Consider the following 57,671-nt stretch of genomic DNA (forward strand, 5'->3'; position numbering starts at 1 on the left):
TTTTTATCTTGGACTCACCTGTTTGGCCTGGTTCATGCATAATTGTGCCTACGATGAAAGAAGTCAAAACAACAACGGTTTAAATATGACATTACAACATAGCACAGCACCTGTTCTGGTCACCGGCGCATCTGGCTATATCGCCAGCTGGGTCATCCAGAAACTTTTGAAACAAGGTTATACCGTACATGCCACTGTACGTGACCTGAATAAAACCCAGAGTTATACGCACCTTGAACAAATTGCAGACAGCAGCCCGGGGACCTTAAAGCTGTTTGAAGCCAACCTGCTCAAGCCCGGTTCTTTTGATGCGGCCATGCAAGGCTGTGAAATTGTCTTTCATATGGCCTCGCCTTTTGTAGTCACCAATTATAAAGATGCGCTCAAAGACATTATTGAACCTGCAATTCTGGGTACGCAAAATGTGCTGAATAGTGTCAATAAAACAGAATCTGTCAAACGTGTGATTGTCACCTCAAGTATTGCCTCAACATATGGCGATGCGATTGATATTTTGCAAACCGAGCACACCAGTTTTGATGAATCTCACTGGAATACCACCAGTTCAGAAACCCATCAGCCTTATCCGTATTCCAAAGTCATGGCAGAACGCAAAGCTTGGGAAATGGCGGAAGCACAGGATCGCTGGGACCTGATCTGTATCAATCCGGCACTGGTCTTTGGGGAATCCTTAACACCGAATACTCAATCAGGCAGTGTGGAAGTTCTGCAACAGTTTGCCAATGGCATGACCTTGCTGGGTGTTCCACCGATGTGGAATGGTGTGGTCGATGTTCAGGATGTTGCTGAAGCACATATCCTTGCTGCATTTAACCCGGAAGCGCATGGTCGCTATATTATCTGCAGTGAGACTTTGAGTTTACTGGAAATGGGAAAAATCCTGCGCGAAGCGTTTGGTCCAAAATTCCCGTTTCCACGCAACCAGTTACCTAAAACGGCTTTCAAGATTTTTGGTCCTCTGGCAGGCTTTAGCCGTAAATTTGTTGAACTCAATATGGGTTATCCAATTTTCTTTAATGCACAAAAAAGTAAGGATGAACTCGGTCTGGAATATCGTCCGGTGAAAGAAAGTCTGGTCGAACATTTCCAGCAATTACTGGATGATGGTCTGGTAAAAAAATATATTCCTTAATCGTACTCGCTCAAACCTGATCTGACAGTGACCGATTTTTTATTGTATCTGTCAGATTAAGTTTGAGCTTATGCATCAAGTCATTTATCGGCAAGCTTATGACGACTGCTTAAAAATCTACTTAAGCAGAAGTCCAACGCGCATTTTTCCACGCTTGCTGTTGCTTTGTATTTAGAAAAGTCCAAGCCACAAAACGACTCTCTTTTTGCCCCTGCGTCATTTTAATGGTTTTTACATCCACTGCACCGCACTTACGCAAGGTATTTAACAGCATAGGCAATGTGGTTTTCTTAGAAACCAGTGTACTAAACCAAAGACATTGCTCAGCAAACTGTGTGCTCTCTTGTACCATCTGGCAAACAAAGCGTTCTTCTCCACCGTCACACCACAGCTCGTTCTTTTGTCCGCCAAAGTTTAACACCACCTTAGAGCGATCAACCGGTTTGCCAAGTTTGCGTAATTTTTGCGTTGCTGTGGCATTTGCTTCATCTTGCGAAGCATGAAATGGTGGGTTACACAGGGTCAAATCAAAACGATCTGAAGGTTTAATCACACCTTTGAAAATATTGCTCGGTGTCTTTTGCAATCGAATCTGAATCCCCTTCCTGAGATTTGGATTTGCCTCCACGATAAATTGAGCACTTTTAACCGATGCCGAATGAATGTCTGAGCCGACAAATTTCCAACCATAACTACGATGACCAATAATCGGATAAATACAGTTCGCACCAACCCCAATATCTAACACCTGAACTGCACGCCCTGTTGGAATTTGACCGTTATTATTGACACTCAACAGGTCAGCCAAATAGTGAATATAGTCCGCTCTACCCGGAATCGGTGGGCAAAGATAATCTTGAGGAATATCCCAATATTGAATACCATAAAAATGCTTGAGCAATGCTTTATTGAGCATTTTCACAGCTTGAGGATCAGAAAAGTTGACTGAAAGATCGTTGTATTGATTCGGGCTGACAAAAGGTGCTAGTTCCGGACAACTCTTGATTAGCTGAGGAAAATCGTAACGACTGCGATGCAGATTTCGTGCATGTAATTGCGATTTTTGTTGCGGAAAAGATTTCTTTGCTTGCGCCATGTGTATGCCAATCATCAACAGGAGAACAGAATCAATAAGGCAGGATCTATGCCTGCAAATGAATCAATATTGTACGTGAATTCAACTTACATTGCCGAACCCGTCCTTGTATTTGTCTATCCTCCCCCTCTCATTCACCTATAGTTTTGAACTAGCAATAAAAAAGACACCTCAAGATTCATCATCCTGGGTGTCTTTTTTATTTAAATCATTGTTTAGAACTGATTATTCTTCGATTTGCCCATGCTCTTTCATCAAAGCAATAAACTGTTCTTCATTGATCACAGGCACACCGAGTTTTTCTGCTTTATCGAGCTTAGAACCCGCTTTTTCACCCGCCACCACACATTTGGTTTTACTCGATACACTGCCACTGACCCGTGCACCTAAGGCTTGCAACAGTTGTGTTGCTTCATCACGTCCCATAGAGCTTAAAGTTCCAGTCACTACCCAGCTTTCACCATTCAGTGGTTGGCGCGTTGGTGCAATTGGCGCATCCCAATGAATACCGGCAGCCAACAAGCGATCCAATACTTCCAGGTTATGCGGTGCCTGGAAGAAATCCAGAATCCATTCCGCCGTAATATCGCCAACATCCGGGGTTTTCTTTAGCGATTCCAGATCAGCACTGCGTAAAGCATCGAGAGTTTGGAAAGTATTGGCCAGCATACGTGCTGTCGTTTCACCTACACCGCGAATCCCGAGCGCATAAATAAATGCGGCCAATGTAGTTTTCTTGCTGTTCTCAATCGAATCAATGAGATTCTGAACGGACTTTTCACCCATTTTTTCGATTTGCAGTAATTGCTCACGATGCTCATGCAAGTGATAAATATCCGAGACATCTTTTAAAAGATTGAGATGTAACAGTGACTCCACCCAGCGATCGCCCAGACCTTCAATGTCCATGGCCTTACGTGATACAAAGTGGCGGATGGTTTCGATGCGCTGCGCCGCACAATACAGCTCACCTGAACAGCGTGCCAATGCCTCACCCTCCGGCATCACCACGGGTGAATCACAGACTGGACAGTTCTCAGGTAAATGCACTTCTACCGCATTGGCAGGACGAAATTCTGGCCAGACTTTTTCAACCTTAGGAATTACGTCACCACTACGATAGACACTGACGGTATCCCCGATTCTTACATCCAGTCGGTGAATTTCACCAATATTATGCAGCGTTACATTGGAAACGGTTACACCACCCACGGCAACCGGATTCAACCGTGCTACAGGCGTTAGAGTCCCGGTACGACCTACTTGCCAGTCAATATTTTCAACGGTGGTCAATGCAGCCACTGCAGGGAATTTATAAGCCGTTGCCCAGCGTGGTTCACGGCTCAAGAAACCCAGTTTTTGTTGCTGTTTCAGGTCATTGACCTTAATGACCATACCATCGATTTCGACACTAAGCTTTGAACGTTCTTCAATGATCTGCTCGTAAACTTTTTGCACTTCCTGGATGCTACTGCAGATAAAATGCCGCTCACCAACAGCAAAGCCAAACTGCTGTAGCCATTCCAGGCTGGCTGACATCGTGGTTTGACCATGATGCGGTACACACTGGGCAATCCCATAGGCATAGAAAGCCAAAGGTCGAGAAGCTGCAATATTTGGATCAAGCTGGCGTAAACTGCCGGCCGCGGCATTACGCGGATTAGCAAAGGTTTTTTCGCCTTTTGCTGCATTGGCCGCATTCAGGCGTTCAAAGCCGGATTTCGGCATCAGCACTTCGCCACGCACTTCCAGTAATTCTGGAATCACGCCATTCACTGGAGACAGGAATTTCGGCAGGTTACGGATGGTTTTGACATTCTGGGTAATATCTTCTCCAGTTTCCCCATCACCACGGGTGACACCGCGAACCAGTACACCATGTTCATACCAGAGGGAAATTGCCAGACCATCAAATTTCAGCTCAACATCGTATTCAATCTTTTGATTGGGTAAGCGCTCTTCAATACGGCGTGCGAAAGCAAACAGATCGTCCTGATTAAACACGTTGCCCAAAGACAGCATTGGCACCGCATGCGTTACGGTCAGAAATTTGGAAAGTGCCTGACCGCCTACTTTAACTGTCGGTGTGTCTGGCTGTTGTAAATGTGGATATTGTTCTTCTAAAGCTTTGAGCTGATGAAAGAGCTGATCATATTCACTGTCTTCAATCGTAGGTTGATCCATCACATAATAAGCATGATTATGCTTGGCAAGCAGTTGAATCAATTGACGCATTTGCGCAATGACAGTGGCATCTTGGGTCATAATTTCACCATAAAAAAGGGCGGAAAATCCGCCCTATACAATATTCAGCTTTTCGCTATTATAAAAATCGGATTCTGCAGATTCAATATTGGAATATTAAACTTCTGCAGTCTGTCCAGCACGATAATCAATCGCCTGATGACGCCAGAATTCACGTAATTGTGGGGTCATTTCCTGCTGGTTCTGATCATAGACCAGACCATCCACTTCACGCGCAATCAGACGTGAAATGCTGTCCATAGTATCGAAGGCATTCTGTACATCGCTATGCGGTAAAGCCAGGAAGAACGCCAGACCTTTCACTTCTTCAGTCGACAGAGTTTCTAGGTCAAAACCTTCCATACCAGTATCTGCCATACGCAATACCGAAAATAGCAATTTCGAGCCATCTTCACTATAACGATGGAAACATGCCAGCTCACCATAACGCAGGCCATATTTCAGTAAAACTTTTAAGGTTTTTTCGCCTGAAAGAGCACGGCCCTGTGGATAAACATGCAATGAAATAATCGTTTCAGCATTAGCCAGCGAACATTCTTCATCCACAATTTTTTGCTCATGGAGATGTGCATCCAGAATACTGCTTTCATCATCGAAGTCAGAAATTTCAGCTTTCTCAATATTGCTATTCAGGCTAAATTCAGCGGCTTTAGGCTCTTTTGCTGTTTCTGCTACTTCTACGGTTTCAGGCTTGTTCTCTTGTTCAGGTGACGTAGTGTTTTCTTCAGTTTTGGCTACTTCTGGTTCTGCTTCCTCTGCAACCACCGGTGTATCAAGTGGACTTGCTGCTTTAGTTTCTGGCTGGGCGGTTTCAGTCAAAGTTGGCTCTACTTTGGCTGCTTCTTTTTGTTCTGTCTCAGGTGCAATGTTGTCTACCGCTTCTTCATTCAGGCTCGGTTCAACACGTGCAGCTGCCGGACTTTCGGTCTTAGACAGTTGAGATCGTACATGCCTTGGAATAACCGGAGTCTGGCTGTCAGGATCAATATGCAGGTCTGCATCCAGTGACGGTACAGCCTCCGCAGGTTTTTTCAAGATCAGTCTTATGCCGAATAGCATAATCACAATTGCAATAACAATCCCGATAATTGTGGTGATTTCCATGTTATACCTCCGCAGCTAAGCCGTATTCTTTTGCCTGTTCCAAATTTACTGTCACTAATTTTGAGGTTCCCGGTTCAGGCATGGTTACACCTAAAAGATCAGTCGCCATCATCATTGCAAGTTTGTTATGGGTAATATAAATAAATTGCACTTGTTCAGAAAGCTCTTTGACTAAATTACAAAAACGTCCCACATTGGCATCGTCCAGCGGTGCATCCACTTCATCCAGTACACAGAACGGCGCCGGATTTAGGCGGAAAATTGCAAAGACCAGTGCTAATGCGGTTAAAGCCTTTTCACCACCAGAAAGCAGTGCCAGTGAGCTGTTGCGCTTGCCCGGTGGGCGAGCCATCAGTTTTACACCCGATTGCCATCCATCTTCAAGACTTAAACTCGCTTCACCGCCCTCAAATACTTTCGGGAACAGGTTTTGCAGCTCGGCATTGACCTGATCAAAGGTATTCATAAACAGCTTACGGGTTTCCTGATCAATACTTTTCATTGCTGCCTGCAGCTGTTCAACGGTATTTTCCAGGTCCTGAATCTGATGGTTGAGTTCGTCATAGCGTTTCGAAACTTCTTCATACTCTTCAGAAGCTGCCAGATTCACTGCACCCAGTTTATCGAATTGAGCTTGTGCTTTTTCCAGTTTGGTCTGATGTGCTTTTACATCAATATTCAGCCCTGAAATTACTTCACTATTCAATTCTTTCAGCTGTTCTGAATAATGCTGTAAATCAGATTTGGCTGCCTGCCAAGCCAGACGTTTGGCTTCAAGTTCAGTACGCAGTTGTTCATCCTGCTGCTGGAAAGTATGGCGCTGCTCAGTCAGGTGCTGCTGCTTGCTCTGGATCTGATTCAGCTCAACCTGCCAGTCTGCCCAGGTCTTTTGCAGTTTTTCCGTGATCAGTGCCTGTTCATTAAACTGGCTCTGTAAAGCAGGCAATTCCAGCTGTACCGGATCGACAAACTTTTTGGCCTGTTCTATTTGCGCAATAATCTGCTGATATTGTTCTTTTAAAAACAGCTGATCTTTTTCCAGCAGTTCAGCCTGTTGCTGACTTTGTACCGTTTGCCTGCGTAGTAATTCTAATTCCTGCTGTGCCTGTTGAGTGACTTGCTGTGAGTCTTCCAGCTGGGCATTAAGTTCTTCCAGCTGGAATTGCAAGGTCTTGTAATTCGGCAGTGCCTGTTCCAGTTTCAAATTCAGTGCATGCAGATCAATTTCCAGATCGTCTTTCTGCATCGCATCTTCTTCCAGCTGCTCATCCAGTTGCTGTAACTGGTTTTGCAATTGCTGTTTCTGTACCGCAAAGGCCTGCGTCGCGCTCTGAACTTTGGCAATGTTCAGATCAAGCTGTTGCAACTGCTTTTGTGCCTGCTTCTGCTGCTCATTGATGCTTTGAATCTGGCTTTGCAAAGCTTTTACTTGAGCAGTGAGTTCAGGAAGCTGTTGCTCTAGATCAGCAAATTTCGGTTCAAGCTGAGTCAGTTGCTGCTCAATTTCATCCAGACGAATACGATGACTCAGTGCCCCTTGTCCCGCCTGACTGGCTTCATCATAGTCCAGTGCAATCATCCAGTCGGGTCCGACATGATAGCCATCCAGACTTAAGATCGACTGGCCTGCTCTCAGCTGAGTTTGTAAACCAAGTGCTTGTTTAAAGTTCTCAGCTACGGCCACCTGTTGCCAGAGTGAGTATTGAGGCGCTTCAATCCAGTCTGCTAAACAAGGGAGTTCAGCGATCTGAATATTATCTTGTGACATCTGAGCTTTGAGTTGGCGTGCACTATTCTCTAAAAAATGCTCAGTTTCTTCTAATACTTGTGCAGAAAGCCATTTCGCCAGGAACTTTTCAATCAAGCTGGCATGAGCTTTGGCCTGTGGATTCAGCTTCAACACCTGCATTAACTGCACCGCATCCGCTTTAGCATTTGGATTGGCTTTGGTCAATAACTGGCTCAGGTTTTTGCGTTCTGATTGCAGCACCTGAATTTCCGATTTCAGCTGCATCAGCAATTGCTGCTGACTTGCCTGTTCTGCTTGTAGCTGCTCAAGCTCAGTTTTCAGTGTTTTGAGTTGAGTCTCAAAGCCACTGATTTGCTGTTCAGTTTCAGCTTTATCAGCCTGATACTGTTCCAGCTCTTCTTGCTGCGCCTGCTGCTGAATTTGTGCTGCCTGTTGTTGCAAGGTTTCTTTTTGCTGTTCAATCCGGACAATATTTTTAACCAGCTGTTCACTTTGCGCCAGCATTTGCTGTTTACGTTGTTGCTGTTGCTCAACCTGGGTTTTAATTTGAGCAAACTGGGCAGCAATTGTGCCTTGCTGGGATTTCAGATCAGTCAGATCCTGGTTTTGTTCCTGACTTTGACCTTCCTGCTGCTGCAATTGTGCAGTCTGATCTTCGAGTTGCTGATGCAGGGTGTCCAACTGTAATTCAATCAGCTGTAAACGTTCTTTGGTCTGCGCTTTCTGTTCTTCGAGCTTCACCAGACTGGTCGAGTTCTGCTGCAATAAGGACTGCTTTTGCTGCAAAGTCATTTCCAGTTCGCTGAGCTTTTTCTCAGCCTGTTGCCATTCAGTTTGTAATGGCGTGGACTGTTGAATCAGGCGCTGGAACAGTTCACTGGTGGCTCCCAGATCATGTTCAACGGTGGTCAATTCAGAACGTACCAGCTTAAAATTCTCGCCCAGCGTATTCATCTGTACGGTATATTCTTCTTGCAGACGCTGGCTCTGTTCACACTGGAACGACAGGATTTCAATCTTGATGGTACGGATCTGGCCTTCCAGCTCCTTATATTGAATGGCAGTTTCTGACTGGCGTTTTAAGGTTTTAAGCTGAGACTTGAGTTCAGAGGCAATATCTTCCAGTCGCGACAGGTTCTGCGTAGTGTGATCCAGATGCAGCATGGTCTCGCGGCGACGTGCCTGATAACGGGAAACACCGGCAGCTTCTTCAATAAAAACCCGCATTTCTTCCGGCTTGGCATCCACCAGACGGTTGATCATGCCCTGTTCAATGATCGCATAAGAACGCGGCCCCAGCCCCGTTCCCAAGAAAATATCGGTAATATCACGACGTCGGCATTTGGTGCCATTCAGGAAATATTCAGACTTGCCATCACGGTTAACCTGACGACGCACTGCCAGCTCATTATAGGCATTATACACACCGCCCAGCTTGCCATAAGTATTATCAAAACGCAGTTCTACACTGGCGATGCCCACCGGTTTGCGCTTGGCTGTTCCGGTAAAAATCACATCCTGCATGCTGCCACCACGTAGTTGGCGCGCACTGGACTCACCCATCACCCAGCGTATGGCATCAATCACATTTGATTTACCACAACCATTGGGTCCCACCACTGCAGTCCGGTTATCCTTGAAGTGTAAGGTGGTACTGTCAGCAAAAGATTTGAAGCCTGAAAGTTTTAAACTGCTTAAACGCATAGTGTCCTGATTTAACGTCGTGAGCGTCTGGCCCACGCGAGTTCAATTTGTTTCATCCGTGTCAGAGATTCCAACACAAGGTTGCGCAAGTGTCGACAAAAATCTTCCATAAATAACGTCGCCTGATGGGATTTACGAATTAAAATCGCTTCCGTCACCAGTTTAAATAATTCAAAAGATTCCTGTAGCTCACGTCTTGAAATATTCAGGGTCAGAAAATAGCTACGACGTAAAGATGGCAATAGTTCCTGATAATAACGCATCAGGTAAAGATTACCGACCATCTCCTGTTGCTGGGCCATTCCCTGAAAGATCAAATCATAAAACTTTTCGGTATGGCCTTGGCGGGTTTCGGCTTCCAATTGTTCTAATAATAGCTGAATGCGTTCTGCCTCATGACTGCGCCAGGTCTCTGCCATACGATGTACCATCTGCCCCAGCAATAAAGAGGTCAGGTCAAACAGGGCGCGAACCTGCATGGCCGACATTTCCGAGACAATAGCACCGCGACGCGGGAAGATTTCAATCAGCTGGGTACGTTCAAGCAAGAGCAAGGCTTCACGGACTGATCCCCGACTGACGTCAAGCTCCGATGCAATTCTGAGTTCCTGGATGCGTTCGCCTTCAACCAACTCACCCCGGATAATCTGTTCACTGATATGCTTGGCAATCTGTTCAGACAAACTGTGTGCTTCTTGTTGTTGCATACTGTTCCTGTCTTATTTTTATTGATGCAAGTGCAGTCATTCTGGATGACTTTTCAGTTATTAAACGGCTTTTTTGCAGAAAATACTTTGACATTGTCAGACAATCTTGTGTCTATACAGCCAACCCAGTCAAAGAAAAAGGAGAATAGTGACCTATTCTCCTCAAAAATTTAGCTGATAAAAAATGAGTAGTTCAGGCAGTAAAGCCTTGATAGATAAAATACAGACCAACTGTAGTCAATAAGGCCGCAAAACATTTTTTTAATAGAACTGGTGATAATAAATGCGCCACTTTTGCACCAAATTTTGCAGTGATAAAACTCATCACACTAATACCAATAAACGCATAAATATGAATATAACCAATCGTATTTGGTACTTCGACTTCAGCTTTCTGACCAAACCAGATGAAACCTAAGGCACCGGCCACTGCGATCGGCAAACCGCAGGCAGCAGAAGTGGCTACTGCTTTCTGGATGACGACACCACAACGATTCAGGAAAGGCACAGTCAAACTGCCACCACCAATTCCGAATATGGCCGATGCCACGCCAATGCCACCACCCGCTGCCAGCTGTAATGCGGCTGAAGGCAATTTCTGGTTCGGATCAACCTGATAATGTGCACCTCTAAACATTCTGAATGCAATCCAGACTGCAAAGAAGCCAATCAGCAATTGCAGGCCCTGACCCGATAAATAATCTGCAATTCCAGCTCCTAAGAATGAGCCAATAACCAGGCCGGGCGCCAGATTACGCACTACATCCCATAACACTGCCCCTCTCTGATGATGTGCCATTATCGAACTGATTGAGGTCACAATAATCGTGGCCAGAGAGGTTCCGACTGCCATATGCATAATCACGCTTGGATCGTACTGGAGCTGGGTAAAAACAATGTACAGGATTGGCACGATAATCAGGCCACCACCCACGCCAAACAGGCCTGCGGCAAATCCTGCAATTGCACCAATCAATAAATATATGATTAACTCCATAACGACATTTACCACGTTTAGATTCAAATGGATGTAGAAACTCGCGAACTGCAGCAACGTTTAAGTCAAGCAGGCCAGCTTCCTGAAGTGTTGCTGATCAAGCCCATTACCACATCGACCAATGACGATGTCCGGGAACTGGCAACCAAAGGGGTACAACAGGTACTGGTGTGTAGCCGCGTGCAAACCCAGGGACGTGGACAGCGTCAACGTCAGTGGATTTCTCCTGAGGGGAACATCTATTTAAGCACATTGCTGCATACACAAAAAGCAATCGATGGTCGTCTGGCGCTGGAAATTGCATTAAATATCCTGCAAATGCCAAGTCTAAAAGGCCTAGACTTGCAGGTAAAATGGCCCAATGACCTGTACAGCCTGCAAGGGAAATGGGGCGGCATTCTGATTGAACCGATTTCGACTCAACAGGTCGTAGTCGGTGTCGGGATCAATGTCAGCCCACTCACGGAAAGCATTCCAGACCAGCAGGTAACTTCTCTGACTGAATTGGGACTACAGCATGCTTCACGTGTAGATCTGATTGCCGAGTTGTATCTGGCTATTCAACAAGCGGGTGAATGGTTTAATTATGGCAGTCAGAATCTGCCGGCACGGTTTAACCAATATGCTGCATTTTTCCAGCAAACAGTTGAATTTACCGATATTCAAGGCCAATATTCCGGAACTTTCCTCGGCATTCAAGACGATGGTGCGGTCATTATCGAAACGGATACAGGTACGCAGACATTTTATCAGGGGCAACTCCGTCTTAAAAACGGCGGCTGAACAGGCATCATTCAATGAAAAAACTATGGTTGGATATCGGCAACACACGGCTCAAGTACTGGATTACGGAACAGAACCAGATCATTGAACATGCTGCGGAAATGCATTTGCAATCCCCTGCCGACTTACTTCTTGGCTTGATTCAGCACTTTAAGAGTTTGGGCCTGCATCAGGTCGGAATTTCTTCAGTGCTGGACAAAGCAAATAATGTCCGTATTCAATCGATTCTGACCTGCCTGAACATTCCTGTAGTTTTTGCCACGGTACAGGCACGCTATGCCGGTCTGATCTGTGGCTATGATGATCCTTCCCAGCTTGGGATTGACCGCTGGTTGCAAGTGCTGGCCGTTGCCAAGTCAGCCGACCAAAATTACTGTGTCATCAGCTGTGGGACTGCCCTGACCATTGATCTAGCCCAAGGTCAAAAACATCTCGGCGGTTATATCCTGCCGAATCTGTATTTACAGCGCGATTCCCTGATCCAGAACACCAAAGGCATTAAAATCCCGGATGCGGCTTTTGAGGAACTCAGTCCTGGACGCAATACCATTGATGCCGTGCATCATGGCATTTTATTCGGTCTGCTCAGTACCATTGAAAAAGTACTGCAAGATTTTCCGGCACAGCTGATCCTAACTGGTGGAGATGCTGCACTCTTTGCCCAGCATCTCAAACGGTTTCAGCCTATTATTGAACCAGACTTATTGCTTAAAGGCCTGCAGCATTTTGCAGATCATTTGCCAGACACAGTTTGAGCAGCTCGAGCAACTTTGAAAAATCTGCATAGCCATCCAGTTTGTTAAAATGCCCTGCATTTTTGATTTCAAAAATCTGTGCATTCAGGCTATGGCCCAAACGCAGTGAAATCGGTGCAGGCACATAAGGATCATTGCTGGAAAGCAGCATTACAAAGCGTTTGGCACCATGTGATAGATTGTTCATATCTAACTTTACTGCCTGCACCATTTTGTTCAGTTCCGACCAGGCCACCAGTGGTGTATCAAAAGCTGCGACTAACATGAGTCCGCCAATTTTCAATTGCGTACGGCTATAATGTTCTTCAAGAAACTTTAGAGCACTTAAGCCACCCAAGCCGTGCGCAACAATGAAACTATGCTCATCCAGATGCGGAATCTGCAGTTTCAGGTTGTGCTGCCATTCTTCCAGATCAGGTTGAAAAGGATTGGTCAGCATGATCCGTTTGGCCTCGAACCCGGCGTCTTTGATCTTCCGGCTCAACCATGGATACCAGTGGTCATTTGAGGTCGCCTGATAATCAGGCACGATATAGACTTTCTTCGTTATATTTTTCATAGCATTGTACTTATTATATTTAGAGCAAAATGCTCCGACAAAAGTTAAGTTTTTAATTATTAGCGGATGAAATTCAATATTCCCTATTTAATTTCATCCTGTCATCATTGAACCAATCTGTTCATCATCCTCCCTATTCAGTGGAAGATTGGATTAGATAAGGCTGAATTACTCGCCAGACTTCTGGCAGTTCAGTACAGCCTTGCGAATTAATAAAATGTCCTTGATGCTCGGCACAGACCACAATTGCTTCCAGACTTTCCGCTTGCTCCAGACTGAAGTCAGGCTGAACCCGATCATCACCTTCCGAATAAATCACTACACGTTCATCAATCTGACGTTTTAGTAAATCAAAATCTACTTCAGCAGCGTCAATGAAAGGATTAACTTCTTCCAGACGTCCCAGTCTGCCATTAAAACCGGCCACCAAAACCAGTTGTTTGATTCTCTGATTTTTTAATTCGCGACTTAAATAATGTAATGCAGCTAAGCAACCCAGACTATGCGCAATAAAAATACTGTTTTCGTCAATCCCGTCAATCTGTTCACGCATTTGCTGTTCCCAGACCTCTAATTTTGGCGTAGTCGATGGGTCAAGTCTGAGTACTTTCAAGCTGACATGTTCCTGCTGGGCTTTTTCCTGAATCCATGGAAACCAGTTTTCTTCAGGACTTGCGGTATAGCCATGCACCACAATCACTTGAGTCATTAGAAACATCCTTCTGTATTATTTTATTTCGAATGTTTTCGAGTCTGCCTGATTTTTCTGGAAATTTGGGTAAGCAAATGTTGTTTTGTTTAAACCAGATATAAAAGAAAATACAGACAATAAAAAAGGCGCTATATGCGCCTTTTTTATTTAAAACATTTATTTTTTGTCGTTACCGCCGAACAGTGGACCCATACCACCGCCACCACCAAACTGTTTTTGCAGACCGCTCAGTGATTTCATCATTTTTGCCATACCCGACGGATTGGCAAATTTCTTCATCATCTTCGCCATTTGCGCATGCTGCTTGATCAGCTTGTTGACTTCTGACACTTCCATACCACAACCTGCTGCAATACGCTTTTTACGGCTTGGATTCATCAGGTCAGGATTACGACGTTCCTTAATGGTCATCGACTGGATAATCGCTTCCATTTTCTTCACTTGCTTTTCAGGATTCGCCTGCGCAATCGCATCTTGAATACCAGAATTGCTCATGCCTGGAAGTTTGTCCAGGAAGCCCATCATGCCGCCCATCTTGTTCATCTGCTCGAATTGCATCAGCATATCTTCAAAGTTGAAGCTACCGCCTTTCTGCAATTTCTTCGCCATTTTCTCGGCTTTTTCTTTGTCGATTTTGCGTTCAACTTCTTCGACCAAAGAAAGCACGTCACCCATGCCCAGAATACGCTGTGCCACACGTTCCGGATGGAATGGCTCAAGGGCATCCAGTTTTTCGCCCATACCGAGGAACTTGATTGGCTTGCCAGTAATCGCACGAACAGACAGTGCTGCACCACCACGCGCATCACCATCAGTTTTAGTCAGGATCACACCCGTCAAAGGAAGCGCATCGTTAAATGCTTTGGCTGTATTTGCCGCATCCTGACCGGTCATGGCATCGACTACAAACAGGGTTTCAGTCGGATTAATCGCTGCATGCAGCTCTTTAATCTCTTCCATCATATTGTCATCGATATGCAGACGACCTGCAGTATCGACAATCAACACATCGGCAAACTGGATTTTTGCCTGTTCAATTGCACGATTGACGATGCTGATTGGCTTTTCAGTAGCACTCGATTCAAGGAAAATCGCGCCAACTTCGCCAGCCACCGTCTGTAGCTGCTTGATTGCAGCCGGACGATAAACGTCGGCAGACACCATAGCCACTTTTTTCTTTTGACGCTCTTGCAGGAAGCGCGCAAGTTTGGCTGCAGTCGTGGTTTTACCCGCACCCTGCAAACCGGCAAGCAGTACCACCACCGGTGGTTTTGCTGCAAGGTCGAGGCTCTCATTGGCCTCGCCCATCATTTTGGTCAATTCGTCATAGACGATTTTGACGAAAGCTTGCCCTGGTGATAACTGAGTCATCACTTCCTGGCCTAATGCTTCTTCCTTAACTTTCGCGATAAATTCACGAGTTACAGGTAACGCAACGTCGGCTTCAAGAAGTGCCATACGTACTTCACGTAACGTATCTTTAATATTGTCTTCGGTTAGCTGCCCTGAGCCAGTAACATTTCTTAAACTCTGCGTGAGTCGTTCTGTTAAGGTATCAAACATTGCAAAATCCGCTTAAAATAGCCAGTAGCAAAAAATTGTTTCTTAAAATAGAAAATTTATGCATAGAATGCTATAGGATACTGTAGTTCGCACTGAATTTATATAAATGAATATTCATCACCCTTAAAAAGGTTTGACATGCTTAGCCTCCCCTTGGTTTACACGATCTTAGCATTAATCGCTTATACCTCCTCTTTTTGGTATCTGTTCATTCATTTAATGACTAAACGTACTCCAAATCAATGGTTTGTCGGCTTAACAGCTTTAGTTGGACTGGTACTGCATGCTTTGGTTTTATCAGGTGACATGTATACCCCGATGGGGATGAATTATGATGTATTTGCCTTACTTTCCTTTACGTCAGGGCTAATGCTGCTGCTAAGTATCATTTACAGTACCTATCGGCCGATTATTGCTTTAAACCTGATTGGTATTCCCGTCGCTGCAACCGGCCTAATTCTCGGTTTCAGTTTCACCCAGCCAGCGAAAGTCATTGCACAGAATTCTCTAGGCCTGGATATTCATATTATCTTGTCCCTATCCGCTTATGCTGTGTTATTGATGGCGACGATTCAGGCCGTCATTTTGCGGTTTCAGGACCGTGAACTGAAGAAAAAACAGAAACGTCGGGTTTGGGTCAATCTGTTGCCCTCCTATCAGGATATGGAATCTTTATTGTTCGATATGCTGATGACTGGTTTCATTCTATTGACACTCGCACTAGGTTTTGGCTTCTTTACTATTGATAATTTCTTCGCCCAACATCTGGCCCATAAGACCGCCTTTAGTATTGTGTCCTGGCTGGTTTATGGTGCATTACTGATCGGACACTGGAAATTTGGCTGGCGTGGCCAGAAAGCAGTTCGTTTTACCCTGCTTGGGTTTGGTCTGCTGGCGCTCGGTTTTATCGGTTCCAAGTTTGTGCTGGAAATGCTGTTAAACAAATAAAGTAATTGATCTTCAATATTATAAAAGCTCAGCTAAGACTGAGCTTTTTCTTTAATTATTCATTCCTTTATCTGGATTTATCCTTCCCACTCGTAGCGATAGCGGCCAACTCACCACCCGGGGCAATTCTGGGTCTTCCCATTCTGGCAATAAGGCATCTGCCAGTACATTCAGCGGATTATGTCCGAGTGCCGTGGTGGCTGCTTTTACGGCTGACCAGGTACTCATATAGCCTATCAGTTGGTAAAAGTTCCACTCGACTTGTAATACCGGCGGCTGTACAGAAATTTCCTGAAATGGAAATGGCAGATTTTTGTATCCTTCATCGACATGGCGACGTTCAGGTGCCCAATAGGGTGCGATCGTCACTTCATAAAAATGTCTGAAATAATGATTCAGATGTTCTTCATCAATGCTGAATACCCCATAACTAATAAGAGCCAGAATGGCATTGGGTTTTGCAATACGGTGAACTTCCGCATAGAATTTGTCCAGATCCAGCCAGTGGGCAGCTTGTGCGACTGAAATCAGGTCAGTGCTTTGATCAGCTAAGGGTATATTTTCAGCTAGGGCATGAAGGTATTGAATTTTCGGATGAGGTTTGGCCTGTGCGATTTGTTCTTTACTCGCATCAATAGCAATCACCTGATCAAAATAATGCGCCAAAACCTCTGAAAACTGTCCTGAGCCACAGCCGACGTCTAAAGCCAATTTGGTACTCGTTGATAGCTCTGCCAGCATCTTCCCCAAAGTGTCCGGATAATGCGGGCGAAACAAGGCATAATCTTGGGACTGCTGGGAGAAATGGTCTTTAAATTCCCGCCTTTCCATCTGCACTTTCCTGACCTGTTTTCTAACAGCTTAACTCGATCCGGAAAGGCGACAATAGGAATTTGGTTTCATTTCCAATAATTTTTAAAACTAAAAAATTAGCGTATTTTAATTATCTAAATTTTTTAAACATCAGCTAGTTTAACTATTTTGCTTGATTTGATAATCCGCTTTAAAGTTCTGATAACTACGTCGCTCTGCGGAATTTTCGGTTAAAGCTTTTACTTCCTGCATGGTATTCAGGCAACGTGCAGTGAGCTGGATATATTGCTCGGTGCCATGGCTTTTCCAGGCAATTTCTTTTTCTTCTAAAGGACGGATGACTTTTGCCGGACTGCCAAGTACCAGATTATTTGCTGGCACTTTGAATTTAGCCTTGACTGTACTGTTGGCCCCAACAATCACATTCTCCCCGATTTCGGCTTCATCCAGAATCACACTGTTCATACCGATCAGGGCATTTTTTCGTACCACGCAGCCATGCAGAATGGCACCATGACCAACATGGCCATATTCTTCCACTAAGGTCACACTGTCCGGAAATCCATGGATGGTACAAGAGTCTTGGACATTGGCATTTTTCTGGATATGAATCCGGCCAAAATCGGCACGCAACGAAGCGAACGGACCAATATAAACTCCGGCTTCAATAATCACATCACCAATCAGCACAGCCGTAGGATGGACATAAGCTTCAGGGCTGACGACAGGAATCACCCCATCAATCGCATAACATGGCATAGACTCCTCCTTGAGCTATTACATTCATGATTTTTTAAAATATTAAAAGGTCAATTCCGGCTGCTTTAAGCCACCAAAACGTTTATAAAATTGTGGATGTGCTGGTGGCATAAGGCCTTCCGCTGTCCGGGCAGTCTCCAGGAAAAACTCATCTCCTGCTGCAAATACTGCCTGATATAGATTGGTACTTAAGTTACGCGCAATCAGTGACAACCAGTCTGTTGGCAACAGTTCAAATGGCAGATTCGGGTCTTTCAGTAAAATACGGCGGTATTGATGGATCAGCAGAATACGAATCTGAAAGGCTTGTACCGGATCCAGTTCCTCTTCATTTTCCACCAGATAGAAAAATTCACGGAAATCACTAATAAATTTTTCATAACGCTGATGCAGTTCAGGGATTGGCCAATTGGTTTCGACCATGCGTTTAATGGTTGGATAAGATTCCTGCCAAAGCTGTAAAGTTTCAGCACGAAACACTACGACTTGATCGGTCATCTTGTTATTCAGTAACAGGTTTTGCAGTTTCTGCTGATCACACCCCGGATAGGCCATGACATTGGTCGCGATATTGGCAAAGCCTAGCCATTCCAGTTCTTTTTTTAGCGTCTGTTTATTTTCCAGTTCAACTGAACTGAGCAGAACCAGGTCCCATTTCTGATCCCATTCATTATGCTGGAAGCTATAAATTTTCTGGTCTGCGGTAATAAAACGCTGACGGCTGCTTTCGGTAATCCGGTAATAACTGGTGCGGCCAATCTTTTCTGAACTCAGCCAGCCATTTTGTACCAGACGGAATACGGCAGTACGCACAGAACGCTCATTGAAGCTGAATACATCCATCAGCTGAATCAGGCTGGCAAGACTAATGACTCCCCCACGGTGATAAATACTGTCACCAAAAATCGTCATTACCAATGAGGTTCCACTGAGGGTCTCATTCTGAATGAAATCATCAATTACTTGTTTTAATTTCGGATTCATTATGTTCAATTTACCTTGTCAAAGCCGGATGACAGACCTGAGCCTGTCATCCAGACGTATTTAAGCGGACTTTCGGATATCAAACACCCGCTGAGCCTTACCTTCAGAACGTGGCAAGCTACCTTCCGGTAAAACTTCCACACTGACACTAATCCCGACCATGGTCTTGATTTGTACTTTCAGCTGATTTGCCAATTGGTGTGTCATATTTATAGCATTATCTTTACGCATTTCGGTACGAATATGCAATGTATCCAGATGACCCTGCTTACAAATCTGAATCTGATAATTTGGAATAAGCTGCGGAATATGCAGGATTTGCTCTTCAATTTGTGATGGGAACACATTCACGCCACGAATAATCATCATGTCATCACTGCGACCGACAATCTTGTCCATACGACGCATGGTACGTGCAGTACCTGGCAATAAGCGTGTCAGATCACGGGTACGATAACGAATCACCGGCATACCTTCTTTGGTGATGGTGGTAAATACCAGTTCACCCAGCTCACCATCAGGTAATACTTCGCCGGTTTCCGGATGGATAATTTCAGGATAGAAGTGGTCTTCCCAGATGGTAGGTCCATCTTTGGATTCCAAACATTCCATCGCCACACCCGGCCCCATCACTTCAGAAAGGCCGTAAATATCTAGCGCATCAATACCTAGACGCTCTTCAATTTCACTGCGCATTTCATTGGTCCATGGCTCTGCGCCAAAGATCCCGGTCTTGATCGAACAGTCCTTGGCAGTCCCGAATTTTTTCTCCAGACATTCAATAATATTCAGACAATAAGATGGAGTGACCATTAAAGCCGTTGGCTTGAAATCATGAATCAGCTGGGCTTGCTTATCAGTTTGACCACCTGACATTGGGATTACGGTGGCACCCAGACGTTCTACCCCATAATGTGCACCCAGCCCGCCAGTAAACAGGCCGTAACCATAAGATACCTGAATCGTATCTTTACTGCTGAGTCCGGCTGCACGTAACGAGCGTGCCACCACATCTGACCAGGTATTAATGTCATTCTGGGTATAACCAACTACAGTCGGCTGACCTGTAGTACCTGAAGAAGCATGTACACGGACAATCTGCTCCTGAGGCACAGCAAACATGCCAAATGGATAGTTTTCGCGCAGATCCTGCTTGGTGGTAAACGGGAATTTTGCCAGATCGTCCAGTGATTTCAGATCATCCGGATGCACACCGGCTTCATCAAACTTTTTCTTGTAAACCGTACTGTTCTGATAAGCATGCTGTAGTGTTTTTTTCATACGTTCCAATTGCAGGCCACGTAATTCATCTACTGAAGCGGTTTCAATTTGTTCCATTGCATTGTTATTCATATTCTTGCTCCTGCTGCAGTCATCCTGACTGCTGATGATTTCTCTTTTGATTCAGTCCTTAAGCCACATTTTCCAGAATCAGTGCGACACCCTGTCCAACACCGACACACATGGTACAAAGGGCATATTTTCCTTGCTTACGTTGTAATTCTTTCATGGCGGTAATCACTAGTCGCGTACCGCTCATTCCGAGTGGATGGCCAAGGGCAATAGCACCACCGTTTGGATTGACTCGTGGATCGTCATCCTGAAGGCCTAGCTCACGTAGCACTGCAAGCGCCTGTGCGGCAAAGGCTTCATTTAGTTCGATCACATCCATCTGTTCTAGACTTAAGTTTGTCTGTTTTAATACTTTCTGCACTGCGGGCACTGGACCGATACCCATATAACGTGGTTCTACTCCTGCACTGGCGATTCCTACCACCCGTGCTAGCGGTTTCAGCCCATATTGTTCTGCGAAATATTTATTACCCAGTAGCACACAGGCTGCACCGTCATTGACACCAGACGCATTACCCGCAGTTACCGAACCACCTTCCTTGCGAAATGGTGCTTTTAAAGAAGATAACTTTTCTAAAGTAGTATCGGCACGTGGATGCTCATCTTCAGCAATCACCTGAGTAGAACCTTTAGCACCTTTGATTTCTACTGGCAGGATTTCTGCCTGAAAAATACCATTCTGCTGTGCCTGTTCAGTTTTTTGCTGACTGCGATAAGCAAACAGATCCTGATCTTCACGATTAATCTGATATTTTTCAGCTACGTTTTCTGCCGTTTCCGGCATACTATCTACGCCAAAACCTACCTTGAATTTTGGATTGATAAAACGCCAGCCAATGGTAGTATCATAAATTTCAGGAGTACGGCTAAATGCTATGGTGGGCTTGGATTGCACAAAGGGCGCACGGCTCATAGACTCTACCCCACCGGCCACTACAAATTGCGCTTCACCCGATTTAATTGCACGTGCTGCCAGACCTACAGCATCCAGACCGGAAGCACAGAGACGATTTACAGTAATGGCAGGCACACTTTCCGGCAAACCCGCTAAAAGTGCTGCCATACGCGCGACATTACGATTATCTTCACCGGCCTGATTAGCACAGCCTAAAATTACCTCATCTACGTCTGCCCACGGCAGATTAGGATGCTGCTGTTTTAAATACTGGATCGGTAAAGCGGCTAGATCATCGGCACGAATACTGCTCAAACCACCTGCGTAACGACCAATTGGGGTACGAATACCGTCAAAAATATAAACATGTTCCATCGTTCTTGTTCCTTAGCCCGCCACACGTTTGTCTGTTGGCGATACTTGTTGCGCCTGTCCTAGCGCTGTCTGCTTAGTTCAATATATACTAGGTTGTATCACTCTTCACCAAGAATACGATACATATTTTTTAAGATTTGTAAATTTCTGTCATATTAAATTCCATTTACTCATCCAAATCATTTTTCTGAATAAATAAAATAAAATACAAGTTAAAAATCAATAACTTGATTATAAAAATAGTGCATAAATCTATTTTTTAATATTTCATTTACTATCAGGGTAATACTACATATAACATAGGACCTAGCTAACCATCAGACCAAATAGGTATCATATTCATACCTGTCAGGAATAATTCAACTCGACCAAGTTGCTAAGCGATAACTGTAAGGAAAGATCGTCACAACTTTGAGCCGAGTCAAATCCATCTCCGGCAGATTTAGCAGCCCTTATATTGTGGTGTTCGTTTTTGCATAAAGGCCTGAACGCCCTCACGATAATCACTGGAACGGCCTGCCAGACGTTGCAGATCCCGCTCCAGAATCAGTTGCTCATCCAGATTATTGTCTGCGGCGGCATGAATCGCTTTTTTGATCAGGGATAGACCATAAGTCGGCTGAGTCGCCAGATGTTCAGCCATTTTTTCAGCTTCTGCTTTTAACTGGTCATCTTCAACTACCTGCCAAATCATACCGAGTTGTAGCGCACGTTCAGCCGAGATTTTGTCACCCAGCATCGCCAGACCCATCGCTTGGGCACGGCCAACCAGGCGTGGTAGGAACCAGGTACCCCCTGAATCTGGCACCAGACCGAGACGGCAGAAGGCCTGAATAAATGAAGCAGATTTCGCTGCTACCACGATGTCACAAGCCAGAGCAATATTGGCACCTGCACCCGCTGCTACACCATTTACGGCACAGATCACCGGTTTTGGCATTTCAGTAATCAGTTTAATCAGCGGGTTGTAGTATTTTTCAATGGATAGACCTAAATCTGGCGCATCAGCATTTGGATCAACCACACGATCATTCAAGTCCTGACCGGCACAGAAACCACGACCTTCTGCAGAAATCACTACAGCGCGAATTGCTGAATCTTGCGCCCAGCGTTTTACGACAGAAGATACTTCCTGATGCATGGTTTCATTAAAACTGTTGAGCTGTTTGGGACGGTTAAAAGTCAGGTAGCCCACTGCATTTTTTTCTTCGACAATAATTGTTTGGTAATCCATTACACACCTTTTAAGTTCTATTGAGTTCATGCATTTATTTGCATGGTGCTTAATTTAAAATCTTTACTCATCGAAACTGAGACGAACATTTTGAGTGGTTGGACGCGCCTGACAGCTCAGCACATAACCTTTCTGGATTTCTTCTTCTTCCAGGCTATAGTTGATTGCCATTTCCACTTCACCCTGTAACACCTTGCATTTACAGGTTGCACATACCCCGCCCTTGCAGGCATATGGCAGATCCGCACCAGCGCGTAAAGCCGCATCCAGAATGCTGTCATCCTGTTTGGACACCTCAATGATCAGCTCACGACCATCCAGAACGATGTTAACCTTTTCCTCGGTACGGCTTTCGATCTGCTGCGCAGAGGCTTTTGGTGCAGTACCGGTATTGAAGCGTTCGGTGTGAATCTTGTTACGTTCAATCCCGACGGTTGGCAATACGGTTTCTACCGCATTCATCATTTCTTCAGGACCGCAGGCGAAGCAGTGATCAGTTTCTGCTGGAATCAGGCCCGCCTGGAACAGCTGCTGCAATTTTTCTGCATCAATACGACCATTAAAAATCTCGCTGTCATTCAGTTCACGCGAGAAAATGTTGATCAGTTGTAGGCGTTCCTTAAAACGGTCTTTCAGGTCCATGATTTGTTCAGAGAACATGGTCTGTTTCCAGGAACGGTTACCATAAACCAGGGTAAAAGTAGCATCTTTCTGACGGTTCAAAACTGATTTGACAATAGACAGAATTGGCGTAATACCACTACCTGCAGCAAAACCGAGATAGTGTTTGCCACCAGTCTTGGCCGCTTTCTGGAAAAACACACCTTGTGGTGGCATTACTTCCAGTACATCACCCACTTTCAGGTTTTGATTAGCCCAGGTCGAGAACTGACCCTGATCAATTTTCTTGATCGCAATACTCATGTCTTCATCACTATCGCTACAGATCGAATAGCAACGGCGCAATTCTTCCTGTTCTGTTAGATGACGGATTGTTAGGTGTTGGCCCGGCTGATACTGAAAATTTTCGGCATGTTCCGGACTCAGTTCAAAAGCAATGCAAATTGCCTGTTCAGTCTGAGGCTGAATAGATTTAATGGTTAACGGAATAAACTGGCTCATTTCAAAATCCTTCTTAAGCTGTGGCGATCTCACGCTTTATTGTTATGGCTTGTGCGCTTAAGCCCTTAAATACATTTAAAATAGTCAAACGGCTCCAGGCATTCCTGACATTTGTACAGCGCCTTGCAAGCGGTTGAACTGAATTCACTGAGTAGTCGGGTGTGATGGCTATGGCAATGTGGACACTGGATACCATCACTGAGTGCAACATGAGTGCCGCAGCTATTCGATTCACCTTTAGGTGGAGCAATACCATATTGCTGCAGCTTCTGTTTGCCTTGCTCACTCATCCAGTCAGTGGTCCAGGCTTCTGACAGATCGACCACCACTTTGACTGGCGTCAGCTCGTGCGCTTCAAATGCCTGGGTGATCTCGGCCTTGAGCAGATCAGTTGCCGGACAGCCACTATAGGTAGGGGTCAATCGGACGATGATTTCATCCTGCGGGTTGATCTCGACCCCGCGAATCATGCCCAGGTCGAGGACTGACAAGACCGGGATTTCCGGATCGGAAACCTGGGCCAGGACCTCCCAGCATTGATCTTCTACATGTCTAATCAAGTTCATGCCACTCACTCCCTGTGATGTGCTGGATTTACCAGTTCATGCCTGGATAGCTGCGCTGCATATATTGCAGTTCCGCCAGTACATAACCCAGATGTTCGGTATGTAGTCCCTGCTTGGCGCCACTACGGTAAGCACCACTTTCTGGCAAGCTCAGTTCAAAACGTTGCAACTCAGCAGATATGGTTTCCAACCATTTCGGTTTCAGCAGTTCCAGATCCGGAATCAGGTGAGCATCAACCAGCTGACGTTCATCTGCACTCAGGCTGAACAACTCTTCGGTAAAACGCCATAGCTGATTCAGACCATTCTGGATTTTTTCATGAGCTTCTGCTGTACCTAAGCTCAGGCGTTCCATCCATGAGGTTGAAAAACGCAAATGGTATTTCACTTCTTTCAGTGATTTGATGGCGAATGAGGAAATCTCTTCATTCCTGCTATTGCTCAGTGCTGCAAACAGCAAAGCATGGTAATGATCCATCAACCACTGACGTACGATAGTTTGACCGAAGTCATTATTTGGCTGTTCGCATAGCAGTAAGTTACGGTATTCACGCTCGGTACGGAAATAGGCCAGTTTATCTTCATCACGACCTTGCCCTTCAATTTCACCGGCTAGGCTCAATGCGGTACGTGCCTGACCTAACAGGTCCAAACCGATATTTGCCAATGCAATATCCAGCTCTAGCTCCGGTGCATGACCGCACCACTCTGCCAGACGGTGTGAAAGGATGAGCTGGCTGTCGCCAACATGCAGTAAAAATTGTGCCAATACCTGATTTGTCATTATTCTTTCCTCTACCTTACATGTGCTCGATGCCATCTGGAATGTGATAGAAAGTCGGATGACGGTAGACCTTGTTCAATGAGGGATCAAAAAACTCTGATTTTTCATCTGGTTGAGATGAGGTAATCAGTTCAGATTTCACAACCCAGATACTTACACCTTCATTGCGGCGGGTATAGACATCACGGGCATTTTGCAGGGCAATTTCATCATCAGGGGCGCGCAGGCTGCCGACATGGCGGTGGCTCAGACCCTGTTTGCTGCGAATAAATACTTCGTATAAAGACCAGTTATTCTTGTTCATTTGCATATCCTTGTGCTATTCCGTTGCCTTAAGCGATTTTTCTATTGTCTGACTGCTGCTGTTGCTTGCTGGCATAAACTGCTGCTGATTCACGTACCCATTTGCCGTCTTCCCAAGCCTTACGACGTGCTTCAATACGCTCGTGGTTGCATGGGCCTTTACCTGCCAGCACGTCAAAGAACTCATCCCAGTTCACTTCGCCAAATTCATAGTGGCCTGTTTCTTCATTAAACTTCAGATCTGGGTCCGGCACAGTCAAGCCAAGCTGCAATACTTGCGGTACGGTGTTGTCGACGAATTTCTGACGCAATGCATCATTACTGAATAATTTGATTTTCCACTGCATGCTTTGTGCACTGTTTGGAGAATTGTCATCACTTGGACCAAACATCATCAGTGCCGGCCACCAGAAACGGTTCACTGCATCTTGTGCCATCTGTTTCTGTTCTGGTGTACCTTGTGCCAGTTGCATCATGGCTTCAAAACCTTGACGCTGATGGAAACTTTCTTCTTTACAGATACGCACCATGGCACGTGCATAAGGACCATAGGATGTACGACACAACGCCACCTGGTTGACGATTGCCGCCCCATCTACCAGCCAGCCAATCGCAGCCACATCTGCCCAAGTCAAGGTTGGATAGTTAAAAATGGATGAGTATTTCATGCGGCCAGCAATCAGCTTTTCCATCATGTCATCACGGTCTGCACCAAGCGTTTCTGCTGCACTGTACAGGTATAGACCATGCCCTGCTTCATCTTGCACTTTAGCCAGCAATACCGCTTTGCGTTTCAAGGTCGGTGCGCGGGTAATCCAGTTACCTTCTGGCAGCATGCCAATCACTTCTGAATGTCCATGCTGGCCAATCTGGCGGATCAAGGTCTTTCTATAGGCATCCGGCATCCAGTCCTTCGCTTCAATAGAAATGTCCTGCTCTATCTTCTGATCGAATGTTTGTTGTTGCTTATTCATGTTTGTCTCACTTATCCCAAGTGCTGATACACTCAAATTAAAACGATACAAATATAAAATCAATACTATTTTTTAAGTATCATATATTTTTTAAAAGTATTTTTTATTAAGTTATTGTTTTTATTATTTTTAATTTTTTAATTAGATGAAAGTTACTTTTTTGTTAGCGGATTATGATTGACATTTAAGCTTTTTGATTGCAATTTATGAAACATCAAAAGTAAAAATAAACTCAACAACGTATCATAAATGGAGTTATACAATGTTGGAACTGGACAGCACGACCCAGAGCACGGATCTTCAGGACAACACACAGGCGCATTACTCAGCTAAAGTTAAAGTATTGAGTTCACTAGTTTTAGGTGGTGAACATAGCGCACAAAATGACTTGCGTACGGTCTATCATGCCATTAGCGGTGAAGCAATTTATCAGGTCAGCAGCCACGGCATCGACATGCATAACGTAGTGCAATATGCCAAACAGAAAGGTGCTGTCATTGCCCACTGGACTTTCCACCAGCGTGCTAATGCTCTGAAACAGGTGGCGCAATATTTACTGGAACGTAAGGAAGATTATTACCGCCTAGCAGCCGCAACTGGCTGTACCCGCAAAGATGCCTGGATTGATATTGAAGGTGGGATCGGCACCCTGTTTGCCTATTCAAGTCTGGTTCGCCGTGAACTTAGCGATGAAACGGCGCTGGTAGAAGATGCCTGGATTCCACTGTCCAAACAGGGCAGCTTTGGTGCCAAACATATTCTGAGCCCGAAAGCCGGTGTAGCAGTGCATATCAATGCATTTAACTTCCCAATCTGGGGCATGCTGGAAAAAATTGCACCGACTTTACTAGCCGGTGTGCCGTGTATTGTGAAGCCGGCAACAGAAGGCGCAGAACTGACACATGCAGTCGTTAAAGATATTTTAGCCAGTAATTTACTGCCAGAAGGTACTTTGCAGCTGATCTGCGGACAGACTTATGACCTGTTTGATCACCTGAATGCACAGGATACGGTAACCTTCACAGGTTCGGCTGCTACCGGCCAGAAACTGCGTGCGCACCCACACCTGAATGCCCACTCTATTCCATTCAGCATGGAAGCCGACTCGGTGAACAGCGCCATCCTGACCCTGCAAGCCAATGATGAAACCATTGACCTGTTTGTGCGTGAAGTCTTCCGTGAAATGACGACCAAGGCCGGACAAAAATGTACTGCAATTCGTCGTGCCTTTGTGCCAGCAGAATTACTCGATACCGTACAGCAACGCCTGACTGAAAAACTGCAGAAAGTGGTCATCGGTGATCCCGCACAGGATGGTGTGACCATGGGAGCTCTGGCCAGCGTTAAACAGAAGCATGATGTTGCTGCTAAGGTAGAACAACTGGCACAGGAAGCTGAAATCATCATGGGTAGCCACCTACGCCAGGATTTTAGCATCCAGGTCGCACACCCAGAAAAATCTGCTTTCTATCCGCCAACAGTGCTGTTATGTAAAGATCCAGTTCAGGCCCAGCAGATTCACAATATCGAAGCCTTTGGCCCAGTGGTTACACTGATGCCGTATAGTGACCTGCCACAACTGGCAACATTAGTAGCTCGTGGTGAAGGAAGTCTGGTTGCTTCAATTGTGCGTAACCATGATGAAAATATTGAACAGCTACTCAGCAAGATCGCGCCTTGGCATGGTCGTGTGCATATTCTGGACCGTGAAAGCGCCAAGGAAAGTACCGGTCATGGTTCACCACTGCCATTGTTAGTGCATGGTGGTCCGGGGCGTGCTGGCGGTGGTGAGGAACTCGGTGGCCTGCGTGCAGTGAAACACTATATGCAGCGCACTGCTATTCAAGGCTCACCAAATGCGCTGACTCAGGTCGGTCATAGCTGGACCGCAGGTGCTGAGGTATTTGAAGACCGCGTACACCCATTCAAGAAATCTTTTGATGAATTGCGTATCGGTGAGCGCCTGCTGACTGCACGCCGTACCATTACTGAAGCTGATATTGTCAACTTTGGTGGTTTAAGTGGTGATTACTTCTATGCCCATATGGACAAGATTGCGGCTGCAGAATCCCTGTTCGGTGAACGCGTCGCACATGGCTACTTCATTGTTTCTGCCGCTGCTGGCCTGTTTGTTGATGCTGCTCCAGGTCCGGTTATTGCCAACTACGGTATGGATAACCTGCGCTTCGTAGAACCGGTGAAAATTGGTGATACTATTCAGGTAGAACTGACCTGCAAGCAGAAAACACCAAAACCACTGCGTGATGAGCAAAAACCGCATGGTGTCGTGGTTTGGGACATCAAGGTGAAAAACCAGCGCAATGAACTGGTCGCGACCTATGACATCCTGACGCTAGTAGAAAAAGCTGCTTAACAAATATTTTCAGACACTTAAAGTAAGAAGGGAATATATTTGATTCCCTTTTTTATTCTTTTAAAAATAATTGTATCTTTTTAATCCAGACATATTGACGGCTGTGCAAATTACTCCTAGATTAGATTAATTAATACATTTAAAAAATAAAAATAATTAAAATTGTATCAAATAAGCCAATCACTATAACTTGCACAGGATGTTGCATGATGAATGAAAAAACATTGGTCATAGACAAGGTTGACAATGACGTCCAACCACTCGATTCTCATCTAAAAATTACTACGCCTATCCCTGAACAGGGGGCTACAGAAATTCCACCAGCGGCTCCAGAACGTAGCAGCTATCAATGGTATGTGGTGATCATCTGTATGGTGGCCTATATTCTGTCTTTCGTAGACCGCCAGATTTTATCCCTGATGATTGAGCCGATTAAGGCCGACCTGATGCTGAGTGATACTCAGTTCAGCCTGTTACAGGGTCTGGCCTTTTCCCTGTTTTATGCCTTTATGGGCGTACCAATTGCCGCACTGGCCGACAAGAAATCCCGTGTGAAAATTATTTCAGTCGGGATTGCCTTCTGGAGTCTGGCAACTGCAGCCTGTGGTCTCAGCAAAAACTTTATCCAGATGTTCCTGGCTCGCCTCAGTGTCGGTGCAGGTGAAGCAGCACTTTCCCCTGCCTTTTATTCCATTGTGGCGGATCTATTCCCGAAACATAAACTGGGCCGTGCGCTGGGTGTTTATGCCATTGGTGCCTTTATCGGTTCGGGACTGGCTTTCCTGATCGGTGGTTATGTCATTGGTCTGCTCAAGGATGTCAGCTTCATTACTTTACCGGTAATTGGTGAGATCAAGACCTGGCAGCTGACCTTTATGATTGTAGGTTTACCGGGTGTATTGCTGGCATTGCTGATGATTCTGACCGTACGTGAACCAGAACGTAAAGGTCTCAAAATGGATGCGAATGGTGTCGCAGTGAAAGCATCTTTTAAGAATTCGATTGGTTTTATCAAAACCCATAAAAAAACTTTCTTCTGTCATTTTATTGGCTTCTCTTTCTACACCATGATGCTGTATTCCCTGCTCGGCTGGGCACCGGCCTACTACATGCGTCACTTTGGTCTAGATGCAAGCCAGACTGGATATATCCTTGGAAGTATTATTCTTGTTGCAAATACTTCAGGTGCCTTATTCTGTGGCTGGCTGATCGACTTCTTTTCTAAACGTGGCTATAGCGATGCAGCGATCCGTGCCGGTGCAATTGGCTGTGCTGCCCTGATCATTCCAAGTGTGCTATTTACTCAGGTCGACAATATGCAGCTTTCATTCGCACTGATCTTTGTGGCGATGTTCTTTTCGACCTTCCCGATTCCAGCATCAGCCGCTGCTACCCAAATGCTGACACCAAACCAGTTGCGCTCTCAGGTATCAGCCAAATTCCTGTTGATTTCTAACCTGATTGCACTCGGTGTAGGCACAACTGCTGTAGCACTGATTACAGACAGATATTATGAAAATACCTTAATGGTGGGTAATTCAATTTCTATCGTCAATGCGATAGCCGGCCTGATTGGTGTGTTCCTGCTGTATAAAGGCTGTCAGTATTATCGTGAAAGTATGAAAGTCGAAAAACTGATCGATTAAGACAATATTAGATTTTTAAGATTGAAATCCAAACCTTAAATCAGCCGATTTAAGGTTTTTTTATTTAGATCACAAAAGACCAATAAGTACTCATTCACCATCAATCTTTTTATGCAATTCATATGAAAATTAAACTGCCTGGACTTTCCCGCCAAAAAGCCGTATAACACCGTTTTTCGAATTAACAGGTGTTGACCGTTGAAACTTGTTCTTGCACCCATGGAAGGCTTAACTGACCCGATTATGCGTGATGTACTGACATCCGTCGGGAGCTTCGACTGGTGTGTAACCGAGTTTATTCGTGTCACGGATTCGGTGTTGCCGGATCATATCTACCATACCTACTGCCCTGAACTGTTAAATGACGGCAAAACTGCTGCCGGTACGCCGGTGCATGTACAGTTCCTGGGAAATAACCCGGAAATGCTGGCAGCCAATGCAGTGAAAGTCGCTGCTATGGGCGCGCCTGCAATTGACATGAATTTCGGCTGTCCAGCCAAAACCGTAAACCGTCATCGTGGTGGTTCAGTGCTGTTAGATGAACCTGAAGTCGTCTATGAATTGGTCAAAGCTGTTCGTGATGCAGTGCCTGCACATATCCCGGTTTCGGCGAAAATGCGTCTGGGTTATATGGATCGCAACTTCATGATGGAAAATGCACATGCCATTGAAGATGCTGGAGCGGCCTGGGTTACTGTCCATGCACGGACCAAGGCCGATGGCTATACTCCGCCAGCCTTCTGGGATCAGCTGCAACCAATTCGTGAAGCCTTAAAGATCAATGTCATTGCCAATGGTGAAATCTGGACCAATACCGATGCCAAGCAATGTCAGCTAGAATCAGGCTGTGAAGACTTGATGATTGGCCGTGGTGCGGTCACTACACCTGATCTGACCCAATGTATTCGCCAGAATTCTGATGAGCCGCTTATCACCTGGAATGAGCTGCTTGAACTGCAAATCCGTTTCCTGAATGGTTCTTATAAAAGGGAAATGAATATGGTCGGCCGTTACAAACAATGGCTGGGGATGATGTCCAAGCATTATCCTGAAGCTAAAGCACTCTGGGATGAGGTTAAACGGATTAAACAGCTGGTTGAAATTACTGAAAAGCTAAAAGCCTCGAAAAATTAAGAAAAAAAGCCTTTGAATGATTCAAAGGCTTTTCTGTTCGGATTGCCGCCTGTTTAAATTTGCGACATGTTCACGATTGGTTTTCCATGATCTTTCTAGTACTTCCTTCTCCAAGCGAATCTGGATACGTTTAATCTTGGTGTCAGAAATAACTCGCTGATTAAAGCTTTTTATATAATCTGTCCAACCTGCGCCTCGAAATACATAATTCGGCATTGGAGTTTTGAATACCGCATCTGGCATAAATACAATCACAGAATGCAGCTGGGCTGGCTCAATAATATCAACCAGCAACTGCTCCAGAACTTTGATGTGCTTATAATTCTGATGAATCGGATTTTGAAATTTATAGCTATTTTTATAAAGTTTTTGCGTCCAGGTTTTTTGTCGCTCTCCACCAAAGATCCAGCCTTTATAGTTTTTGGTTTCAATCACAAACAGGCCATAAGGACTTAATAAGAGATGATCAATTTGTGTTGTGCTCCCTTCTCCATCTGGAAGAGTCAAATCGTTTAATAACCGATACTCAGGGTCTTTCAGATAAAGTTTGACATGCGTGGTAACAGCGAATTCTCCCAGCTTTCCTTTTAAAAATGGTTTAAATAACTTAAAAACGATCAAACCAATAAAAAGTAGAAGAACCCACCATAAACTCGACCAGAGTTGGCCTAAGATTTGTGTTGCGAACTGATCCATATTTTAATTTTCATTAATTTTATGATTTTGATCTTAATGGGTTCGCTCAATATTTAACAGAATTTCTTTTTTATCCAAACCGCCTGCAAAGCCTACCAGCTTACCGCTACTGCCAATCACCCGATGACAAGGTGCAATAATCGAGATCGGATTTTTACCATTGGCAGCGCCCACGGCGCGCACTGCTTTAACATTACCGACCTGTTCAGCGATTTCCCGGTAACTTCGGGTCTGTCCATAAGGAATATTCAGCAAAGCCTGCCAGACTTTTTTCTGAAAATCAGTACCAGCAAAGTCTAAAGGCAACTCAAAAACACTGCGTTGACCGGCAAAATATTCCTGAAGCTGACGCCGAGCTTCTATCAATACAGGATGCTGTGGATCTTCTACCAGAGTTGCCAACCTGACCCGATTCGGTTTTTCACAATCCCAGAGTACAGCCACCAGTGCTGTTTCATTGGCGACCAACTGCAACTGTCCTACAGGCGAGTCCATATAAATATAACTGAGTTGCATGGCCCTACTCCTACAGAATCAAGCTTGCCAGTTTTTATTTTACTCGAAATCAGAACTGCTCAACAGCTCTTAGGAGGAGGATAATTTCATCAAAACAAGTCCGGAAATAATCAGCACCGCAGCCAGCATACGCATAGCAGAAGCAGGTTCACCTAAAACTATAACACCGACCAGAAATGAGCCAACTGCGCCAATGCCCGTCCAAATGGTATAGGCAGTCCCTAAAGGCAAAGTACGCATGGCATAGGCCAACAATACAAAACTGAGCACCATAAAAACAATCGTAAAAATACTCGGCGTGAGTTTGGTAAAACCCTCTGAGAGCTTCATGGAATAGGCCCAGACAATCTCAAATAGCCCAGCAAATACAAGTATAATCCAGGCCATATTGCCTTCCTCCTGATTAACAGAGTCAGGCCGTCCTGACGATTTTTCTTGTTGAATATTATAAATTTAATCAACAAGGGAGGTCGTTCCTCCTAAAAAAATAAATATCTTATAAAACAGACGACAAAACCAAACTGCCGTTTACAAAATTTGACTGAATGAGAATTAACTTAACCATGTCTTACTCAAATGCTCAGGACAACTTGAAGATTTCAGCCTATCTTAAGGAACGCCAACATGGGACATCGTGTTATGGCATTACAGAGACTTGAGTAAGAAAAACAAACAAGGAATAAGTCCATATTATTAAGTTATGCACATGAATTAAATTTAAAAATAGCGTGGAGATCTTACACAATGAAACACAGAACTAAGACCCATTGATCACTTTTTGTTTGGCTTGATTATTAACCTTTGATGAATAAACGATCACTAAAATCAAGGGCTGACATATATAAAAAGAACTCCAATTGAGTTCTTTTTATACAAATTTTGTCTAAGATGCAATCAATCAAGCTACAAACGATTACAAAATATGCAACATATCCATATGGTTATCAACATAGATATCTACACACTTATCCATAAAGTTATCCACAGATTTATGCACCTTAAACATTTTAGAGATTAAAGCTGGATTTGACCGACTTTAGCCAGCTCACTACGCATTTCATCAATCACAGCTTTATAATCCGGCTTGCCAAAAATCGCTGAACCAGCCACAAACATATCTGCACCAGCTTCTGCAATTTCACGAATATTTGCTGGTCCTACACCGCCATCTACTTCTAAACGGATATCACGACCTGAAGCATCAATGATCTTGCGCGCTTGACGTAATTTATCCAAAGTCATTGGAATGAATTTCTGTCCGCCAAAGCCAGGGTTCACACTCATTAGAAGTACCTGATCTACCTTATCCAGTACATAGTCCAGATAATGCAATGGTGTCGCTGGATTAAATACCAGACCGGCTTTAGCACCACCCGATTTGATCAACTGTAAAGAACGGTCAATATGATCAGATGCTTCCGGATGAAACGTAATAATATCTGCGCCTGCTTCCAGAAAGTCACCAATCATGCGATCTACAGGTTTCACCATAAGATGTACATCAATAGGTGCCTGAATACCATATTTTTTCAATGCCTTACATACACCTGCGCCAAAGGTTAAATTGGGTACATAGTGATTATCCATAACATCGAAATGCACAACGTCTGCACCGGCCTGAAGTACATTTTCAACTTCTTCACCTAAACGGGCAAAGTCGGCAGACAAAATAGAAGGTGCAATTAAATAAGGCTTGGACATGAAAGGACCTGGCTAACTGAAATTGGATTTTTCTCATTATATCAAATCCAGTCCTGCTACTGTGACTTGGATGTTATGTGAATACAATGCTATGTAACGCTGGACAGCTTCTGTGCCCAATATTTCTTGGCCTGGATAAAAATGAAGATAATTGATGGACTCAGGAAAACTCGCATCTCCATCAACAAAAAATCGAGGCTAAGCACGCCTCGATCATCAGAATATAGAGATATGAGTTGTTGCACTCAATATCAGGGCTAAACAGGTTGACTCATTTTTTCTTCAAATGCATGAATCCGTTCAATTCTTTTGTCCAGTTCAGGGTGCGATTCGAGATATTTTTTGAGTTTTCCCATCAAACGCAACCATTTCAGCTCAGACTCTGTGATTTGTCTTTCTTTTCCATCAATATTCAGGGTAAAGTTTTTCATTTTTATCGTTTTATTCTGCTCTGCCAGGATTCTAGCATTTTCAACCCGCTGCAAAAAGTTCGACAAATGGATACTGGAGATCTGCTGTTGATGTAAATGTTGCATGGCATAATCATCCGCAGCAAGTTCAAGCGCCTGTGAATATCCCGCATCGGCGAGTACCGCTATAGATGCCGCCACGACATCACTTAAATCTCCTGTTACCAAGGCAAATAGTCCTGCTGCGCCCAGGTTGGAAATCACTTTTTGCATGCTATGTTTTTGCACCAGATGACCTTGTTCATGCGCCAGTACTGCAAGGACTTCTTCATCTGCGCCGCTGAGCTTGACCAATTCATCGGTGACAATAATAGTATTGTTCGGAATTGCAGCTGCATTAAGTCCCATAGTTTCTCCGCCTTGACGGAAAATAATCTTAGCGGGTTTCCCTACTGCAATTTTTTGTTCGTACAATTTTTTTAGACGTGCTTGATACTTTGCGGAGAGCTTGGATGGCTCAGTTTGCTCAATTAATTTCTGCTCAGTTTGATTTCCTACCTCGATCAAGGTCTGTTCGGGAAGTAATTGAGCGAGCTGCTGGGCGGTATAAGGAATTCCCCATTTAAGGATAAAAATTACCGCACATATCACGATAATCATCGAGAAGAAAATCAGGAGTGGAGAACGTTCAAATTTCCATATGGCATGATAGATTTCTTTGGATTTAATCTTCAGCCAATGCGGCGCTTTGGTTAAAAATTCAATCCGACGATCTTCAGGTAATTCGATAATCGGTTTACGTCCCCCGACCCCGCCAATATACGCCATATCAGGATAACTAAAATAAAAGTCAGCTTCACTCACTTGCTTGGGTGTTTCTTCACTGAGTTTCAAGGCAATCCCGCGTTGCTGATCAGGGACAATCCATGCACGCTGGGCTTCAGCCAAAACCCCATCATAAAATCTGACTTCAACAGGTCGCTTCATCCTACTTGCCCCCTATAACGATGCATCGAAATCAAAGATATCCAGTACCTCATCGGCTATAGCACTTGGATCACGCTGCAAGATATTTTTTAGATTAGTTTCGTCCTCTGCCAGATAGAGTTCCAGGTTAGCCAATTGATATTCATATAAACGGATGCTCGCCCAAGGGGTCATGAGTCCCAAACTGAGTGCACGCACAATCCAGTTACTCAGTACAATCCAGCTATAACGCCATGTCGTTACCCGAGTTTTAAAGTAGCTTTGACCAAGCTCTACATAATTCCAAGTGTACATATATAAACGTGCAGAGATTATCGGCCAGACCAAGGCCAGACAAAACAAATAGCTCAATACAACACCTAAGGTAAACAAGTTTGTACCGATCAAATCGACCCAGTAAACGATTGCTGCGCTCCATGCGATACCAATCAGCAGACACAGACATAAGGGGATATAGACTGCCGACATAAATTTAGGCCACTGAATTCCCAGCCTGAACTGAAGTTGTCCGATCGATAAATGATTAAAGCAGTAACGTTTGTATAGCCAGATCACCACTGGGCTGAAAAGAAACAGGGTAAAAATATTGATCAATATCGCGAGCCATAAGCCTCTATAGGCTTCCCGATTGCTTCCACAAAAATGAAACCGGACATTACCATATTTACTATTCCGGGCCTTAAATTTCAGAGTCATCCGAATTAACCAGGGTAGACAGATCGCAGCAATCAGAAATAATGAACTGGTGGCAAGAATGGAGTAATTGGTCAAGATCACTGTCACCACATACAGCTCTAATGCCAATAGACGACCTAGCAGAATTCGGCTTGGCATGGCGATGAAGTCAAAGCGATGTTTTAACAATTGGGTATTACCGTAGAAATAACGGATACGGCGTGCCTTTGCCCACGGGCTATACAAAGTAAGCGTAATGATAGTTAACATCAGATTCACCATCCAGATTCCAAAATATTCCGTGGCACTGCCATGAAATCGGAAGCTGTGTTTTTCTAATGAAGGTGATGGCTGGTCAATCTCTGGTTCAGGCTTATTGTGCATCGTGTTCTTAACTGCAACTGGTTCTACCTAATTTTTGAATAGCAACTTGTATGCCATTTTTATTATATTTATTTGATATTCATATAAAAAACTCCAAAAATATGACCTATTTTTGGAGTTTCATTGTACTTTTAAGTTTGCTTCGCTTTCGCTGCTTGGCTCATGGATTTAATTGCACGGCATGGAATTGTAGATGGTCATCTACAAAGCTTTGAATAAAATAGTAACCATGATCATAACCCTGATGTTCACGTAAGGTTAATTTCTGGTTCACGGCATCACAAGCTTGCTGAAATAAAGCCGGATTCAGCTGGCTATAGAACTGGTCAGAAAAGCCCTGATCAATCAGGATATCGCTAAACAGTGCACCTTTTTCCTGAACCAGCGCAGTTGCATCATGCTTCAACCATTCTTCGCGGTTTTCACCCAGATAATTCGAGAATGCCTTTTCACCCCATGGACATTGGCTTGGTGCACAAATCGGTGCGAATGCCGAAACTGAACAGAATTTTTCCGGGTATTTAAAAGCCAAAGTTAAAGCGCCATGTCCACCCATGGAATGACCGAAAATCCCAATCTTATCCGCCTGAACTACGAATTCTTCACACACCAGTTCATACAACTCATCGACGATAAAGCTTTCCATCTGATAATGTTCAGCCCACGGTGCTTGAGTGGCATTGATATAGAATCCGGCACCTTGCCCGATATCCCAGTGATCACCTTTGGCAACATCATCTCCACGTGGTGAAGTGTCAGGTGTAATCAGAATCAGGCCAAGCTGGGCCGCCAGACGCTGGGCATGTGCCTTGATCGCAAAAGTCTCTTCCGTACAGGTCAGGCCAGCTAAATAGAACAAAGCTGGACAATTCTGCCCTTCCAGAGCTTGTGGCGGCAGGAAGATTCCAAATCTGGTTGGCTTTTTTAATATTTTAGACTCAAAGCTATAAATCCGCTGTTCACCCTCAAAGCTTCGATTATTCTGTACCAGTTCCATCATCATTCCTTTTTCTATTTTCTAAAGTTGTAGATTGGTTTATGGAGTCAAAGCGACAGACGGAGATGCTGAAGTGGTCGTCGCTGGAGGGAAAAGACGCTGTTCCAGTTGTGGCAACATCAATTCCATGTTTTTGCCAATTACCCATTGTGGTTCTGACGGTTCAAATCCTTGAGCTGCTTCCCATTTAGCCACTGTAGTCTTGGCCTGCTCAAAAGAGGCTTTCAGGCTGTTATTTTCACGCATGGCCTCATCAAAGAAAGCACGGCCGAAATAAGTATAGTCAGCTTCGTTCGAACAACCGAATGACTGACGGTCAGCAGCAGAAGCAGTAATGATCAAGGTATTATCATTCTGCAGAGCCGAAGCAAAGCTTCCTGAAAAACAGGCGGAAATAACAATCACTCGCCAACGCACACCTGAGGCATCCAGAGTATCACGTAACCATTTTGGATCGACTGATGCCAGGTCTAGCGGTGCATTTTCCATTTCAAATTCATTTGGCAAGCCATGTGAGGTCATGTACAGGAACAGCACATCACTTTCCCGGTTCATCTGCTGACCAATACGGCGCAAGGCCAATTCCATGCTGGTTTTAGAAGCTAGTGGAATTTCAGTCCGTGTTGCCGGATGATTGACTAGCATAATCGAACGGCCGAAAGTCCCAAACCGGGTATCAAACTGTTTTTTAATCCGCTCTATTTCTGAATAGAACACATCCTGATAACTCGCACCAGCCACACCCATAAAGTACCAATGCGACTGTGCAAATTCGCCATATTCAATTGCATCCAACGCCTTGTTCAGTAAGATCGACTGAGCATAGAAAGCATCTTCAGCAAAACTTGGTGGAATTTCTTCAACTTTCCAGATGGGCTGATCTTTCACCGAAATCTGCCACACCACCAAAGTAAACAGGGTGGCCAGCATAATCAGTGCCCGTTCCCACCATGGCCATTTTAATTCACGTGAAATCACCCAGACCACAGCCAGACTTTGCCAGACAAACAGCATGACAAACAGGGTTGGAATATAAGCATAGAAAATATAAGGTAGATAATCCAGATCACCCAGATACTGGATCAGGCTCTGAAACAGCATGATATGTGTATCCAGCACTAGCCAGAGTAATGCAGGTACCAGCATCAGACGAGGATTATTCACCCGTTGGGACAAAAAGATCCCGACAATCAAGGCAATAAAGGGCCAAAGCGCATAACTGATCAGACCTTGAGAGTTGAAATCTCCCATACGGCCAGAACTGAGCCAGCTAAAGAGACTGTTAGCACAGCCGCCCAAAATGCCCCAGAATACCAGTTGCAGAATAGAGGGACGCACCAGTTGCAGCGAACGCCGAGATCCCAGAAATAACCACATCCCGGCAATTTGGTTGCTTTTAAAATCGTGCCAAAAATTGATGGAGGGTTTAAAGTCGATCATATGATTTCAGGGAGATGAGTGGCTCGCTAATGTGCCCAATAAGTTTATGCTTGATATAAGTTTTATCAATGCCAATTTTTAAATATATAACAAATCCTTGATCTATTTTGAAGCAATTCTCATATTAAGTAACCAGTTCATGCTGAAAATAGGCATCAAAACGGCAAGCATCACCAGACCATTGATGATTTGGCTCTTTTTCAGCTAAAAATACAGCCAGACGAGGACGTTTCACTACCACCCGCTTGCCAATTTTTTGTGCCAATTCTAAGAGATTATCTCCCAGATCCATTTCACCATCTTCCGGTAAAAGCAGATGTAATAATTGCATTTGTTTTTTCACCTGTGCCTGCTTTTTTGGTGCCTGCTGATTCTGGTCGCGTTGTGGAAACATCGGGTCCAGATAAACTACATCGACGACTGCATTCTGCTCAGCTTGTAATTTTAGATAATCCGCAGAATCGGAAAAAACCAGATGAATCCGGTTAACCACCGGACCTAGAAAAGCATTATTTTGGGCTCGACTATGACTGTCTTCAAGTAGGGTAAATAAAATAGGATGTCGTTCGACCAAGGTCACCTGAGCACCCAAATGTGCCATCAACAGACTGTCATGACCTAGACCAGCTGTCGCATCGATAAGAGTCGGCTTTTCTCCGAGGTTACAAGCACGAGCAATCATTTCCGATTTTAAAGAGGCACGTTTTAAGCGCCCTACTTCTGCTTGCCAATCTGGTTGCATTTTCATGCCATTGGCACAGAGCCATAGGCCGTCAGCATCAACACACAGTGCCAGTTCGGGATGTAAACGCAAGAAACGTGCATTCAGCTTTTCAATAACCTCAATACTAACCTCTACACCACGAGAAGAAAGCACAGCCTCGAAGTGCTGTGCTTTCTCTTGATACTCAGATTCGGTATATAAGCGAATCGTGCTTACCATAGTCTCCAACCTGTAAAGGCAAATAATAAAATCAGTAAACCTGAGGCAATACGATACCAGGCAAAAATCATGAAATCACGTTTTGCCACATAGGCTACCAAGGCACGGATTAATAAAAGCGCCGAGATGAACGATACGATGATACCGACTGCCAGAACTGTCCAGTCTTCTGTGGTACTGTAAACATCATAGCTTTGATAAAGATCGAGCAGGCCTGCCCCGATAATAACCGGAATCCCCAAGAAGAATGAAAATTCAGTTGCAGCCTTACGTGATACTCCAAGGAACATTGCCCCGATAATGGTCGCGCCTGAACGTGAAGTTCCCGGTATTAGGGATAAGACCTGAATCAGACCGATCCAGATCGCATCTTTCACGGTTAGATCTTCAACTTCTTGGGCACGTACCTTAGGTGGATTCTTCTCAATCCAGATAATAATCAAACCACCAACGATCAAGCCAATGGCAATCGCAATATTATTGAATAGCAGCTCTTTTACGGTTTGTCCTAGGGTCAGGCCAATCAGCACAATGGGAATAGAGGCCAGAATCAGGCCAATCCCTAAACGGCGTCCTTGCGGTTCACCACTTACGATCCCGGTTGCTGCACCCCAAAGCCGTGCCCAATATTCATAAATAACCGCGGCAATTGCCCCCATCTGAATTGCGACGACAAAAACATCACTTTTTTCTTTGGTCCAGAAATTCATTAATTCTGAAGCCAAAATCAGATGCCCAGTACTGGAAATAGGCAAAAACTCGGTAATACCTTCAACAATACCCATAATTGCTGCTTTCAGCAGCAGTAAAAGATCCATGCTTAATCCTGATTAATTATGCTTTGCCTTGTTCTGGAATTTTTTTCCATGCGTTATCACGTAAATATACCGGAAGTGCCAATTCTGCACTGACCCAATTTTCTGTTTTTGCTGCTGCACGCGCTATCACGGCAATATCCTGCGCTGTTGCACTGACATTTTTATATTCGGATGCTGTTTCTTGAACTAGATTGGCACCTGAACCCACCACAGTAAATTTGACTGCCTCGGCACCTTGTTCATAACTCAAAAGCTGTTCTTCATCAACAGCCTGCATAATCCCTTGAGCATCTAACTGATAACTGGCCACGTAGACTTCATTCATCCGTGCATCCAGTACTGCAGTTACTGCAGTTAAACCATGCAAACGATATGCCGCTTGTGCCAAAGCTTGTAAAGTGGATACCGGAATTACAGGCAGATCATTTGACCAAGCCAAAGCTTGGGTCACAGCCGCATTGATACGAACACCACTAAACGATCCCGGGCCACGACTAAAGGCAATCGCTGTCAAATCAGACACAGCCCAGCCCAGATCATTGAGACCTTGTTCAATCATTGGGAGAATGGTTTGCGTTTGTGCCTTGGCGCGCGCATCAAGCTGAAAAAATAGTTCTTGAGTATCATCGATCACAGAAACGGAACACTGCTCATTGGCAGTCTCCAATGCCAGCACTTTCATGCACAACCTTAATTCAGAGAATATAAAAAACGTCGAATATAATACTCCACTCATATCTTCTAGGCGAGATTTTCCCAAGCCAGATACAAAAATGCCTAGAAAATTCTAGGCTTAACTGAGGACTTTATTCAGATAACAGCCTAAAGCTGTACTTCTTCCAGGTCCTGAAATTTCTGGAAATGTTCGGCATAGTGCATGGCACTCATTTTCAGTTTTTGAATACTGGCTTCATCTAAAGTTTTCACGACTTTGCCTGGTGAGCCCATCACCACCGAATTATCAGGAATCACCTTCCCTTCTGGAATCAGGGCATTGGCACCAATAATACAATTCTTACCAATCACGGCATGATTCAAAATCACCGCTTGAATCCCAATCAGGCTATTATCGCCAATAGTACAGCCATGCAGCATGGCCTGATGGCCAATAGTCACATAATTCCCGATATTCATTTCAATCCCAGCATCGGTATGTAGCACGGAATTCTCCTGAACATTGGTGAAGTCACCTAAACGGATTTTGCTGTTATCTGCACGAACGACGGCGCCAAACCAGACACTCACCTGCTTGCCTAATTCAACCTGTCCAATGACCGTCGCTGTAGGTGCCACCCAACCATCCCATGGCTGATGCGTTGCTTTTGGTGTATGTCCCTGAAACTGATATAACATGGCTGAAATCCTGTTCAACGGTTAAAAAATTTTGAGCGTTTAAACGCAGGTGAGTTAAGTAAAAATGGCCAGTCTTTTTTATAGTCAAGCCCGTACTGAAATAGTGAGATCAGCATACGTGCGGTCAGTCCCCAGACAATCTCATTTTCCACCCGCATACTTGGAAAATATAAAGACTGTTGGGCAAACCGTACTTCATAAGGCATCGGCTGGGCTTCCAACAAATGCTGTAAGGAAGCAAAGAAAATCCGGTCAATTTCCGTCGGCTGAGGAATGAGTTGAATGGTAGGCGGAATTATACCTACCACAGGTTTGACCAGCATTCCATTACGTGCCTTTTGCATCGGCAGATCCCCGATCAGATGCACATCAAATGGATTAAGCGCCGTTTCCTCATACGCCTCTCTCAAAGCCACTACAATATTACTGGTATCTTGCGGATCGCGTTTACCACCTGGAAAAGAGACTTCTCCTGCATGATTATTCATATAAGCTGAACGGCGTGTCAGCAAAACTTTGGGATCAGCTTCATCTGTGATCGCAATTAATACAGCAGCCTGTGCAGTTTGAATCCGTTTGGAAAATCGTAAATGTTTCTGCAAGCGTTGTATTAATCCCAGCTCATCCATTCATTCAGCTCCCTATGCGACTATAATTTCATCATAGCTGATTTTTGATTTGGCGGGATAGAAATGATGCCAAATTTTGATTTTTCAGTTATCCTGACCTTACTGTTATCATTGATGATGAATATGAACTTCTGTGTGAACTGTGGACATAAAACAACAGAGAAAATTCCTTTAGGCGATCAGAAGGTTCGCAAGGTTTGTACTACATGCGGATATATTCATTACATTAATCCAAAAGTGATTTGCGGTGCATTGGTGCTCTGGGAAGATAAAGTCCTGCTCTGCCGCCGTGCAATTGAACCACGTTATGGACTGTGGACTTTACCTGCCGGTTATATGGAACTGTTTGAAACCATGGAACAGGGCGCGGCACGTGAAACCCGTGAAGAAGCCGAAGCTGAAGTGGATATTGAACAGCTGTACTGCCTGTACAATATTCCGCGGATTGGCCAGATTTATGTCCTGTTCAAATCTCAACTGATTGATGGAAAATTTGGTGCAGGTGAAGAAACCATTGAAGCACGTTTATTTAACGAAGATGAAATTCCCTGGAGTGAACTGGCTTTCCCGAGTGTAGAGCATACGCTTCGTCATTATTTTGAAGACCGTAAAACCAATAACTTCCCGATGCACCTAGAGACCTTGGGAACCCGTTTGGATCACACAGGTTAAAATGTCTTTTTATAAAAAAGCCCATCATTTGATGGGCTTTTTTTTATTATTTGGTTTTGATGCTATAACAATCCGCTAATTTAAACGAAACACTTCCGCCACTTAGCTTGGCCAGATTGGTCTCCTCCGTCGTTTCATCAGTATTATTGTTGTTATAGATTTTCTGGAAGCTGGCATAAGTATTCGCCCAACCTACGCTTTCTCCAGCTGAGTTGGTAAAGCCCACACGACTGGTTCCATTCAGTACATTAGATAAATTGAGTAATGCTCCACCAATCACAATCTTATCATCTGTATTGGTTGAAGCCTGAATAGTGGAGTTCATACCTACCAAGGCACCATTTAATGAACCAAATACAGGATCAGCGAAGACCAGTCGCATAGATACTGTTTTTTCATCTATAAATGCACGGCCTAATGTACCCAGACGATATTGTTGAACGCCGTTATTGTCTTTAAGTCCAGCCGGTAAGATATCTCCCTGGCAACCATTAATACTATCAGTTGTAAGATTGCTCGCGGACTGCATATTGGTACGCACATCACCATTACTATCAATCACAACACCCACTGTAACAGGGCTAATTGAGTTTTCGCTAAATTTAAACTCCATGTTGCCATACATTGGGAAAATATATTCTTCACCTGGCTCTACATTTTCAGCTGTTCTAAAGACTTGACGATCCAGATAGCTAATCGGGAAAATTTTATAAAGATCAATTGAGCCACTATAGTTGTCATCATCGGCATTAAAACGCCATAAGCCAAGACTGGCACGATCAGCATCGCTGAGTTCAGTTTTACCTGTGGCCATCTTATAAAATGCTTCTTTACCAGCAATCACATAATCGCTCAGCAAACGGCCTTGGTAAATTTCTAATGGATTGCTGTTGTTAGCCACATTCATTTTATATGGTGCATTTGATGAAAGCATTCTCGTGGCAGGGCTAATCCAGCTGGTTTGCGGTACTGCAGTAATTTGCTGTGGTTTGACCTTACGGATCAATTCCGCATTAATGCCACCCAAAGATCCCAGATTATTGGAGCCCAGTTTTAGCTGAGTATCACGCCACTGTAGTCCACTACCGAAGGTATAACCTTGGCGGTCTGTAATCAGGATAAAATGTCCAAATAAATATTTAGTCGTTTTATCTTTAATGTCACATACAGATTTATTACAACCCGCCAGACCATCGGAACCAGTCAAGTTACTGCTAATAATGCCTGAGGTTGAGAACAGAGAAAATTCTGGTTGATATACTGCTGCACTGGCAATATTGGCCAGTTTTTTTACGACTTCAAAGGCCTGATCATCACTAATCTGGCTAATATCAATAAAAGGTTTAAGGGTTTCTGCTAAATTTGCATCTGTCAGGCTGATATCTTTATTAATTTTGCCCAGATTCTTTCGCATATCCTCTGTGATATACAAGGGCTGTACATCTGTCGGATTATAGATACGACCTTTTTCCAGTGCCAAGGTCTGCCAGATTTTGACCAGTTTCATCGCCACCTGTACGGTTGGATCTGTCTGTTCGATTCTGGCAATGTTACGACCAGTAATCCCCTTGGCAATATCAAGTACACTGAGTCGGGGTAATTGGCTCGATGTACTGAGGTTCATATATTCTGAAAGCTTTACAGTACCCAATTTGATTTTGGTATCACTAAAACTTTTTAGATAAAATTCAATACTATCTGCTTTTTGACAAGTACCTGACGCCACCCCATCATTTTGGTCAAATAAAGTAATAAAGGTATTTTCTTTATCACCACTACAATTAAAGTTAAGACCATCAATTGGATATTCAAGCCCCCATTCCAGACAATTCGTTGCAGTAGCAGAGCAGGAACCGTTCGTGGTGGCTTCATCATTTTGTTCTGGTATGACATTCGCACTTTCACCTCCGCATCCGCTGAGGGCGGCAAATAAAGCAGTGAAAGCAAATGGATATAATATTTTATTTTTCATCTTATTCTACTCGAATCGTCCTTATCGAATGGCGACTAGTTTTAGTTGTCCATAATTTGTCAGCATCTTGTCTTCAACATCTATGGCTGAAGCGAGTGGGGTCATTAATACATATTGGCTTTGCGCAGGAATCTGAATAATTCCCTGTATCTTCTCATGTTGAATAATATTGGCTTGTGCTTCCTGATTTTTAAAACCGCCCGCCCCTTCTAAAACACAGCCTCGTTCATCCAGAAATACAACAAATGGCCAGTAATAGGCAGGATTATTCTGACGGGAAGCATAAGACTGAATCTGAATATTTTTAATATCAGATTTTAGCTTCACAATTTCATAATCAAACTCATCTGATTTCAGCGGTGCCCGTGGCCACAGATTAATGGATTTACCTGCACTAATCTCTTTCGCATTCTTAACTTTTTTATCTTTAAAACACTGCTTACCTAAGCTTTCTACAGATTCAGGCTGAGAAATACGGTAGTAGGTTTGGGCCAGTACAACAGGACCAGAATCTATGACAGGTTGTTGAAACAAGGATTTTATAATCGACTGTCCAACTCCTTTTTCACGCTCAATCGTCTGTACACGTGTTGACCCAATATTTTTATCAACTATCCCTTCAGGCATACTATAGAAACGTTTTTTACCTTCCAGATTAAATTCTTTATTTTCCAGATATTCACTATCCACATATTCCACCCCTTCAATCTGACTGAAACCCTGTTTTTGAACAGGATCAGGTACTGCCTGAATGACAGGCTCAGAGGTTTGAGGCTGTGTCACTCGTGGTAAGTGTTGCGGTAATCTAGACTCAACGTGCCTAACTGGTTGTACTGGTTGTACTGGTTGTACTGGTTGTACTGGTTGTACTGGTTGTACTGGTTGTACTGGTTGTACTGGTTGTACAACCATATTATTTTTTTGCTGAACTGTTGCCACACTTTTTTCGACTATCTTTGGCTCGGATTTTTTTAGATCCTGTACAGTAGATGTAACGGGTGTAGTCAATTTTTTCGAAGTAGTGGCCGCTTGGTTTTTTGTTGTTTCTTTCTGCCCATTATTTTGACGTGGCACAACTAGAGGTCGCCCATCTGGTCCAATGATCGTAATAAACTCTCTGGCATCTGTATAAAAAGACCATGGTACCAGACTTAATGCCAGTACCATTTTTATCCCTAAGTTCCCTGTTCTGATCATTTCTTCCTTACCAACGCGTGCGATAGTTCAAACCTAAAATTGTGATCTTGGTATCTGTTTTGACATTCAAGCCTGCATATGGATTCAGTAACAGGTTATTTACCCCAGTCTGGTTCGCCAAACTACTGGTATTTGCTGGAATATTATCTTTACTGCGTAAGAAACCAATAGATAGATCCAGATCCGTATCTGCGTCAAAACGGTAGCCTACTCCTAAACCAAATAGCTGTGCACCATTAATCGGTACCATGGTATTGCGTTTATCTTTTGGAATGGCACTGGTACGTGGTTCATAACCAGCACGAAGTTTCAGTCGGTCCGTTGCTGAATACTCTACTCCGATCCCGAAGTTCCATGGCGACTCAAACCCAAGCGGTAATGCAAGTGAAGAATCCGTTACATTGGCAGATAACAGTTTGGCAATCTTCAAGGCAGAAAGGGTGCGGTCGAACTCAAACTTGAATTGGTCCCAAGCAGCATAATCTGTCCAGCCAATATCAAAATTGACCTGCAAATCCGGCATCACCTTATATTTGATCCCCGCCTGAAAGTGAGCTGGGTATTCGAAATCCATGGAAACCAGACCCGATTCACTTGAAGGGATATAATTTGGAAAACCAAGAATTGCAGCTAAAATCTGGCCAGTTGGGGAGGTCATCAGACCTTTAATCATTTCCTGTGGTGCTTTGGCATTATCGATATGATATTTACCTTTTAAGCGCATTTTGGCAGCACTCTGATAAACCATACCAAAACTGAAATCTTCAGTGGGCTCCCATAGAACACCCAGGTTATAGCTTGGACTTAAATTTTGTTCTAATGAAAGTTGCATTTGGCCAAATTTGCCAAATGGGTTCATTCCTTCATCAGCATTACAGATCCCGAGCAACAAAATATCAGTAATGATGTCAGAATTTTCTTTAAATGGTGTACATACGACTTCATCAATCATACGCAACATGCCAATCAGCTCATTGGGAAAACGTAAATCTGTTTTCATAGCAATGGCTTGATAAGACATCCCGATTGAAGCACCAATCGAAAGCTGGTCGTTGACTTCATAACCAATTGATGGAGATAAATATGTAATCCGCTCTAAAGCAACCTGTTGTCCCATAAAATTGGCAGGATTACCATCCTCATGGCCAAAACCTGCCACTAGTGGTGCATAGACTGCAGTTGCATAAGTTGCTTTAGAGCCTGGTGGTTTATAAGAAACCCCCATAGTAGGTGCTGCCATCGGAAGGCCTTCACCCAAATCCACCATTTTTTTCAGAATAGGTACGTAGAGGCTGACATACTCTACATCACCCTTCACTGGACCTTTAAAATCTGTACATAAATCAGAAGATACTTCAGGCCCATCATTACAGACCATTGGATCATCTGAATAACCAAAAACGTTATATCCAGCAGGAACAGTAAATTCACGCTGAATATCAAAGTTCGCAACAATAATTTGCTGTTCGGTTTGTAAGCCTTCAATTTTAGCCAATGCAGCCGGGTTAAAGTGAATTGCATTCACTCCTGGCGGATCTGCAGTAACTGCGTTCCCCATAGACAATGCACGCAGGTCAACAGAAAGGTTGGTACCTAATTGTGCAAAGGTATAACTTGAACAGCCCGCAAGAATAATTCCTGTTAATAACGGGCTAAGTCGAATGTTTTTCATACGACACCCCTATTAACTGAATTTCTTACCGAAACCTAAAATATCAAGTGGGAATGAAAGTCCCAGTGAAACATCTGGTGCATCTTCGGTCAGCCCCAATCCGACCGTACCATTTACAATGGTTTCTGGGGATACACGCACCCCTAAAGAAATCGCAAAAGTAGAACTAGTCTGATCAGCGGCTGAATAGCTTTCACCCGTGTGATACTTAAATTCTGCACCAGTGTTAAAGCTTTGCTGATAAGACATGGTCATGGAAACGTCATAGTTAAATGAATAAGCGAAACCGAAAGCAAAACCACCACTAATCCCTGGTTCAAACTCTTCAATAATTCGTGTACCGCGACGCTGATCTAAGCCAGATTCCTTAAACCCATAATTTGCAGAAACAGAGGCAAATAGTACCACTGGATCAATATATTTACGTGTACTCGCCCCTACACCCGCTGAGTAATACCCCTTACCTGCAGCCAGATCTTTTGCTGCATTAATTTCATATGGGCTATCACCTGTTTTAGTCGACAAATTGGCAAATAAAATAAGTGGTAAACGACCTGCTTTTAAAGGGAATGGCTCCCAACGCGCACCTAGACTAATATCCCCTAATCCTGCTGTAGAGGTATCTTTTAATAAATCTGTTTTAGCCACCAAAGGTAAGGAAGCTGTTAAGGTCAGGTTATCTTTCACCCCGTACTGAAAAGTGAAAGTATTGGTCAGGCTATGTGTTGCATTTTCCTGAACACGGAGCTGATACAACTGGCCCTGTGCCATTTCCATATCGAGTTGTGTATCTCGATAATAGGTATAATCAATATCATAATAGGATGAAATTTCGCCTTGTTTAATAAGTGAGTATTGACGCTCATTTGAAGTAAATACTTCTTCTAGACTTGCTTCCTGAGTAGCATCTCCTTCTTTTTTCTGTAAGGCTTGAGATGCATCTACTGCTTGAGTGGCTGGAGCTTCAGCAGGTGCAGCTGTTTCAACAACAGCTTCTTCCTGAACAGTTTCATATCCTCCCAGTTCAGGCTCTGCTACAGCTTCCTCCTGAACTGTTTCATACCCCCCAAGTTCAGGTTCTTCTACAGCTTGAGTTGCTGCTGGTTCAGGCTGAATATCAACGGATGCAGCAGTCTCGACTACTTCTTCCTCAACCGTTTCATACTCACCCAGTTCAGGCTCATCCGCAGCCCATGCCACTCCCATGACCATCTGAATGCTGAGCGCCAAGAATGTCTTGTTCATCCATTTACTGTTCATATCCATTTCACCATTTTTAATTTTTCTATAGCCATCTTTTCGTTTTATTTATTCTTGTAATAAAGTCTGAGAAAATTATATTGATATTCCCCAAATTTTTCTGAATCTACATTACGGTTACGATCCATGCGGATGGTCGATGCTTTATCGGCAATTTTATCCATATAGAACTGTGGATACTGCATATCAACTAAAGCATAACGGTTAATGGTTGCATCTTCGACATGACGCATATCCGAATCTTTTAATGCCAAAAAGTTTTTTCGATATTGTTCAGGGACATTAATTAAATATAAAGTATTGTTTTCCCAAATTTCCTTAAATCGCTGTTCATCAAAACTGATATTACCTAGTGCTGGATCGGCAACATACACCCGTCCATTTTTATAAGCTTTGTACACGACAAAATGTTTAAATCCTGCATAGGAAATAGGAACAATGGCGGGTTGCCCCTGTTTAACCAGATCTTCAAATTCTCCACGATAGCCACCACTTTCCAAGCCTAAGGCAGCAACAAAACGCTTCATATCAAGAAGGGAAAAGCTACGACGTTCGATGATTTTATCCGTTTCACCAAATTTCATTAGGCCATTCATGACTTGCTGTTCACCCAGTTGGGTCCCCACATAGCCATTTAATAAAGTCGTAAGTGCAGCTGAACCACAACTATAATCATAAGCCTGACGCACAATTCCTTGAAACTGGTCTAACAGTGCTGGTTTGACTTCCACATGTTCGCGGTGCATACGCACAAAAGAGTCATTTCTTGAATCAAGAACTTCAGTATAGTGAACAGCGCCTGGAGGCTGTTTTTTAATATCCAGAGCTTCTTTGGCAGCGTAATACATCAATGCCGAGCCCAATGCAATCTCTAACATATTCTTTTACTTTTCTTATCATTGGCATGATGTGCCTAATTTTTCTTTTTATAGAGTCTTCACTCTACTTCCCTGTAACTAGAAAGATACCTTCTTTTTCAAAAAAATACAGTCTTTTTTTATTTTTTTAGATAGATGTTGTAGTCATAAAAAAAAGCGCGTGTAAACACGCGCTTTTTTAAGGTAAAAATTAGTGACCAGCGATCGTAATAATAGCGCCTGGAACATAAGTACCTTGTGCTGGACTAAAGTAAGTTTGCAGACCTTGAATTTCCATGTCACCAATTGAAGCTGCAGTACGGCTACCTAGGTGAATACCTTTCACATAGTTATCATGTGCGCCACTTGTGCTCACAATACGAATGAAACCGTCGTTTGCAGTTGATTCACCAAATACACTGATGCTTTGGTTCAATGTCAAATCTTTAGTACCAGCATCGGTTAACTTGATGCTTTCAATGAAGATTTCACCTGGGCCTGATGTGGTTACACCGTCAGCAACTGTTCCACCAGCTGTTGAGTTATCAAGGATACCCAGATTTTCAATCGTTAAGCCACCAATCATTGTTGCATTCAGTTTAATCATTGCGCCCTGTGGAGCAGCACCCAATTGAATATTGGCAGACATTGGACCTGTTTTAAGTGATAGGCCAGATAAAATCGCATTTTCCTTACCAGCACCACCACGGCGAATACTAGTAGCTGTAGCTGCTGGTTCATCACCTGATGCTACTACCCCAATTTCACCGATGTTAATATCTAAGCCAGATACTTCTGCTGCAATGTTGATGAATGGATCACCAGCACCAGCATCTGAGTCAATGGTTAAATCTGCAAGGTTACGTGAAGCTAGTAAATACGCACCATTGTCATCGTAGTTTGCACCAACTACAACACCATGAGCCGCTGTTGCACCCTCACCATTTGCTTTGATATAGATCGCACCTGCCTCGCCTGTGCCACCAGCACCCGAATAACCGTCGTTATCATGGATAAATAATTTTTCAATTTCAATTTTTGAAATACCGATACCGATTTTCAAACCGTCCTGACCTGTAGTCGCGCTTAGAGATGCATCGTCCAGTGCTTGCATCGCCATTGCGTTTGCACTAAAAGCAACTGAAGCAGCTAAAGCCAATTTTGTGAATTTTTTCATTGTTTACTCTCCCAAGAGTACTATTTTTTTTGGTTGTGAATCACTCAGTGCTGACGTTGTGTTTTTTATTTTCTGACAACGCAAAGCATCTTTCCTTGAGTAATTTTGCTCGCCCACTTAACTTAACGTCGAGTCATATTTTGATCAACTGTTGTTGGTCGCAATATTGAGCTTACCGACAAACGGTATTTGATGATTTAGAAATATTTTTTCCTATTCTTGATATAAAATACCGGGTCATATCGAAATATGCGCTACTGAATGAACGAAGCTCCTTACCATTGTCCTTTAAGTTTTGCATCTCTTCAGCTTAAAGATCTATTGCATGCATTAAGCCCCTTAGATCACCTGATATATTTAAATAATAATGGGCAGCCTTTTATTGCCTGCTGTGCACAGAAATATTTTATGGTGCAGGATGGACAAATTCAGTCATTTAAGAGAGTGGATATCGAGCAATATCAGGCTGATATAGCTGAACTCAGCTTAGAGCTTGAGCAAACTCCAGATATTCAAGCAAATGAATTTTCTGGAGGTTATGTTGGGTTTATTGGCTATGATTACGCTGCTCAACAGCACACCCAATACCCGGTGCGAGCTCAACCTAGCCTATTTATTGGTCAGTTTGATTCTTATATTAAGTTTGAAGCTGGTCAATGGGTATTCTATAGTCATGATCCGCAAGCAGAAGATATTTTCAATCATCTTCAAAATCTATTAAATCAAGCCTCCATACCATCGCAATTTCAATTAAAAACCCTTTGCAGCCCACGTTGGGACAAATCTCGCTATGCACAGGCATTCCAAGATATTCAGGATTATATTCTAGCCGGTGATTGTTACCAGATTAACTTGACCCAGGAATTTACAGCACTTGCTGAAGGTTCATTATTAGAGACTGCTCATGCTTTCTGGACATTAACCAATGCACCTTATGCGGGCTATCTTCGTATTGGTAATTTTGAATTATTGAGCTGTTCACCTGAACTGTTTATTGACTTTGAAGCACATCGAAAAATTGTCACCAAACCGATTAAAGGTACCATGCCACGTTTTGCCGATCCGGTGCTTGATGAGCAATCCAAACAACGATTAAAAGACTCAAGGAAGGATCAGGCTGAAAATGTCATGATTGTAGATTTGTTACGCAATGACCTTAGTGTTTATGCAGAAACAGGTTCAGTCAAGACACCTAAACTATTCAATATTGAGTCATTTAATCAGGTACATCATATGGTTAGCGAAGTCGAAGCGACCTTAAAAGAAGGTGTGCATCCTTTTGATGTATTACTGTCTGCACTTCCCGGTGGATCAATTACCGGTGCACCAAAGATTCGTGCCATGCAAATTATTGAAGAGTTAGAAGGTGCTCCACGTGGAGCGTATTGTGGTTCATTAGGTTATTTTAATTTTGATGGAACAGGAAGCTGGAATATTCTGATTCGCTCCATTCAGAAATATCAGGATGAGGTTTCACTTTGGGCCGGTGGTGGAATTACGATTTCTTCTGACCGTGATGCAGAGTATCAGGAGTGTTTTGATAAGGTTGAAGCCATGCTGGATTTACTCAATACCTGGTATAAACCCGAATAAATAAAAAAGCGGCTCCATAGAGTCTTGAATCTCCCCTAACCCCTCTTTAACAAAGAGGGGGATTCTCTCTCTTTAAAAAGAAAAAGGTTCCCTCCTTTATCAAAGGAGGGTTAGGGTGGATTTAACTAAGCTAAAATATCATTTTTCAATGTGTCTACCAAACGCTGATTTTGCTCATCTGTACCAATGGTAATACGTAAAAATTGATTGATACGAGGTTTATTAAAGTAACGTACGATAATGCCACGTTCCCGTAATTCAGCCGCTAACTCACCTGCATCTTTTGATGGTAGTGAAGCAAAAATAAAGTTCGCACTTGATGGCAAGACTTTGAAACCGAGCTCATTCAACTGATTAACCAGTTTTTCACGACTGGCAATGACTTTGGCATTTTGTGCTTCAAAGTATTCCTGATCTTCGAATGAAGCGACCGCAGCCGCAATCGCAAAACGATCCATTGGATAAGAGTTAAAGCTGTTTTTTACCGCTTCAAGTGCTGCAATTAAATGCGATTGGGCAATCGCAAAACCGACACGTAAGCCTGCTAAAGAGCGGGATTTTGAAGTCGTCTGACAGACTACTAGATTCTCGTATTTATCAATCAAACTCACTGCTGATTCAGCACCAAAATCTACATAGGCTTCATCAATGACGACTACTGAATCTGGATTCGCTTGCAGGATTTCTTCAATGCCAGACAAACCAAGTGCAATACTGGTTGGCGCATTTGGATTAGTGATGATAATACCGCCATTTGGCTGTTTATAATCATCTACTACAATTTCAAAAATTTCATTGAGTGGCAAGATTTTGGTTTTGACACCAAAGAACTGACTATAAACCGGATAGAAGCTATAGGTAATATCTGGATAAAGCAGTGGCTGTTCCTGAATAAAGAAGGCTTTAAAAATATGTGCCAAGACTTCATCAGAACCATTTCCTACAAAGACATTTTCAACAGTAACATTTTGCTGTCTAGCTATGGCATGTTTCAATTCAGATGCATCTGGATCTGGATAAAGACGTAAAACATCTGCGCCATTGGCTAAAACTTTTTGCACCGCTTCCACGACTTTCGGTGATGGTGGATACGGATTTTCATTGGTATTTAATTTTAAAAGGTTTTGAATTTTGGGCTGTTCGCCTGGAACGTAAGGCTCTAGCTCACGGACTTCAGGGCTCCAAAAACGCATTTGCTCTATGGTGATATTCGACATTTTCTATTCTCAAACTCCCTCTCCTTTTAGGAGAGGGTTAGGGAGAGGTCAAATAATTCCCCTTACCTAACCTCTCCCGAAGGGAAAGAAATATCTTTTATTCAATATAAGTATTTAATTACTGATAACGGTAGCGTGCTGAACGGGCATGCGCATCCAGATTTTCCTGCTGTGCCAGAACATCTGCAGTTTTCGCAAGGGTTTTCACACCATCTTCAGAACACATAATCAGGCTTGAACGTTTCTGGAAATCATACACACCCAGTGGTGATGAGAAACGTGCTGTACCCGATGTCGGTAATACATGGTTTGGACCTGCACAATAGTCACCAATCGCTTCAGGCGTATAACGTCCCATGAAGATCGCACCGGCATGGCGAATCTCTTCAGCCATTTCTTGAGCTTCATCCAAACACAGCATTAAATGTTCAGGTGCTACTTGGTTAATCAGCTCAATACCTTCAGCACGATCTTTCACAAGCACTAATGCACCACGATTGGCAATTGAAGTGCGGGCAATTTCTGCTTTTGGTAGAGCTAGCAAATGCTCTTCAATTGCTTGTTCTACTTCATTGAGAAGCTGTTCATCAGGCGTAATAAATACAGCTTGAGCAACATTGTCATGCTCAGCTTGAGATAATAAATCCATCGCTAACCATTTGGCATTGTTCTGCCCTTCTGCATAGATCAGAATTTCTGAAGGACCAGCAATCATGTCGATACCAACCTGACCAAATACTGCACGTTTTGCCGCAGCCACAAAACGGTTACCTGGACCAGTGATTTTATCGACACGTGGAATGGTTTCTGTACCATAGGCCAATGCAGCAACCGCTTGTGCGCCACCAATGGTAAATACACGGTGTACGCCAGCCAGATAGGCAGCAGCCAAGACTAATGGGTTCAGTTCACCATTTGGAGCAGGCACCACCATAACAATTTCACCTACACCTGCCACATGTGCAGGAACAGCATTCATTAACACCGAAGATGGATATGAAGCCAAGCCACCTGGTACATAGATCCCTACGCGATCCAATGGCGTCACTTTCTGACCCAAGGTATTACCTAGAGCGTCGACATACGTCCAACCATCCTGTTTTTGTGCCTGATGGAATTCACGAATGCGGTTTGCAGCCAATTCTAAAGCTTCACGCACTTCCGTCGTCAAGCCTTCAAAGGCTGCTTTAAGTTGCTCTTGAGTCAGTTCCAAATCTGAAAATTGATGCGCTGGATGTCGATCGAACTGCCGAGTCAATTTAAGAACATGAGCATCACCATGCTGACGCACGTCAGCAATAATTTGGTCTACAGTTTTTAAAAGTTCAGGATCATTCACGGTTTCAAAAGCCAACAAGTCAGCAAATGCTTGCTTGAAGTTTTGATCTTGTGTCGATAAACGTCGCATCAATTTACCCATAAGGTTTGAATTCGAAGGCTTTAGTTTACCTGTTTTCAAAGACTTTGTCGGTAGCTAGAACAGACTTGTGCTATGAGTTTTATTGGAAATAGCTTTAGATAAAATTGATGAAAGCATTAGGCTTCTTATCTTTTTGAGCACAAATAAAAAACCGCCCAAAGTGGACGGTCTTTAATACAGCGTAAATTTAAGCTTTTTTCGCCTGTTCGCGTGCTTCAACCGCTTGTTCAAGCTGGGCAAGAATTGGATTCAGCAATGCTTGCTTACGTTTAAAGCTGGCTTTGTTCACAATCAGACGTGAAGAGACTTTGCAGATTTCTTCAAGTGGCTCAAGACCATTGGCACGCAGTGTATTGCCTGTATCGACCACGTCAACAATGTAATCACCTAAACCCACCAATGGTGCAAGTTCCATTGAACCATAAAGCTTGATCACATCAACCTGTTCACCGAGGCTCGCGTAGTATTGACGGGTCAGATTCACGTATTTAGTCGCAATTTTTAAACGGCCTTTCGGACGCTCCATGCCGACTTTACCTGCTGTCATCAATTTGCAGTTGGCAATTTTAAGATCTAATGGTTCATAGACATTTTGCGCGCCATGTTCCATCAACACATCTTTACCTGCTACACCGATATCTGCCGCACCATTCTCAACATAAGTCGGCACATCAGAGGCACGTAAAATCAGGATACGCACCTGTTTATGCGTGGTTGGAAAAATCAGCTTACGTGATTTATCCGGATCTTCCAGCAGGTTAATCCCTGCTGTTTCAAGCAGAGGTAAAGTTTCTTTTAAGATACGGCCCTTGCTTAATGCTAACGTTAAACCATGATCAAAATTGCCCATTACGTCAAAGTTTGGATCATCGTTTCTCATATCACTCATTAACTTACTCGCTTAATTTGGGCACCTAAACCTTGTAACTTTGCTTCGACATCTTCATAACCGCGGTCAATATGATAAATACGGTCAATCAATGTTTCTCCTTCGGCTGCAAGTGCTGCAAGAACTAAAGAGAATGAAGCACGTAAATCTGTTGCCATCACAGGTGCTGCAGAAAGTTTTTCTACACCCGTTACGACAGCATCATTACCTTCGACCTGAATGTTGGCTCCCATACGGGCCAATTCAGGAACATGCATAAAACGGTTTTCAAAAATCGTTTCAGAAATTGTGGCAAATCCACGACCAATAGCATTGACTGCCATCAATTGGGCTTGCATATCTGTTGGGAAATCTGGATGTGGCAAGGTACGGAAGCTCACCGCTTTCGGACGTTTGCCCATCATATCCAGTTCAATCCAGTCATCACCACGAGTGACTTCTGCACCCATTTCTTCAAACTTATCCAGTACAGCTTCCATTAAAGCTGGATCTGTATGTGTGGTTTTAACACGACCACCTGTAATAGCTGCAGCAGCCAGATAAGAACCAGTTTCAATACGGTCGGCCACTACTGCATATTCACAGCCATGCAGGCTTTCTACACCGGTAACCACTAGGGTATCGGTATCTAGACCTTCAATTTTCGCACCCATCTTAATCAGCATTTGAGCAAGATCAGTAATTTCAGGTTCGCGCGCCGCATTACGAATCGTGGTCACACCATCCGCCAATACTGCAGCCATCAGAATATTTTCAGTACCACCCACAGTCACCATATCAAAGA

The 57,671-nt window shown here is 43.8% G+C and carries 52 protein-coding genes (1 of these 52 cut by a window edge); 9 read left to right on the forward strand and 43 right to left on the reverse strand.

Annotation, left to right across the window (positions count from 1 at the left end):
• Nucleotides 1-85 precede the first annotated feature (85 nt).
• Complete coding sequence (locus AC4MCC_RS11465) at nucleotides 86-1,153, forward strand: SDR family oxidoreductase (RefSeq protein WP_491876136.1); 1,068 nt, start codon at nucleotides 86-88, stop codon at nucleotides 1,151-1,153.
• Nucleotides 1,154-1,274: 121 nt separating this feature from the next.
• On the opposite strand, the gene rlmF is transcribed toward AC4MCC_RS11465, so the two are convergent.
• The 6 genes from rlmF to AC4MCC_RS11495 form a co-directional block, all read right to left on the reverse strand.
• A complete protein-coding gene (gene rlmF / locus AC4MCC_RS11470) occupies nucleotides 1,275-2,249 on the reverse strand; it encodes a 23S rRNA (adenine(1618)-N(6))-methyltransferase RlmF (RefSeq protein ID WP_491885314.1) in 975 nt (324 codons plus the stop codon).
• Nucleotides 2,250-2,474: 225 nt separating this feature from the next.
• Nucleotides 2,475-4,514 (reverse strand): NAD-dependent DNA ligase LigA, encoded by a 2,040-nt coding sequence (gene ligA, locus AC4MCC_RS11475; RefSeq protein WP_419365644.1) that lies wholly within the window; start codon nucleotides 4,512-4,514, stop codon nucleotides 2,475-2,477.
• A 96-nt stretch (nucleotides 4,515-4,610) separates the two neighbouring features.
• Complete coding sequence (locus tag AC4MCC_RS11480) at nucleotides 4,611-5,618, reverse strand: cell division protein ZipA C-terminal FtsZ-binding domain-containing protein (protein WP_491885315.1); 1,008 nt, start codon at nucleotides 5,616-5,618, stop codon at nucleotides 4,611-4,613.
• A 1-nt stretch (nucleotide 5,619) separates the two neighbouring features.
• Nucleotides 5,620-9,072 (reverse strand): chromosome segregation protein SMC, encoded by a 3,453-nt coding sequence (gene smc / locus AC4MCC_RS11485; protein ID WP_491885857.1) that lies wholly within the window; start codon nucleotides 9,070-9,072, stop codon nucleotides 5,620-5,622.
• 11 nt (nucleotides 9,073-9,083) lie between these two features.
• Entirely contained in the window at nucleotides 9,084-9,779 is a 696-nt protein-coding gene (locus tag AC4MCC_RS11490; RefSeq protein WP_005234246.1) for a GntR family transcriptional regulator, read from the reverse strand.
• A gap of 193 nt (nucleotides 9,780-9,972) precedes the next feature.
• Nucleotides 9,973-10,776, reverse strand: coding sequence for a sulfite exporter TauE/SafE family protein (locus AC4MCC_RS11495; RefSeq protein WP_261634983.1), 804 nt, complete (start codon nucleotides 10,774-10,776; stop codon nucleotides 9,973-9,975).
• Nucleotides 10,777-10,803: 27 nt separating this feature from the next.
• Here AC4MCC_RS11495 and AC4MCC_RS11500 point away from each other — a divergent pair, with 27 nt between their 5' ends.
• Complete coding sequence (locus AC4MCC_RS11500; protein WP_491885316.1) at nucleotides 10,804-11,559, forward strand: biotin--[acetyl-CoA-carboxylase] ligase; 756 nt, start codon at nucleotides 10,804-10,806, stop codon at nucleotides 11,557-11,559.
• Between the two features lie 14 nt (nucleotides 11,560-11,573).
• Nucleotides 11,574-12,314, forward strand: coding sequence for a type III pantothenate kinase (locus tag AC4MCC_RS11505; RefSeq protein WP_491885317.1), 741 nt, complete (start codon nucleotides 11,574-11,576; stop codon nucleotides 12,312-12,314).
• On the opposite strand, the gene AC4MCC_RS11510 is transcribed toward AC4MCC_RS11505, so the two are convergent.
• The 3 genes from AC4MCC_RS11510 to ffh form a co-directional block, all read right to left on the reverse strand.
• Complete coding sequence (locus AC4MCC_RS11510) at nucleotides 12,268-12,873, reverse strand: RBBP9/YdeN family alpha/beta hydrolase (RefSeq protein WP_491885318.1); 606 nt, start codon at nucleotides 12,871-12,873, stop codon at nucleotides 12,268-12,270. The genes AC4MCC_RS11505 and AC4MCC_RS11510 overlap by 47 nt on opposite strands.
• Before the next feature lie 133 nt (nucleotides 12,874-13,006).
• Nucleotides 13,007-13,582 carry an RBBP9/YdeN family alpha/beta hydrolase gene (locus AC4MCC_RS11515; protein WP_491885319.1) on the reverse strand — a complete coding sequence of 192 codons (576 nt, stop codon included), beginning with the start codon at nucleotides 13,580-13,582 and terminating at the stop codon, nucleotides 13,007-13,009.
• A gap of 159 nt (nucleotides 13,583-13,741) precedes the next feature.
• Complete coding sequence (ffh, locus tag AC4MCC_RS11520; RefSeq protein ID WP_491885320.1) at nucleotides 13,742-15,148, reverse strand: signal recognition particle protein; 1,407 nt, start codon at nucleotides 15,146-15,148, stop codon at nucleotides 13,742-13,744.
• A gap of 138 nt (nucleotides 15,149-15,286) precedes the next feature.
• On the opposite strand from ffh, the gene AC4MCC_RS11525 reads away from it, so the two are divergent.
• Entirely contained in the window at nucleotides 15,287-16,096 is an 810-nt protein-coding gene (locus AC4MCC_RS11525) for a cytochrome C assembly family protein (RefSeq protein WP_004783358.1), read from the forward strand.
• A 51-nt stretch (nucleotides 16,097-16,147) separates the two neighbouring features.
• On the opposite strand, the gene AC4MCC_RS11530 is transcribed toward AC4MCC_RS11525, so the two are convergent.
• The 11 genes from AC4MCC_RS11530 to paaA all read right to left on the reverse strand — a co-directional run bounded on the left by AC4MCC_RS11530 (nucleotide 16,148) and on the right by paaA (nucleotide 26,258).
• On the reverse strand, nucleotides 16,148-16,927 hold the full coding sequence (locus tag AC4MCC_RS11530; RefSeq protein ID WP_491885321.1) for a class I SAM-dependent methyltransferase: 780 nt from the start codon (nucleotides 16,925-16,927) through the stop codon (nucleotides 16,148-16,150).
• A gap of 141 nt (nucleotides 16,928-17,068) precedes the next feature.
• Nucleotides 17,069-17,668: a gamma carbonic anhydrase family protein gene (locus AC4MCC_RS11535; RefSeq protein WP_419374979.1), complete on the reverse strand. Its 600-nt coding sequence runs from the start codon at nucleotides 17,666-17,668 to the stop codon at nucleotides 17,069-17,071.
• A 42-nt stretch (nucleotides 17,669-17,710) separates the two neighbouring features.
• The gene (paaX, locus tag AC4MCC_RS11540; RefSeq protein WP_180047933.1) at nucleotides 17,711-18,652 is read right to left on the reverse strand and encodes a phenylacetic acid degradation operon negative regulatory protein PaaX; all 942 of its coding nucleotides are present in this window, start codon (nucleotides 18,650-18,652) and stop codon (nucleotides 17,711-17,713) included.
• A gap of 60 nt (nucleotides 18,653-18,712) precedes the next feature.
• Nucleotides 18,713-20,005: a phenylacetate--CoA ligase PaaK gene (gene paaK, locus AC4MCC_RS11545; RefSeq protein ID WP_491885322.1), complete on the reverse strand. Its 1,293-nt coding sequence runs from the start codon at nucleotides 20,003-20,005 to the stop codon at nucleotides 18,713-18,715.
• A 58-nt stretch (nucleotides 20,006-20,063) separates the two neighbouring features.
• Nucleotides 20,064-21,275, reverse strand: a complete 1,212-nt coding sequence (gene pcaF / locus AC4MCC_RS11550; protein WP_491885323.1) for a 3-oxoadipyl-CoA thiolase — start codon at nucleotides 21,273-21,275, stop codon at nucleotides 20,064-20,066.
• Nucleotides 21,276-21,717: 442 nt separating this feature from the next.
• Nucleotides 21,718-22,509: a 2-(1,2-epoxy-1,2-dihydrophenyl)acetyl-CoA isomerase PaaG gene (paaG, locus tag AC4MCC_RS11555; RefSeq protein ID WP_004783368.1), complete on the reverse strand. Its 792-nt coding sequence runs from the start codon at nucleotides 22,507-22,509 to the stop codon at nucleotides 21,718-21,720.
• 63 nt (nucleotides 22,510-22,572) lie between these two features.
• Nucleotides 22,573-23,631 carry a 1,2-phenylacetyl-CoA epoxidase subunit PaaE gene (gene paaE, locus AC4MCC_RS11560; RefSeq protein ID WP_419365657.1) on the reverse strand — a complete coding sequence of 353 codons (1,059 nt, stop codon included), beginning with the start codon at nucleotides 23,629-23,631 and terminating at the stop codon, nucleotides 22,573-22,575.
• A 65-nt stretch (nucleotides 23,632-23,696) separates the two neighbouring features.
• On the reverse strand, nucleotides 23,697-24,197 hold the full coding sequence (gene paaD, locus AC4MCC_RS11565; RefSeq protein ID WP_419365658.1) for a 1,2-phenylacetyl-CoA epoxidase subunit PaaD: 501 nt from the start codon (nucleotides 24,195-24,197) through the stop codon (nucleotides 23,697-23,699).
• A 28-nt stretch (nucleotides 24,198-24,225) separates the two neighbouring features.
• Nucleotides 24,226-24,981, reverse strand: a complete 756-nt coding sequence (paaC, locus tag AC4MCC_RS11570) for a 1,2-phenylacetyl-CoA epoxidase subunit PaaC (RefSeq protein WP_419374975.1) — start codon at nucleotides 24,979-24,981, stop codon at nucleotides 24,226-24,228.
• Between the two features lie 16 nt (nucleotides 24,982-24,997).
• The gene (gene paaB / locus AC4MCC_RS11575) at nucleotides 24,998-25,285 is read right to left on the reverse strand and encodes a 1,2-phenylacetyl-CoA epoxidase subunit PaaB (protein ID WP_004783374.1); all 288 of its coding nucleotides are present in this window, start codon (nucleotides 25,283-25,285) and stop codon (nucleotides 24,998-25,000) included.
• 28 nt (nucleotides 25,286-25,313) lie between these two features.
• Entirely contained in the window at nucleotides 25,314-26,258 is a 945-nt protein-coding gene (gene paaA / locus AC4MCC_RS11580; protein ID WP_419374974.1) for a 1,2-phenylacetyl-CoA epoxidase subunit PaaA, read from the reverse strand.
• Nucleotides 26,259-26,520: 262 nt separating this feature from the next.
• Here paaA and paaZ point away from each other — a divergent pair, with 262 nt between their 5' ends.
• From paaZ to AC4MCC_RS11595, 3 genes are all read left to right on the forward strand, one after another.
• A complete protein-coding gene (gene paaZ, locus AC4MCC_RS11585; RefSeq protein WP_491885324.1) occupies nucleotides 26,521-28,632 on the forward strand; it encodes a phenylacetic acid degradation bifunctional protein PaaZ in 2,112 nt (703 codons plus the stop codon).
• Nucleotides 28,633-28,838: 206 nt separating this feature from the next.
• On the forward strand, nucleotides 28,839-30,278 hold the full coding sequence (locus AC4MCC_RS11590) for a spinster family MFS transporter (RefSeq protein WP_491885325.1): 1,440 nt from the start codon (nucleotides 28,839-28,841) through the stop codon (nucleotides 30,276-30,278).
• A 198-nt stretch (nucleotides 30,279-30,476) separates the two neighbouring features.
• Nucleotides 30,477-31,412 (forward strand): tRNA dihydrouridine synthase, encoded by a 936-nt coding sequence (locus AC4MCC_RS11595; RefSeq protein WP_491876144.1) that lies wholly within the window; start codon nucleotides 30,477-30,479, stop codon nucleotides 31,410-31,412.
• A 21-nt stretch (nucleotides 31,413-31,433) separates the two neighbouring features.
• Here the strand turns inward: AC4MCC_RS11595 and AC4MCC_RS11600 are convergent, their stop codons facing one another.
• From AC4MCC_RS11600 to AC4MCC_RS11660, 13 genes are all read right to left on the reverse strand, one after another.
• Nucleotides 31,434-32,108 (reverse strand): nuclease-related domain-containing protein, encoded by a 675-nt coding sequence (locus tag AC4MCC_RS11600; RefSeq protein WP_491885326.1) that lies wholly within the window; start codon nucleotides 32,106-32,108, stop codon nucleotides 31,434-31,436.
• 33 nt (nucleotides 32,109-32,141) lie between these two features.
• Nucleotides 32,142-32,624: a methylated-DNA--[protein]-cysteine S-methyltransferase gene (locus AC4MCC_RS11605; RefSeq protein WP_180017096.1), complete on the reverse strand. Its 483-nt coding sequence runs from the start codon at nucleotides 32,622-32,624 to the stop codon at nucleotides 32,142-32,144.
• Between the two features lie 69 nt (nucleotides 32,625-32,693).
• A complete protein-coding gene (gene sugE / locus AC4MCC_RS11610) occupies nucleotides 32,694-33,011 on the reverse strand; it encodes a quaternary ammonium compound efflux SMR transporter SugE (protein ID WP_034170625.1) in 318 nt (105 codons plus the stop codon).
• Nucleotides 33,012-33,638: 627 nt separating this feature from the next.
• Entirely contained in the window at nucleotides 33,639-34,325 is a 687-nt protein-coding gene (rpe, locus tag AC4MCC_RS11615) for a ribulose-phosphate 3-epimerase (RefSeq protein ID WP_034170624.1), read from the reverse strand.
• Nucleotides 34,326-34,582: 257 nt separating this feature from the next.
• Nucleotides 34,583-35,722: a M48 family metallopeptidase gene (locus AC4MCC_RS11620; RefSeq protein ID WP_491885327.1), complete on the reverse strand. Its 1,140-nt coding sequence runs from the start codon at nucleotides 35,720-35,722 to the stop codon at nucleotides 34,583-34,585.
• 12 nt (nucleotides 35,723-35,734) lie between these two features.
• On the reverse strand, nucleotides 35,735-36,781 hold the full coding sequence (locus tag AC4MCC_RS11625) for a YjgN family protein (RefSeq protein ID WP_491885328.1): 1,047 nt from the start codon (nucleotides 36,779-36,781) through the stop codon (nucleotides 35,735-35,737).
• 160 nt (nucleotides 36,782-36,941) lie between these two features.
• On the reverse strand, nucleotides 36,942-37,778 hold the full coding sequence (gene fghA, locus AC4MCC_RS11630; protein ID WP_005234179.1) for an S-formylglutathione hydrolase: 837 nt from the start codon (nucleotides 37,776-37,778) through the stop codon (nucleotides 36,942-36,944).
• Between the two features lie 39 nt (nucleotides 37,779-37,817).
• Nucleotides 37,818-39,218 carry a C13 family peptidase gene (locus tag AC4MCC_RS11635; RefSeq protein WP_491885329.1) on the reverse strand — a complete coding sequence of 467 codons (1,401 nt, stop codon included), beginning with the start codon at nucleotides 39,216-39,218 and terminating at the stop codon, nucleotides 37,818-37,820.
• Nucleotides 39,219-39,342: 124 nt separating this feature from the next.
• Nucleotides 39,343-40,161 carry a class I SAM-dependent methyltransferase gene (locus AC4MCC_RS11640; protein WP_491885330.1) on the reverse strand — a complete coding sequence of 273 codons (819 nt, stop codon included), beginning with the start codon at nucleotides 40,159-40,161 and terminating at the stop codon, nucleotides 39,343-39,345.
• A complete protein-coding gene (locus tag AC4MCC_RS11645) occupies nucleotides 40,155-40,979 on the reverse strand; it encodes an undecaprenyl-diphosphate phosphatase (RefSeq protein WP_180003084.1) in 825 nt (274 codons plus the stop codon). The genes AC4MCC_RS11640 and AC4MCC_RS11645 overlap by 7 nt, the downstream gene beginning before the upstream one ends.
• Before the next feature lie 16 nt (nucleotides 40,980-40,995).
• Complete coding sequence (tsaB, locus tag AC4MCC_RS11650; RefSeq protein ID WP_034705728.1) at nucleotides 40,996-41,661, reverse strand: tRNA (adenosine(37)-N6)-threonylcarbamoyltransferase complex dimerization subunit type 1 TsaB; 666 nt, start codon at nucleotides 41,659-41,661, stop codon at nucleotides 40,996-40,998.
• Nucleotides 41,662-41,801: 140 nt separating this feature from the next.
• Nucleotides 41,802-42,332 (reverse strand): gamma carbonic anhydrase family protein, encoded by a 531-nt coding sequence (locus tag AC4MCC_RS11655; RefSeq protein ID WP_180105211.1) that lies wholly within the window; start codon nucleotides 42,330-42,332, stop codon nucleotides 41,802-41,804.
• A gap of 14 nt (nucleotides 42,333-42,346) precedes the next feature.
• A complete protein-coding gene (locus AC4MCC_RS11660; protein ID WP_034705731.1) occupies nucleotides 42,347-42,961 on the reverse strand; it encodes a CoA pyrophosphatase in 615 nt (204 codons plus the stop codon).
• 123 nt (nucleotides 42,962-43,084) lie between these two features.
• Between AC4MCC_RS11660 and AC4MCC_RS11665 the strand changes: the two genes are divergently transcribed.
• On the forward strand, nucleotides 43,085-43,633 hold the full coding sequence (locus AC4MCC_RS11665; RefSeq protein ID WP_180105221.1) for an NUDIX hydrolase: 549 nt from the start codon (nucleotides 43,085-43,087) through the stop codon (nucleotides 43,631-43,633).
• 46 nt (nucleotides 43,634-43,679) lie between these two features.
• Here AC4MCC_RS11665 and filF read toward each other — a convergent pair whose 3' ends face one another.
• From filF to filA, 6 genes are all read right to left on the reverse strand, one after another.
• Entirely contained in the window at nucleotides 43,680-45,605 is a 1,926-nt protein-coding gene (gene filF / locus AC4MCC_RS11670; protein WP_180105210.1) for a putative pilus system protein FilF, read from the reverse strand.
• Between the two features lie 21 nt (nucleotides 45,606-45,626).
• Nucleotides 45,627-46,802 carry a putative pilus assembly protein FilE gene (gene filE, locus AC4MCC_RS11675; protein WP_491885331.1) on the reverse strand — a complete coding sequence of 392 codons (1,176 nt, stop codon included), beginning with the start codon at nucleotides 46,800-46,802 and terminating at the stop codon, nucleotides 45,627-45,629.
• 7 nt (nucleotides 46,803-46,809) lie between these two features.
• A complete protein-coding gene (gene filD, locus AC4MCC_RS11680) occupies nucleotides 46,810-48,474 on the reverse strand; it encodes a putative pilus system OmpP1/FadL family transporter FilD (RefSeq protein ID WP_180070423.1) in 1,665 nt (554 codons plus the stop codon).
• Nucleotides 48,475-48,486: 12 nt separating this feature from the next.
• The gene (gene filC, locus AC4MCC_RS11685) at nucleotides 48,487-49,740 is read right to left on the reverse strand and encodes a putative pilus system protein FilC (protein WP_432211135.1); all 1,254 of its coding nucleotides are present in this window, start codon (nucleotides 49,738-49,740) and stop codon (nucleotides 48,487-48,489) included.
• A 38-nt stretch (nucleotides 49,741-49,778) separates the two neighbouring features.
• Nucleotides 49,779-50,612, reverse strand: a complete 834-nt coding sequence (gene filB / locus AC4MCC_RS11690) for a putative pilus system C39 family peptidase FilB (RefSeq protein ID WP_180054084.1) — start codon at nucleotides 50,610-50,612, stop codon at nucleotides 49,779-49,781.
• A gap of 190 nt (nucleotides 50,613-50,802) precedes the next feature.
• On the reverse strand, nucleotides 50,803-51,768 hold the full coding sequence (gene filA / locus AC4MCC_RS11695; protein ID WP_491885332.1) for a putative pilus system protein FilA: 966 nt from the start codon (nucleotides 51,766-51,768) through the stop codon (nucleotides 50,803-50,805).
• Nucleotides 51,769-52,029: 261 nt separating this feature from the next.
• Between filA and AC4MCC_RS11700 the strand changes: the two genes are divergently transcribed.
• Nucleotides 52,030-53,361, forward strand: coding sequence for an anthranilate synthase component I family protein (locus AC4MCC_RS11700; protein ID WP_491885333.1), 1,332 nt, complete (start codon nucleotides 52,030-52,032; stop codon nucleotides 53,359-53,361).
• Nucleotides 53,362-53,486: 125 nt separating this feature from the next.
• Here the strand turns inward: AC4MCC_RS11700 and hisC are convergent, their stop codons facing one another.
• From hisC to murA, 4 genes are all read right to left on the reverse strand, one after another.
• Nucleotides 53,487-54,578, reverse strand: coding sequence for a histidinol-phosphate transaminase (hisC, locus tag AC4MCC_RS11705; protein ID WP_491885334.1), 1,092 nt, complete (start codon nucleotides 54,576-54,578; stop codon nucleotides 53,487-53,489).
• 118 nt (nucleotides 54,579-54,696) lie between these two features.
• A complete protein-coding gene (hisD, locus tag AC4MCC_RS11710; protein WP_180138589.1) occupies nucleotides 54,697-55,998 on the reverse strand; it encodes a histidinol dehydrogenase in 1,302 nt (433 codons plus the stop codon).
• A 187-nt stretch (nucleotides 55,999-56,185) separates the two neighbouring features.
• A complete protein-coding gene (hisG, locus tag AC4MCC_RS11715) occupies nucleotides 56,186-56,887 on the reverse strand; it encodes an ATP phosphoribosyltransferase (RefSeq protein WP_005234128.1) in 702 nt (233 codons plus the stop codon).
• Nucleotides 56,887-57,671, reverse strand: the 3' portion of a protein-coding gene (gene murA, locus AC4MCC_RS11720) for a UDP-N-acetylglucosamine 1-carboxyvinyltransferase (protein WP_004783411.1). The gene runs 472 nt beyond the window's last position; only the last 785 of its 1,257 coding nucleotides appear in the window; its start codon lies beyond the right edge, outside the window; its stop codon occupies nucleotides 56,887-56,889. The genes hisG and murA overlap by 1 nt, the downstream gene beginning before the upstream one ends.

The organism is Acinetobacter sp. CAU_H_56, assembly GCF_058599425.1.

Excerpts from the sequence above, each read along its gene's own strand:
- AC4MCC_RS11465 (WP_491876136.1), top strand. The coding sequence starts at position 86 with ATGACATTACAACATAGCACAGCACCTGTTCTGGTCACCGGCGCATCT.
- rlmF (WP_491885314.1), bottom strand. The coding sequence starts at position 2,249 with ATGGCGCAAGCAAAGAAATCTTTTCCGCAACAAAAATCGCAATTACAT.
- ligA (WP_419365644.1), bottom strand. The coding sequence starts at position 4,514 with ATGACCCAAGATGCCACTGTCATTGCGCAAATGCGTCAATTGATTCAA.
- AC4MCC_RS11480 (WP_491885315.1), bottom strand. The coding sequence starts at position 5,618 with ATGGAAATCACCACAATTATCGGGATTGTTATTGCAATTGTGATTATG.
- smc (WP_491885857.1), bottom strand. The coding sequence starts at position 9,072 with ATGCGTTTAAGCAGTTTAAAACTTTCAGGCTTCAAATCTTTTGCTGAC.
- AC4MCC_RS11490 (WP_005234246.1), bottom strand. The coding sequence starts at position 9,779 with ATGCAACAACAAGAAGCACACAGTTTGTCTGAACAGATTGCCAAGCAT.
- AC4MCC_RS11495 (WP_261634983.1), bottom strand. The coding sequence starts at position 10,776 with ATGGAGTTAATCATATATTTATTGATTGGTGCAATTGCAGGATTTGCC.
- AC4MCC_RS11500 (WP_491885316.1), top strand. The coding sequence starts at position 10,804 with ATGGATGTAGAAACTCGCGAACTGCAGCAACGTTTAAGTCAAGCAGGC.
- AC4MCC_RS11505 (WP_491885317.1), top strand. The coding sequence starts at position 11,574 with ATGAAAAAACTATGGTTGGATATCGGCAACACACGGCTCAAGTACTGG.
- AC4MCC_RS11510 (WP_491885318.1), bottom strand. The coding sequence starts at position 12,873 with ATGAAAAATATAACGAAGAAAGTCTATATCGTGCCTGATTATCAGGCG.
- AC4MCC_RS11515 (WP_491885319.1), bottom strand. The coding sequence starts at position 13,582 with ATGACTCAAGTGATTGTGGTGCATGGCTATACCGCAAGTCCTGAAGAA.
- ffh (WP_491885320.1), bottom strand. The coding sequence starts at position 15,148 with ATGTTTGATACCTTAACAGAACGACTCACGCAGAGTTTAAGAAATGTT.
- AC4MCC_RS11525 (WP_004783358.1), top strand. The coding sequence starts at position 15,287 with ATGCTTAGCCTCCCCTTGGTTTACACGATCTTAGCATTAATCGCTTAT.
- AC4MCC_RS11530 (WP_491885321.1), bottom strand. The coding sequence starts at position 16,927 with ATGGAAAGGCGGGAATTTAAAGACCATTTCTCCCAGCAGTCCCAAGAT.
- AC4MCC_RS11535 (WP_419374979.1), bottom strand. The coding sequence starts at position 17,668 with ATGCCATGTTATGCGATTGATGGGGTGATTCCTGTCGTCAGCCCTGAA.
- paaX (WP_180047933.1), bottom strand. The coding sequence starts at position 18,652 with ATGAATCCGAAATTAAAACAAGTAATTGATGATTTCATTCAGAATGAG.
- paaK (WP_491885322.1), bottom strand. The coding sequence starts at position 20,005 with ATGAATAACAATGCAATGGAACAAATTGAAACCGCTTCAGTAGATGAA.
- pcaF (WP_491885323.1), bottom strand. The coding sequence starts at position 21,275 with ATGGAACATGTTTATATTTTTGACGGTATTCGTACCCCAATTGGTCGT.
- paaG (WP_004783368.1), bottom strand. The coding sequence starts at position 22,509 with ATGGATTACCAAACAATTATTGTCGAAGAAAAAAATGCAGTGGGCTAC.
- paaE (WP_419365657.1), bottom strand. The coding sequence starts at position 23,631 with ATGAGCCAGTTTATTCCGTTAACCATTAAATCTATTCAGCCTCAGACT.
- paaD (WP_419365658.1), bottom strand. The coding sequence starts at position 24,197 with ATGAACTTGATTAGACATGTAGAAGATCAATGCTGGGAGGTCCTGGCC.
- paaC (WP_419374975.1), bottom strand. The coding sequence starts at position 24,981 with ATGACAAATCAGGTATTGGCACAATTTTTACTGCATGTTGGCGACAGC.
- paaB (WP_004783374.1), bottom strand. The coding sequence starts at position 25,285 with ATGAACAAGAATAACTGGTCTTTATACGAAGTATTTATTCGCAGCAAA.
- paaA (WP_419374974.1), bottom strand. The coding sequence starts at position 26,258 with ATGAATAAGCAACAACAAACATTCGATCAGAAGATAGAGCAGGACATT.
- paaZ (WP_491885324.1), top strand. The coding sequence starts at position 26,521 with ATGTTGGAACTGGACAGCACGACCCAGAGCACGGATCTTCAGGACAAC.
- AC4MCC_RS11590 (WP_491885325.1), top strand. The coding sequence starts at position 28,839 with ATGATGAATGAAAAAACATTGGTCATAGACAAGGTTGACAATGACGTC.
- AC4MCC_RS11600 (WP_491885326.1), bottom strand. The coding sequence starts at position 32,108 with ATGGATCAGTTCGCAACACAAATCTTAGGCCAACTCTGGTCGAGTTTA.
- AC4MCC_RS11605 (WP_180017096.1), bottom strand. The coding sequence starts at position 32,624 with ATGCAACTCAGTTATATTTATATGGACTCGCCTGTAGGACAGTTGCAG.
- sugE (WP_034170625.1), bottom strand. The coding sequence starts at position 33,011 with ATGGCCTGGATTATACTTGTATTTGCTGGGCTATTTGAGATTGTCTGG.
- rpe (WP_034170624.1), bottom strand. The coding sequence starts at position 34,325 with ATGTCCAAGCCTTATTTAATTGCACCTTCTATTTTGTCTGCCGACTTT.
- AC4MCC_RS11620 (WP_491885327.1), bottom strand. The coding sequence starts at position 35,722 with ATGAAGCGACCTGTTGAAGTCAGATTTTATGATGGGGTTTTGGCTGAA.
- AC4MCC_RS11625 (WP_491885328.1), bottom strand. The coding sequence starts at position 36,781 with ATGCACAATAAGCCTGAACCAGAGATTGACCAGCCATCACCTTCATTA.
- fghA (WP_005234179.1), bottom strand. The coding sequence starts at position 37,778 with ATGGAACTGGTACAGAATAATCGAAGCTTTGAGGGTGAACAGCGGATT.
- AC4MCC_RS11635 (WP_491885329.1), bottom strand. The coding sequence starts at position 39,218 with ATGATCGACTTTAAACCCTCCATCAATTTTTGGCACGATTTTAAAAGC.
- AC4MCC_RS11640 (WP_491885330.1), bottom strand. The coding sequence starts at position 40,161 with ATGGTAAGCACGATTCGCTTATATACCGAATCTGAGTATCAAGAGAAA.
- AC4MCC_RS11645 (WP_180003084.1), bottom strand. The coding sequence starts at position 40,979 with ATGGATCTTTTACTGCTGCTGAAAGCAGCAATTATGGGTATTGTTGAA.
- tsaB (WP_034705728.1), bottom strand. The coding sequence starts at position 41,661 with ATGAAAGTGCTGGCATTGGAGACTGCCAATGAGCAGTGTTCCGTTTCT.
- AC4MCC_RS11655 (WP_180105211.1), bottom strand. The coding sequence starts at position 42,332 with ATGTTATATCAGTTTCAGGGACATACACCAAAAGCAACGCATCAGCCA.
- AC4MCC_RS11660 (WP_034705731.1), bottom strand. The coding sequence starts at position 42,961 with ATGGATGAGCTGGGATTAATACAACGCTTGCAGAAACATTTACGATTT.
- AC4MCC_RS11665 (WP_180105221.1), top strand. The coding sequence starts at position 43,085 with ATGAACTTCTGTGTGAACTGTGGACATAAAACAACAGAGAAAATTCCT.
- filF (WP_180105210.1), bottom strand. The coding sequence starts at position 45,605 with ATGAAAAATAAAATATTATATCCATTTGCTTTCACTGCTTTATTTGCC.
- filE (WP_491885331.1), bottom strand. The coding sequence starts at position 46,802 with ATGATCAGAACAGGGAACTTAGGGATAAAAATGGTACTGGCATTAAGT.
- filD (WP_180070423.1), bottom strand. The coding sequence starts at position 48,474 with ATGAAAAACATTCGACTTAGCCCGTTATTAACAGGAATTATTCTTGCG.
- filC (WP_432211135.1), bottom strand. The coding sequence starts at position 49,740 with ATGGATATGAACAGTAAATGGATGAACAAGACATTCTTGGCGCTCAGC.
- filB (WP_180054084.1), bottom strand. The coding sequence starts at position 50,612 with ATGTTAGAGATTGCATTGGGCTCGGCATTGATGTATTACGCTGCCAAA.
- filA (WP_491885332.1), bottom strand. The coding sequence starts at position 51,768 with ATGAAAAAATTCACAAAATTGGCTTTAGCTGCTTCAGTTGCTTTTAGT.
- AC4MCC_RS11700 (WP_491885333.1), top strand. The coding sequence starts at position 52,030 with ATGAACGAAGCTCCTTACCATTGTCCTTTAAGTTTTGCATCTCTTCAG.
- hisC (WP_491885334.1), bottom strand. The coding sequence starts at position 54,578 with ATGTCGAATATCACCATAGAGCAAATGCGTTTTTGGAGCCCTGAAGTC.
- hisD (WP_180138589.1), bottom strand. The coding sequence starts at position 55,998 with ATGGGTAAATTGATGCGACGTTTATCGACACAAGATCAAAACTTCAAG.
- hisG (WP_005234128.1), bottom strand. The coding sequence starts at position 56,887 with ATGAGTGATATGAGAAACGATGATCCAAACTTTGACGTAATGGGCAAT.